The sequence below is a fragment of the Kitasatospora sp. NPDC058218 genome, assembly GCF_042882445.1.
Classification (GTDB): domain Bacteria; phylum Actinomycetota; class Actinomycetes; order Streptomycetales; family Streptomycetaceae; genus Kitasatospora.
Window position 1 is genome coordinate 55,060 of sequence record NZ_JBHVWC010000039.1, and the last position, 41,871, is coordinate 96,930.

The window sequence follows — 41,871 nt, forward strand, 5'->3', positions numbered from 1 at the left end:
CAGGGGGGTGATCAGTCGCAGCAACGCACCGAAGCGCTTCATCCCGTCGCCCACGGCGGCCAGTGTCCTGACCCTGGGATCGTCGCTGTCGGGTGACAGCGAGAGCAGGTCGATGAGGTTGTCGGCGGTGATCCAACCGTCCGGCAGCAGACGCGCCGCGCCCAGGGCCAGGTAGGCGCCCTGGGTCAGCGCCTGGGCGCCGGGGATCTCGGTCAGTCCGGCCCGCCTGCGGAACGCCTCCGGCAGGGAGGCGACCGTGACCACGCCGATCGTCGGCCCCGCCAGGGCGCGCCCGGCGGCCCACAGCGTGGGCACGCCCTCCAGCAGGGGCGGCGCCGGAAGGTGGTCGAAGAGGTGGTACAGGATGGTGCGCAGCGCCTCGGTGTTCTCCAGCTCCTCCTCGACCACCCGGTCGTAGTACGGCCAGAAGTCCCGCAGGGACTCGGGGAGGTGGCCGGAGGGGTCGCCCATCACCGCCTGGAAGGCCCGGAACTGCGCGTACAGCTCCTCCATCGCGGCCTGGTCGAGCGGCCGCCCGCTCCAGCGGAACATGGTGACGGCGCTCTCGAACATCGTGGCGACCACCCACGCGCGGGCATCCGGGTCCATGGCGTCGTAGGGCCTGCTCGCGGAGTCGGTGCCGTTCAGTCGGGCGTGCATCCGGTTGAGCCGGGCCGCCTCCCGGTCCCGCGCCGGTTCGTCCGTACCGGTCATGCGCTGCAGGCTGCGCAGGGTGTTGGTCAGCCGGCGCCAGGGGTGCGTCACGAAGGTGGAGCTGTCGACCAGGGCCGCGCCGATCTGCGGGTGTGCGGCCTCCAGGACCGTCGCCCGAATCATCGCCACCGCCCAGCACGGGTCGTCGAAGAGCCGGTGGAACCGCGTCCCCGGGCCGAACAGTGCTCCCGGCCGCGCAGCGGACTCGGTTTCCGGGGCGGTGCTCTCCGCGCCGCCCGGGTCGGTGCCGGTCGTCTGGGTCACGATCCGGGTTCTCCATTCGTGTCGGCCGCCACGCCGCCGAAGCGGCGGTGGCGTCGCTGATAGGTGTTCAGGCACTCCAGGAAGTGCGTGGCGCGGAAGTCGGGCCACAGCACCGACGGGAAGACCCACTCGGCGTAGGCGACCTGCCAGAGCATGAAGTTCGAGATGCGCTGCTCCCCGGAGGTCCGGATGACGAGGTCCACGTCCGGGGTGTCGGGGAACGGCAGGTGGGCCGCGAAGCTGTCCTCGTCCACGGCCTCGGGCGCCGCGCCGCTGCGGATCAGTGAGCGCGCGGCCTCGACGATGTCCCGGCGCCCGCCGTGGTCGAACGCCACGGTCAGCGTCATGCCCCGGTTGCGGCTGGTGAGCGTCGTCAGGTCCGCGAAGTCGCGGGCCAGTTCGGCCGGGATCCGCGAATCCGCGCCCCCGAGGAAGCGGCAGCGGATGCCACGCGCGTGCAGCAGTGGTGCGTGCTTGCGCACGACCCGGCGCACCAGGCGCAGGAGGTAGTCGACCTCCTCGCCGGGGCGGCGCCAGTTCTCGGTGGAGAACGCGTACAGGCTGAGCCACCGGACGCCGGCCGACCGGGCCGCCTCGATGACGTCGATCACCGTCGCCTCGGCCGCACGGTGACCGGAGGTGCGTGGCAGATCACGCCGCGCCGCCCAGCGGCCGTTTCCGTCCATCACGCACGCGACATGACGCGGCGTCGTGTCCGACCGCCCCCCGCCGGCCGGCCGGGGCACGGCCGCTCCCACGGGCGGGGCGGGACCCCCGAAGACCTGATCGACCGCCACTGCCGCCCCCTCCGCTCGCCACCGGCCCGCGATCCCCGCGAACCCGTCAGCAGCGTGCCGGGGCCCGGCCCGGCGTGTCCGGCGTTCCGGGGATCTTCACCCGATCAGGTAACGCCGGCCGGATACGGCGCCGCGGCGCCGGCCGGCCGCGGCGGGAGCTGCTGCTCGGTCCACAGGGTCTTGCCCTCGGCCGTGAAGCGGGTGCCCCAGAGCTGCGCGAGCTGGGAGACGATGAACAGTCCGCGCCCGCCCTCGTCGACCGTGCGGGCATGGCGAAGGTGCGGCGCGGCCAGGCTGTGGTCACGGACCTCGCAGGTGAGCATCCGGTCGTTGATCAGCCGCAGTTCCAGCGGCGGGGCCCCGTAGCGGATCGCGTTGGTGACCAGCTCGCTGACGATGAGTTCGGTGTTGAACGCCGTCTCCTCGTCCACCCGCCAGGCCTCCAGGCGGGCACGGACGTGGGCCCGGGCGGTGGCGACGGCCGCCGGGACGGCCTCCAGCGGCCAGACGGCGACCCGGTCGGCGGGGAAGGCGCGGGCGCGGGCGAGGAGGAGCATCGCCTCGTGCCGCCGGTCGCTCGCGTGGAGCCGGTAGAGGACGTCGTCGCACAGCTCCCGCAGCGGGCGATCGGCGTCGGCGTGCACCCCCTGGAGGGCCGCGGGGATGCCGGCCGGCGCCTCGTCGGCGTCCGGTACGCCGGCGAGGACCAGGGTGCTGCCCTCCGGGAGCTCGAAGGTCGTGGCGGCGAACGGCGTGCTGTCCGTCCCGCCCAGCGGCGGCCCCGCCGGGATGTCGGGGACGTCGACGGTCCCGTCGGGGCGGACGATCACGGGCGCCGGTTGACCACCGGCCCGCGCCGCCGTGCAGCTGTGGGTCAGCGGGTCGTAGACGGCGTACACACAGTTCGCCGCCAGCGCCTCGCGGTGCAGCGGATCGGTCGGCGGGAGCGAGGCCCGTTCGGCGGCCAGGAAGCGGGACGCGTCGTGCAGGCGCGCCAGGAGCTCGTCGGGTTCGAGGTCGAAGGCGGCCAGCGAATGGATGACCGTGCGCAGCTGCCCCATGGCGGCGGTGGCGTTGATGCCCGTCCCGGCGACGTCGCCGACGACCAGCGCGGTACGGGCGCCGGAGAGCGCGAGGGTGTCGTACCACCCGCCACTGCCCGAGGGGCTCAGGGGCGCGACGGCGGTCTCCAGGGCGACGTGCGAGACCAGGCGCCGGGGCAGCAGATGCCGCTCCAGGGTCGCCGCGATGGCGTGCTCGCGCGTGTAGCGGTGGGCGTTGTCGATGCACAGCGCGGCGTGGTCGGCGATCTGGCGCGCCACCGCGAGGTCGTCCTCGCGGAACGCGGCCGTCGGCGCGGTGCGGTAGAGGCTGACCAGGCCGAACACGGTACCGCGCAGTGCGAGTGGCGCGGTGATCAGCGTGTGGGCGCCGGAGCTGCGGATCGCCGTGGCGTGCGCCGGGGCGGCCGCCAGCCAGGACGGGTCCGCGCCGAGGGCGACCCTCCGGGGCTGCAGGTCCGCCAGGGACAGCGCGAACGGGGTCGGCGCCGGGATGGCTCGGACGTCTCCGACCGGGTGCGCCTGCGGCGGGTGCCCGCCCGCGCTGCTCCGGAACGCGAGGCGGCGCAGGGGAACGTCGGTGGGCAGCGGGGCGAACGGAGGGTCCTCACCGCGCACCACCGCGTCCACCACCTCCACGACCGCGACGTCCGCGAAATCGGGCACCAGTACGTCCACCAGCTCCTGGCAGGTCACCACGGTGTCCAGGGTCCGCCCCACGCTCCGGTGGACGGCCTCCAGCAGCGCCAGGCCGGAGCGGGCCCGCTCGCGGTCGGTGACGTCGACCACCGCGATGGCGAGCCCGAGCGCCCGGCCGTGCCGGTCGGCCAGCCGGAAGGCCGAGATCGAGTGGAGGTGCTCGTCCTGCGGAGCCTGCCGAGGGCGGATCCGGATGATGCGGTCCAGGACGGGGACACCGGTCTCCAGCACGCCGCGGGCCACCGCCTCCGCCTCGGCCGGGTCCGCCAGGTCGTACACCTCGGTGAAGCGGTGGCCGAGGAAGTCCTCCGCGCGGATCCCCCGCATGGCGGGCGTGGCCGTGTTGATCCGGACGACCCGCAGCTCGGTGTCGAGCACGTGCAGGCCCACCGGTGACAGGGTGAGCAGGGCGTCCAGCACGGCCTCGTTCACCGGACCGGGGCCCGCGTCATGCTCGCCTCGCGTCACCTACCGTCGCCTCCTGGGGTGGGCTCGCCGACCGCCGACCGCCGAGGGCCGCACTCCAAGGTGTATCGCCCCGCACCGGACTCCGCGACTCGCCCGACCGGAGGTCCGGCGCCCACGCCCGTCCGGGCGGCGCGGGGCCTCCCGAGGAGCGCGGCCGGGGAGCGCGCGCCACCACGGCTCCCCCGGGGTCACCCCTTCGGCTGGGGTACCTCGCCGGAGCCGCCCACCCGGAGTCCGGCCTTGCTCAGCGATCGCAGCGCCACGAGCAGGAAGGCGATGTCGTCCAGCAGGACGGGGTCGGGCAGCAGGTCCACGGGGCTGACCAGATAGACGATCGACGCCCAGAAGAGGACCTTCTTCGACATCGGGATGCCGGACGCCCCCAGCAGCCGCCGGGCCCGTACCAGCTTGACCACCAGGACGGCCGCCACCGCCAGGGTGGCCAGCACCAGGCCGCCCCCGACCACCCACCAGAACACGCTCGTGCCGTCCATCCGAACCACCTTCCACTCGAAGCCTCCCCGGGAGCCTGCCCCGCTTTCGGCAGACCGCGCGCGCTCGGGCGACGTCGACCTTCTCCTCGACGATACGGGCACCGCCGGGCCGACGTCCGGTCCCCCACCGTTCGCGGGCGTGCGCCGCCGCGCGAGCACCGCGGGGCTTCCCGTCGCGGCGGCGTTCCGCGCGGGCGCGAACGCGCCCGTGCGGCGTGGCCCGGCCGATCCCGGTGGGCCGGACCTACCGCCGGCTCGGGGCGGTGGTCGGCGGGGCGTCCAGGACGGTGAAGCGCAGGCCCGCGGCGGTCAGGCGGTCGATCAGCACGGTGCCCATCGCCACCGCCGGGGTGACCTGGCCGGCGGTGGCCGGCAGCTCGTCGAAGGCGAGGCTGAGAGCCGACTCGGCGAGCATCTTGGCGGTCTCGGTGTAGCCCGGGTCGCCGCCGGACACCTCGGTGAAGAGCCGGCGCCCGGGGCCGGCGTCGCCGACGAAGCGGACGGTGAACCACGAGGCGGCGCGCCTCTCGGCGCTGGGCCCGACGCCGGGCTTGCGCAGGCCGGTCAGCGTCCGCCGCAGTGACGGCAGCTGCGCGGCGAGCGCCAGCAGGGCGAGGCCGGCGCCACCGGCCAGCAGCACCGGCAGCCGCCGGACCGCCGCGTAGTGGCCGTAGCGGAAGGCGGTGCCGTAGTCGGGCCGTGCCGCGGCCGAGCGGGCGACCACCAGCGGATCGATGGTGGGCAACGGCACCGCCCAGGCGCGGGCCTCGGCCGAGCGCCGGACCGGGCCGGCCTTGGCGCTGATCCTGCGGCCGGCCGGCCAGGGGTCGGCGGCGCGGCGCCGGCGAGCCGCCCGGGCGGCCGCCCCTCGACGGGACAACACGGTCAGCGCCGAGGCGAAGGTGCCACCGGACGGCATCCCGCCGGCCCGAACGAAGCCCCGCACCGACACCGCGGAACCGTCCGGCAGGACGCCGAGCTCGCGCATCCGTTCCAGGGTGAACAGCACCCCCAGGTCGTGCGGCACGGAGTCGAAGCCGCAGGAGTGCACCAGCCGCGCACCGGTCTCGACGGCCCGGCGGTGGTGCAGCAGGTACATCCGGTCGACGAACTCGGGCTCGCCGGTCAGGTCGAGGTAGTCGGTACCGGCGTCCGCGCAGGCGGCGACCAGCGGCTCACCGTGGTGGAGATAGGGGCCGACGGTGGAGACCACCACCCGGGCCGCGGTCGCCACCTCCCGCAGGGAGGCGGGATCGGCGGCGTCCGCGGCCAGCAACGGGAGGTCGGCGCAGCCGGGGCTCAGGGTCGCGAGGCGTGCGCGCAGCGCCTCCAGCTTGGCCCGGTTGCGGCCGGCCAGCGCCCAGCGGCAGTCGGCCGGCGCGTGCCGGGCCAGGTACTCGGCGGTCAGCGCGCCGGTGAAGCCGGTGGCGCCGAACAGGACCAGGTCGTACGGGCGTTCGGCATCCATGAGGAATCCCTACCGGCTGGTAATGACGGGGCGCCTCACGCTAGGGACCGGGCGGCCCGGCGTCAACCACCGCCGGCCGACCGGGACGGTGGCCGCGCCGCAGACTTCCGGTGCCGCAGACTCCTGGTGCTGCGGACTCCCGGTGCCGCGGCAGGTGGCCGCAGCACCGGTGACCGTCACCCGATCAGACCGGTCCGCCGGGCGAGCCACGGGATCTCGCGTTCGAAGGCGGTGCCGAAGACGGTCCACCCGTGGCCGCCCGGGACCAGCTCGAACGTGGTGGTCATCCCGGCCGCGAGAACGGCCGTCCGGACGTTCTCCAGCTGGGGCCGGAACTCGGAGTCGTCCTCGCCGACCAGCAGGGCGACGGCCGTGTCCGGGAACTTCCGGCCGGCCATCACCTGGAGGGGATCGACCGCGTCGAAGCTGGCGCTGTCCCCGCCGTAGGCCTCCTCGATGGTCTCGGCCCGGGTCCCCAGGGTGGGCTCGTCCTGGCCGGAGATGTCGAGCACGGTGCCGAAGTGGTCCGGGTCGTTGACGCCCAGCTGGAGTGCGCAGGTGCCGCCCATCGACGCCCCGCCGACCGCCCACGAGTCCCGGCCCGTGGCCGTCTGCAGGTTCTGGTGGATCCAGTCGGGAACGTCGACGGTCAGGTAGGTGTACGTCTGGGCGATCCGCGAATCCAGGCAGAGCGTGTTGTTCCAGGTCGAGCCGAGCTGGTCCGCCATGACCACGATCGGTGCGAGCCCGCCGTGCTCGGCCGCGAAGGCGTCCAGCTGCTCGTTCACCTGCCCCCCGAACACCCAGTCCCCCGGAGTCCCCGGCTGCCCGGAGAGCAGGATCAGCACCGGCAGCAGCGGTCGCGGGGTGGCCTCGTAGGCGGGTGGGAGGTAGATGTACGCGTCGCGCGCTTCGAAGCCGGACCGGCTCCCCGGGATCGGCACCTCCCGGACGCTGCCCTTGGCCGGCAGGTCAGCCGGAGGCACCCAGACCTCGGACAGCGGCCGTCCGGGCGGAGCGGCCGTCGTCGACGCGACCTGGGGCGGGATCGACCGCTCGGTCCGGGTCAGCCAGGGCGCGAGCGCGACCCGGCCGGTGGGGAACTGCCCGAATCCGATGTTGACCTGCGTGACGGCCATCAGCGCCACCAGGGCGCCGAGGCCGATCGCGAGCAGCCGACGCCGCCACGTCAGACCGCTCATCCGGTGGACGACGAGGGAGAGTCCCAGCAGGGCGGCTCCCGTCCAGCCGACGACCTGAAGGGGGATCCCTCCGGGGAAGGGGAACCACCATTCGTCGACCACGAAGGTGAGCAGGGCGAGCAGCGCCGCGGCCGTGCCCAGGGCGGACGGCAGCCGGACCCTCCACCAGCGGCGGCCGCGACCTACCGCGAGCACGAGCAGCGCGGCCCAGCCCGTCGCGAGGACGACGTACGGGAGCGGGCCGGTGGTGAGCGGCCAGTCGATCGGATTCCAGGGGGCGGCGAACGTGGATGCTGTCATGCGGCTGTGTGCCCGGTCGAGCTCCGCACCGTGCGATCACCGACGACAGTGCTGACCCGAGTCCTTGTCGCCGCCCGGCCCGGCCCGGACGAACCCCCGGCGTGCTCAGCGGCTCGACAATGACTGCTCCGGGAAGTCCTTCCGGTCGGATGGTCGAGGTGGATTCTTCCCGTGCGCGGCAGTGAGCCGTTGCACCGGACATGTACGCCGTACACGGCCGACCTTGACGCGTGGTCGGAACCACGGGTCGGCCGGGCCACGGCACTCCACCAACCTACCGGTGGCCCGAAGTCGTCGACTGGGCGGGTGGACGGCTACCGCCTGCGGTGCGGCTGACGGTGCCGCAGGTGACGGGTGTGCCCGTTCGGATCCCGAACGGGCACACCCGCGGCTGCCGTCCTACTTCCAGGGGTCGCTGAACGACCGGCCCGGCACCGGCTTGGCCACGAGCGCCACCGCGATGAAGAAGTTCACCTGCCCGATCGCGAACATCAGGGTGGCGAGCGCCCTGGCGTCGTAGTGCTCGGACACCCGGGCGTAGAGCTCGTCGGACACCCTCTCGCCGTGGGCCGACGGCTGGAGCACCGCCTCCACCAGGGCCAGCGCGGCCCGCTCGGCGCCGGTGAAGTACGGCGAGTCCGGCCAGGACGCGACCGAGGTGATCCGCTCCTCGGACTCGCCGGCCTTGCGCAGGAAGCCCGTGTGCAGCACGGTCAGGTAGGTGCTGCCGACGATCTGGCCGGCCCGCAGCTGGACCAGGCTGATCGTGCCGCGCGCCACCGAGCCGTTGCCGGTGGCCCTGAACAGCGCCGCCGACACCTCCGCCAGCTCCGGGACGAGCTGACCCGGGTCCTCCGACATCCGCGGACCCATCGGCACCTCTGTCGTGATCGAACGTGTCTCCATGGCCATCTCCCAGGGGTCTCGGCAGTTGCTGTCACTGCTCCGACGGACGGCGGCCGGAAAGTGTGACAGGGCCCGGAGAACTCGCCGCCGCGCCGATCGGCGACGGCCGCCTGCCCGGTCGGGACGGGCCCCCTCGCGGCTCGTGGCCGGCCCGGGCCCACCCGCTCGCTCGCTCGCAGCGACGCTCCGGTCCCGCGCGCGGACCACTCCGGTGTCCGGACCGCTCCGGCGTGCGGCGGGTCGCGGAGGGGGCGTGCGGAAGCAGTGGCCCGCCTTCCTCTGGTCACTGGTCCCGATGCCGCGCCACCCTGGTGCCGGGGACGGGCAGCCGGCCGTCGGAGGAGGGGCTTGATGGGAACGCGTACGCACGGGTCGGACGGCCGTTGGGAGAGGGCCGTGGTCATCGGCGGCGGATACAGCGGTCTCGTGACGGCCCGCGTGCTGACCGGCTGCTTCCGCGAGGTCGTCGTCCTGGAGCGGGACCGGGTGGACGGGGACACCGGCGTCCACCCGCACGCCCCGCAGGGCAACCACGCCCACGCCATGCTGGCCAAGGGCGCGGAGGTCCTGGAGACGCTCTTCCCCGGCCTGCGCGCGGAGCTGCTGGACCTGGGTGCGCCGGTCTACGACTACGGGGAACGGATGAGTTTCCTCCAGCCGGCCGGCTACGCCCCGCGGCACCGGACGGGCGTGCGGATCCAGTCGTTCACCCGGGACGAGCTGGAACGCCGCCTGCGGCGCAGGGTGTTGGCGCTGCCCGGCGTGACGCTCCTGGCCTCGGCACGGTGCGAGGGCCTGGTGACGGAGCGCCCCGGGGTCGTGAGCGGGGTGGTGTACCGCACGGCCGGGTCCGAGGAACCGAGCCGTCTGGCGGCGGACCTGGTGGTCGACGCCTCGGGGCGCGCCGGCGGCCTGGACCGCCGGCTCGAAGCGCTGGGCGTGAGCGTGCCCGAGCCGCGCGTGGTGAAGGCGAAGATCACGTACACCTCGATGAACTTCGCCCGGCCGGAGCAGGACCGCCCGGACTTCGACGCCGCCTACCAGATGACGTTCGCGCCGGGCATCCCGCGCGGGGGCGTCGTCCTGGCCGTCGAGCGGAACCGCTGGACGTGCTCGCTGTTCGGCTTCGACGAGGAGGCGCCGCCGACCGACGACCAGGGCTACCTCGACTTCGCCCGCAGCCTGGCGAACCCCCGGCTGGCCCAGCTCATCGAGCACCGCACCCACCCGGAGCCCACCCACCGGTACGTCAACGCCGACAACCGGTGGAGCCGGTACCACCGGGTCAAGGCCTGGCCCGAACGCCTGCTCGCCGTCGGCGACTCGGTCTGCGTGTTCAACCCGGTGTACGGCCAGGGGCTCACCGTGGCGGCGCTTGAGGCCCACCTCCTGCACCGCATGCTGGCCGCACGCCGGACCGCCGGCAAGGGGTTGGACGGCCTGAGCCGCAGGTACCAGCGCCGGGTCGCGCGCCTGCTGCTCGTTCCCTGGACCCTGTCGAGCAACTCGGACCTGATGTGGAACCCCCACGAACGACCGGTCTCGGCCAGGATCGCCCACTGGTACAACACGCAGGTCTTCGCGGTGTCCGTGCACGACCCGCAGGTGTGGTCCCGGTTCGCCAGGGTGGCCAACATGGTCGCACCGCCCAGCCTGCTCTTCCGGCCCTCGGTCCTGGTGAAGGTCCTCGGCGCGGCCCTGCGCCGCCGCACCCCGCCGCCGGCGCGTGCCGGCGCACCGGCGCCGGGGCCCGCCGAGCCGCTCTCCCCCGGAACGCGCTGACCCGGCGGCCCGGCGGAGCGCGGAGCCCGGCCCCACCGAGGGCGGTCGGGGCGACCGGGCTCCGTCGAAGCCGCCGGGGCAACCGGCCACCGCTCAGGCCTCCTTGACCACCACGGTCTTGGCCGCCTTGTCGTGGAAGCACTGCTGCAACGGCTTGTCCCAGAGCAGCGACAAAACGTTCACCAGGGAGAACAGCGAGCCGATGCAGTAGACCGCCTGGGGCAGCCCGTAGACCGCACTGCGGGCCCAGAGGTCGTTGTCGGCGGGACGCCCGCCGTGCAGCGCCGAGACCACCCGCAGCTTCATCACCTTCTTGCCGACGGACTGCTGGCCCTGGCCGAGCATCATCACCGCCTCGTAGCCGAAGACGACCACGGCCCCGATGACCGCGCCCAGGATCGAGCCGATCGCGCTCGCGACGGTGAGCTGGATCACGATCAACGGAATCAGCAGCACACCGAAGTCGATCAGCCGGGCCAGGAACCGGTCGGCGGGAGCGGCCAGGGTGCGGCTGCCCGGCGGCGGCGGGCCGTACGGGCCTGCCGGGCCTGCCGGGCCCAGCCACGGCGGAAGCTGCCCGTCACCCTGCGGGAAGCCGGGGGCGCCCTGGGGGTAGCCGGGCTGCGGGTACCCTGGGGCACCCTGCGGGTATCCGGGCTGCGGATACCCGGGCGGCGGGTACCCTGGGGCACCCTGGGGGTGACCGGCCGGCGGGTGGCCGGGACCGCCCTGCGGGTACTCGGCCTGCGGCGGGTAGCCGACGCCCGGCTGCGGGTCGTACGGGCCCTGCGGGACGCCGTAGCCCGGCTGGGCCTGCGGAGGCTGCTTGTCGTAGGGGTTCTGGTCCGAGGGGTGGCCGTAGCCGGGGGGTGGGTTCGTCATCGTCCTGCTCGTCTCGTCGCGGCTTGTCCCTCGGGTCTAGTGGCTCCGACGATCGTTTAGGAAGTGCTTGAGGCCAACCGTTACGTGAACAGCGCGGCCACGCCGTCCAGGGACCGGCCCCGGACCCGGCAGACCGCGGACGGGCGGAGTCGGCCCCGGGACGACGTGGCCGGACGAGAGCGCGGCGGCAGGAAGCGGGCGGACTTCATGGCATGATCGACAACCGCATCGGACGCGCGTGGTACCGCCTGCCATCACCGTCCCGCACCTCGACCGCCCCGATCGTCCTCGCACCTCTCCGTTCCGCCCCACCAGGCCGACGGCCTCCCGACAGCCGGGGAACACCCCCTGCCCTCGGACCATCGCAGCCACCACCAGGCACGTCGCACACGACGTAAACTTCAACCACGACGACAAGGGACCAGCTGTGGCAACCGACTATGACGCCCCCCGCAAGACCGACGACGACGGGTCGCACGACAGCATCGAGGAGCTGAAGACCCGGCGCACCGACACCTCCTCCTCCGCCATCGACGCCGTCGACCAGCTCGAATCGGCTGACGGCGTGGAGCTGCCCGGCGCCGACCTCTCGGGCGAGGAACTCACGGTCACCGTGCAGCCCATGCAGTCCGACGAATTCACCTGCGTGAACTGCTTCCTCGTCCACCATCGCAGCCGCCTCTCGCGCATGAAGAACGGCCAGCCCATCTGCCTCGACTGCGACTGACCGGCGGCGGACCGCCCCCGCCGGCGTCGGCGCGGGAACCTCGATGGCGCCGCGCCGACGTGCGGCGCCACGCTCACGCGGTGGGTGTGAGCTGTTCACGCACCCAGGCCGGATCGGGGTTCACGTGCGGCCGGCCCGCCACGAGGACCGTCGGCACGGTCTCGTCGCCGCCGTTGGCCGCCCGCACCAGCGCGGCGCCGGCCGGGTCACGCCAGATGTCGACCCAGTACACCTCGCGGGCGCGACGACCCAGCCGCAGGCGCAGGCGGATGCAGTACTTGCAGCCCGGCCGCCAGAGGACCACCGGCCGGCCGTCGACCGCGCTGCGCCGCTGTGCCTCCGGCGCACCGAGCGACCTCGGGAAGAGCAGGGGTGAGTTCACGGCCGCGAGCAGGACGAAGGCCGGCAGGAGGACCGCGGCTGTACCGGGGTCTCCCCTGAGGATCAGCCCCGCCCCGACGACGGAACCGCACAGCACCAGCAGTATCGGCAGGACCCAGGCGCGCATCATGAGGACGAAGGCTAGCGACGAGCCGGACGTTCCCGCGCACCGGGCCACCACCGACCGGCTCCGGCCGACCGCCCGGTCCGGCACGCACGGGGTCACCCGTCCGTCACGTCGGGGTCGAGGATGGTCGCCCCCCCCGGGATCGAGGACGGTCGCCCACGGGATCAGGGACGGTCGAAACGGGAGAACACCACGGTCGGTTCCGGCGGGCGGCTGCCGGAACCGACCGTCACATGCCGGTGGTCGAGGCGGGGGTCGGGACGACCCAGAGTTCGGCCGGGCCGTTGACCACGGCGGACCGCAGCCGCACGGGAGGCGGGCCGTCCGGGGCCAGGACGGCGTCCGGGTGCGCGCTGAAGAATCCTGCCAGGGCCACTTCGGCCTCCAGGCGGGCCAGCGGGGCGCCGAGGCAGAAGTGCGGGCCGTGGCCGAAGGCCAGGTGGTCCTTGACGGGGCGCGTCGGGTCGAAGTCGTCCGGCCGGTCCGGGTGGACCTCCGGGTCGCGGCCGGCGGCACCGAAGGCCAGCAGGATCGGCTCGCCCCGTCGGATGACGACGCCCTCGCCGAGCTCGATGTCCTCCAGCGGGTAGCGCAGCGGGAGGTGCATCACCGGGCCCTCGTGACGCAGCGTCTCCTCGATGACGTCCTCCCACCCGAGGTCCCCGTCGCGGACCAGGGCGAGGTACCGGGGGTGGGTCAGCAGGGCCTGGACGGCGCTGGTGATCAGGTTGACGGCGGTCTCGTAGCCGGCGCCGATCATCATGAAGAGGGTGTCGCGGGACTGTTCCTCGGTGGGCTCCGCGTCACCGCCGGTGCTGACGGCGGCCACGTCGCTGGCGAGGTCCGGCCCGGGCTCGCTGCGCTTGAGGTGCAGTAGTCGGGTCAGCAGCGCGTTGATCTCCAGCTGGGCGCTCTGCATCTGCTCGGGCGTCGACGCCGTGATCAGCAGGGTGTCCATCGCCTTGCCGAGCGGCAGCCGCATGGCGGCGGGCACCCCGAAGAGGTCGCAGACCACCGTCATCGTCAGCGGGAGTGACAGCGCCCGGCGGATGTCGACGGCTTCGCCCGGGCCGAGTCGGCCGATCGCACCGACCAGGCCGGCGGCCGTCGCCTCGATCCCGGGGCGCAGCGCGCTCACCCGGCGGGGCGCGAACGAGGGCGTCATCCGCCGCCGTGCCGCGCGGTGTTCGCTCCCGTAGAGGTTGAAGAAGGTCTGCTGCAGCGCCAGCGGCGCCAGTGGCCACCCCTCGGGCACGTCGGCCAGGCCGGGCCAGTGCTTGCGCGGGTCCCGCGAGACCCGGGGATCGCCGGCCAGGGCCCGGATCACCTCGGTCCGGGTGACGGACCAGGCGATGATGCCGCCGGGGAGTTCGACCCGCACGGCGGGCCCGGCGGAGCGCAGCCGGGCGTTCTGCCGGTGCGGGGCCCTGGCGGCCATGTCGAGTACGGGGCAGCCGATCTCATCTGGAGTCACGGGTCCGCTCCTCGGGATTCCTGGGGCGCCCGGGCGGCGTCACCGGCCCCGGCCTGCCGTGCCAGGGTCCACGTGTTCGTTGTAGGGGGACGGGGCGCAGCCGTCAACGGCGGCCCGCCCGCCCGCTCTGCCCAGGACCGGTCCGCTTCGGCGCGGCCGGGTGGGCCCGGCCGGTCTCCGCCGGCCGGGCCCACCTGCTCCTTCGTCGCCCTGCCCGGCGGCACGTCCCGCGCCGGGCCGGGCCCGGAGTCCGGGTTCGAGGGCCGGAGTCCACGCGCGAGGGCCGGACCGTCCGCCGCAACGGCGTGACCCGCCCTGGACGTTCGCGCGGAGCCGGCCTCGTCCGGCTGCACGACGGTCCGCCCCCCGGAACGGCGGGGTCGGGCAGGCCGTCTCGTACCGACGGCGGGCGACCCGGACGGGAGGCGAAGGCCGCACCCGCACCGGCCAGGGGTGCGCTGCGGCGTCCGCCGGGCGAGGAGGCGACCTCCGGGGCGGCGACGTGTCGGACGGGCCGAACCGCGCACGGTCCGGCCCGCGACGTCCAGGGCACCGGCGGGCCTGATCCGCCACCCGCCCGGCAGGTCGCGGCCCGTGGAGGTTGGTCCGGATGCCACCGTGCGGGTGCGGCGGAGCGATCCGGCGGCCACGTTGAGGAGATGGACACCGTCGTCGTTCTTGAGCTGGACATCCCGACCAATATTCGGATTCTCGGACCCGACCACCTGCCGGCGGACCCGGAGAACCCGGTGCGCCGCGTGCACGCCGCCCCCACGGAACCGTCGGGCGCCTGCGGCCCCCTCACCCTGTGCGGCCTGGACACCGGCGAGATGACCCTCGCCCCGTACCGGCTCGCCGACACCGACGAGCCGGTACTTCGATCGCACTGGCACGCGTGCAGCACCTGCCGGACCGCGCGACGGACCGGGGCGCCCACCGCCGCCGAGCCCGCCGCCGCCGAGCCCGCCCCGGACGACCGCACGCGCGGCGCCCAGGCGGCGGAGACCGCAGCACCCTGAGCAGCCGCCCGGTCTCCTGACGGGTGGTAGGAACGGCTCTCCCGCCCGGAGACACCGGCGCTCATCGGAGCGGATCCGACCGCGCAGGCCCGCACCCGCGTGGCCGGACCGGGGCGGCGGGTGCGGGCCTGTCAAAACGGGGCGGGCTCAGCTCTTGGGCTCGTCCCCCGGGCGGTCGACGATGCCCGTCTGCAGGACGGCCGTGGCGAAGTCGTAGCCCTTTCCGTTCCCGGCACCCGGGGGCGGGCTGCCCACGGGCGGGAGACCGTCGGGCCCGCCGGGCGGGAGGTCCGTGAGCAACACCTGCCGCACGCCGAGGAACGCGCCCGTCCCCGTGTCGAAGACGAGCGACACCCGCAGGGTGCCGTTGGTACCGACCAGCGCGACGCCGTGGCGTCCCGCCGCGTCCACCTCGTCGGCCACCACCGCGGTCCCCGGGATCTTCGCGGCCGCCTCCATCAACGCTCCCGCGACGGCCGGGGGCGCACTCACGTTCTGGAAGATCATCTGGACGTTCCCGAACGCGAGCTGGTAGCGCAGCTCCTTCGTCACCGGCACACCGACCACCTCCTTGGACCGGTCCGCCGCGAGGAGCAGCTCCAGGAGCTGCTGCGGATCGGTGGGCAGCGAGGCGACGAACTCGTAGGTCGGCCTGTGGAGATCCGCCTTCGTCGGCGCACCGGTGGCGGTCCCCAGCAACGCGGGCCAGGTGACCCGACCATTGCCGTCCGCGCCGAACATCGTCGGGTCCACGATCAGGCCGCTGGACCGGCCGTCGACCGGCATCCAGGTGGTCCGCTCGCGCTTCGACTCGCGCGCCCCGTCCGTGATCTGCCGCTGGTAGGTGAACTGGGCGTTCCCTGCGCCCGGGTCCGGACGGCTCGCGACGGCCTTCGCGGCCCGGCCCAGCAGACCGGCGGCATCCGTCGGCTCCGGCACGGGCGTGGCCGACACCGTCGGTGCCGTCGGTGCCGCGCTCGCCGAGGCGGCGGGGGCGGCCGGGGCGTGGCCGTCGTCGTGGCGTCCCGGACCGGCCACGGTCACGGCGGCCACCGCGGCGATCGCCAGCGGCGGGGCGATCCACCAGACCTTCCTCCGCCGCGACCGCGGCGCCGACGTCTCTGCGGCGATCTCACTCATCAGGTGCTCCCTCAAGAACCGGTGGCGGTCGGCGGTGAGCATCTCGGGTGTGTCGTTCATCGGATCTCCCCCTGCATCGACCGGGCGGCACGAAAGCCGCTCTCCCCTACCTGTCCGGGAACGGCAGCGGGTTCCCGACGTTCCATCAAGTCCTTCTCGGCGAGCGAACGCAGTCGGGCACGAGCCCGCGAGAGGCGGGAGCGCACGGTCCCGACGGGGATGCCGAGAGCCTCGGCGGCCGACGCGTAGTCGAGCCCCACCCAGACGCAGAGCCTGAACACCTCGCGCTCGCTCCGCCGCAGCTCCGGCAGCGCGCGCCGCACCGCCGCCAGCTCCGCGCCGGCGTCGATGCGGGCGACCAGTTCCTCCGCGAAGTCCTCCACCGGCTCCCGCTCGCCGAGCCGCTCCAAGGCCGCCCGGTGCCGCCTGGCCGCCCGCGCGGTGTTGCGCAGCACGTTGGTGGCGATCCCGAACACCCAGGGCCGCAGGCCTTCGTCGCCCTCGTGCAGCTTCGCGCGCAGCCGCCAGACCTCCAGGAAGGTCATCGACACCACGTCCTCGGCCCCCGCCCGGTCCCCCAGGGTCCGCAGCGCGTACGCGTAGACGGCCTGGGCGTGCGCGTCGAAGAGCTCCCCCATGGCATTGCGGTCCCCGGCGCGCAACCGCGCCCGTTGTGACTGTTCCATGCCGTTCCCTGTCCGCACGCCCCACCGGGTTCCCCGTGATCCCCCTCACACGCCGCGCGGTCCGGCCGCCGGCACGGCGGTTCCCTGCGGAGGACCCGAGGCGGGCCGGGGCCGTCGGGCAGCGGTGGCCCGGGGGCGTCCGCAGGCCGCCGGGGCCGGGAGCCCCCAAGCTACACACCGCCGGGAGGGCGACCTCCGGAACGGCGACCCCCGGCGAGCCGTCGGCGGTGCCGCCGAAACACGAACCGTCCCCGGCATTGCTCGACGTTCTCGCGTCCGTCGAGTTCGTCGGGTACTCCGGGTTCGTTCGAGTTCGTCGAGGTCCGCGATAGGCGCCCGGGCCGCGAATGCGCCGGGCGCTCCGTCGAGGCGTGGCAGCGGCCGGGACTCGGGGCAGGAGGATCCCCGGTCCCGGCCGTGGGAGGCTCGGCCGCCGGGGGGAGCGGCCGTGCTGCTCAGCAGCCCGTCAAAGGGGGTGGTGGGGCTGCTGTGACCGGAATGCTAGACCCGCCCAGGCCGCTGTGAAAAGGCCTGCGACCTGGTCTTTTTCAGACGCAGACATGTCACGACACCGGTTCGCCCACCGCCGGGAGGATCTCGGGCGGCCGGGGCCGTCGACCGGGCCACCGGCCGCCGGATCCTGCGCCGAGGGGTGGCGTTCCCTCCGGCTGCCGGCGCTACGGCCGATCATCCACGCCATTGGTTCCGGTACGGCCCATTGGTGTACGAAGTTGGCCGAGAACACTCTCCCGATTTCATTGTCATGCGCGCGACGATCGACCGGGTCCCCGTGACGGAAACGGGATCGGATCCCGTGCGGAAAGAAGAGAGAACACATGCGTCTGCCCATTCGCCGATCCCTCGGCGTCATCGCCGCGGCCGCAGCCGCGCTGGTCGCCACGGCCGTACCCGCCGGGGCCGCACCGGCCACGACCGCACCCGCCACGGCCCCGGCGGCGGCAGCCGACCAGCGTCAACCGATCTACGCCATCGCGCACCGGGTCGACACCCTGGAGGGCGTGGACGCCGCGCTCACCCATGGCGCCAACAGCATCGAGATCGATGTCTGTGCATGGTGGAACCCGAACGAGTGGCGGGCCTATCACGACTGCTCCTCGGCCGGTGACAACCGGCTGGGCCCCAGCTTCGACAGCATGATCGACCGCATCGTCGCCAACGCCAACTCCGGGCGCCGGCTGGCACTGGTCTGGCTGGACATCAAGGACCCGAACTACTGCGGGGAGGAGCAGAACCGCGGGTGCAGCGTCGCCGGACTGCGCGACAAGGCGCAGCGGCTGACCGCTGCCGGGATCCAGGTGCTCTACGGCTTCTACGAGTACCACGGCGGCAGCACCCCGGACATCGGCGGCCGGGGCTGGAAGAGTCTGGAAGGCAGGCTCGGCAGCCTGGAGGGCATCACCACGACCGGGACCCGCGATCAGGTCCGAAGCGCCTTCGACCGCTCCGGTGCCGCGATCCCGGCCGGTCACCGGGCGATGGACTACGGCGACAGCGACATCACCAAGGGATTCGGCAACTGCACGGAACCCACGTACAACACGTGCGCGGAACTGAAGAAGGGCGCCGGGGACCGTGCCGCGGGCCGGCTCGCGGCCACCCTGTCCTGGACGACCACGTACAACGATCCGTGGTACGTCGACAAGCTGCTGGGCGACGCGCGCGTGGACGGCATCATCGCGGGCTACGGCAGCTTCACCGGAGTGCGCGAGTACGACAACGGCTGGCAGTGCGCCAACGCCGTCAACCTCGTCCGTGACTGGGTGGGCCGCCACGGCGCCACCCATCGCATGGCCACCAGCGGCGACCGCCTGTTCAGGTAGGGCAACCGCCCCGGCCACGGGGTCCGTACCGCTCCGCGTCCCTCCTGACGACCGGGTACCCACACCGTCGACACCTCCGACACCGGGACGACGATCGATACGAACGTCAGAGTCACACCATCCGGCAGCCGCAGCAGGTTTGTGGCTTCCACCAGTACGACGCCCCCGCCGGCGAGAGGGAGACTTCCCGCCAGGGCCGCGGCCTGTTCCGAAGGCCGACGCCAAGGACAGTAGGGGGAACAGCACGATGAGTGGTCAGCTGTACGACGAGATCGGCGAGGCGTTCGAGGGCTTCAAGACCCTCCCCCTCGCGCGCTACGCGGAGGTACCCGGCTTCCTCGCCCTCGTCGGTGACGTGACCGGCAGGTCGGTCCTCGACCTGGCCTCCGGAACCGGCTTCTACAGCCGGGAGTTCAAGCGACGCGGCGCATCCCACGTCCTCGGCGTCGACATCTCCTCCGCGATGGTCGAGGCGGCGCAGGCGCTGGAGGACGGCGACCCGCTGGGCGTGCACTACGAGATCGGCGACGTCGCCGAGTTGCGCACCTTCGAGCAGCGCTTCGACATCGCTGTCGCGGTCCAGCTGTTCAACTACGCCGAGGACGTCGCCACCATCGAGCGGATGTGTCGCACCATCCACCGCAGCATCGCGGACGGGGCCGAGTTCTTCGCCTTCGCGCAGAACCCGGACTTCCGCTTCGACGGGCCGTCCCTGGCCAAGTACGGCTTCCTGTGCGAATCGCTCGGCGAGGAGACCGAGATCGGGCCGCGGGTGAGGATCACCGCGCTCCTCGACCCGCCGATCTCGTTCGTCGCGAACCCGCCCAGCCGCGAGGTCTACGAGAAGTGTCTGCGGGCGGCGGGGTTCAGCGAGGTGACCTGGGTTCCCCTGGAGATCTCCGCCGCCGGCGTGCGCGAGTACGGCAAGGAGTTCTGGGACGACTACGCCGCCAATCCCCCGCTGACGATGCTGCGCTGCCGCGCCTGACCCGAGCGGCCCGTCCCCGGTCCTGCCGGGGACGGGCCGCCAGGCGGTGGGCCGTCAGACTCCGGACTCAAGGAGGCTGGGCCGTCAGGCGGTGGGCCGCCAGGCTTCGGACCGTCATCGCAGCCCGGAGCGGGCGCACGTCGGCGTCCTTCCGGCCGGATCTCCGGCCACGACCGGGCACGGATGATCCGTCAGAATCACCGGCCGATCATGTGGTTTGATGTCCGCTGCTGATCTTCGAGGTGAAGAACGAAACGGGGGCACCACGATGGACAGGCCGAAGCGGCACGGGCGCAATCTCGCACTGGCGGGGGCGGTCGCCGCACTCGCCCTGGGGACGGGCGCGTGCAGTTCCGACGGCGGCGGGGCGGCGTTCCGGGCCGGGGTGGTGCTGTCCGAGCCGGACCAGGTGCGGGACGCGCTGCCCGGCCAGGCCACGCTCCCCACGGGGTGGCGGCTCGCCTCCGGCGCGAAGCCGCCGCAGGTCATCGAGCAGGCCGAGGCGTCCAGCACCTGCCGGAAGAAGCTGGTGATCAGCTGCTCCGGTCTCCAACTGGGCGGCACCGTCCGGTACGAGTTGGCTGCCAACACCGACAACGACATCCGCTTCACCCTGCTGACCTTCGACAGCGTGGAGAACGCCGGGCCCGCCTTCGACGCGATGGTGTCGTCGCTGGAGAAGGACGACGACAAGGTCCGCCGGATCAACGTCAAGGCGGCCGCCGAACAGTCACAGGGCTTCGAGCGGCCCGCCGAGTCGAGCGACTCCGCGGGCGGGGTCGTCGCCTCGGCCATGGCCTTGCGGGTCGGCACCGTCGTCGTCCTGATCGAGCTCGACGAGGACGAGCGCGACCACAGGACGCTGCAGCAGTTCACCGCGCTCCAGGCGGAGCGGATCAAGCGGGTCCAGCAGGGTACGGACCCGGACGCCTGACCCGCCCACCACTCGCCCTCACGGCCTCCCGACGGTCCGCCCGCCGGGAGGCCAGGAGCTTTCGGAGAATTCCGTGCGGCGCGGGGCCGAACCGGAGCAGGATCCTCCCATGACGGACATGCGAGCGTTCCGGGATGCGGTCACCGAATGGGCGGCGGGCAGCCCCGGCGGGCCGGCGAATGAGCTGGCCGCGCACCTGCGCGTGCGGACCGCGGTACTGCTGGAAGGGCCGAGCGACGTCGCGGCCGTCGAGGCGCTGGCCGCGCGGCACGACCGCGACCTCGCCGCCGAAGGGGTGTGCGTCCTGTCCATGGGCGGGGCGATGAACGTCGGCCGCTACGTCAGCCTCCTCGGGCCCCCGGGGTTGGGCCTGCGCCTCGCCGGGCTGTGCGACGAGGGCGAGCAGCGCTTCTACGACCGCGGTCTTGAGAGGGCCGGCGCGCCGCGGGAGGGGTTCTTCGTGTGTGCGGCGGACCTGGAGGACGAACTCATCCGCGCGCTGGGCGTGGCACGGGTCGAGGAGATCGTCCGGGCCGAGGGCGACCTCGCCGCCTGGCAGACCTTCGTTCACCAACCCGCGCACCGAGGCCGGCCCCCGCACCAACAGATGCGGCGCTTCCTCGGCACGAAGAAGGGCCGCAAGATCCGCTACGGCCACCTCCTGGCCGAGGCCCTCGAATCCGAACGGGTACCCGCGCCCCTCCACGACCTGCTCGCACACCTGCGACCGGAGCGCCGGTCGCCGGACTCCGCCCGGGGCTGACGGGGCCGGCAGGCCGGAGCCGCCGAATGATGCTTCCTCAGATCAGCGCGATGGCGAACACCCAGAGGTGCGGGGGCTCCGGCAGGACGGCGTAGTGGACGATCGCCCGGTCGACCGTGATCACGCGGACCGAGCCGTCGAGGTCGTAGCGGTCGGCCTGCGGCCATGACCACGGGTCGGCCTCGGCCTGCTCCAGCGCCCCGCGCAGACTCTTGCCCACCTGCGGGTCGAGCTCGCGCACGACCAGGCCGACCTCACGCGCGAACCGGGCCGGGAACCTGGCACCGCTCACGGACCGAACACCTCGTCCATGCCCATCGCCCCGTCCTCGCCGCACCCGCCGGCGACCCACCGGTGGAAGGCGGCCGCGGCAAGCGCGTGGGCGCGGGCCACCCGCTCGGCCGCCGTTCCGGCAGCGGCGGCCTGATCAGCGGTCAGAACACGCGCGATGTACTCGTTGACGCTCAGCCCCGCCTCAGCGGCGGCCGCACGAACGGCTTCCTCCAGCTGCTCAGGCAGCTCGACCATGGTGGACATACCCACCACGATAGCCAGCCACGGCGTCCGGGCAGCGGCACTCGGCCAACCCGCCCCCGGCCGACCCTGCCGGAGGTGCCGCCGCGCCCCGGGGAACCGACAAACGGCGGCCCGGCAGCCCCGGGATCGAGCCGGTCAGCGGCGGGGAGGGTGGTGGGCGGGGAGTCGGACCGCGCTTCGGTCCGGGGCTCCCGGTTCGGCGAGCCGCTTCACCCTGAAGGTGCTCATTCGAGGGAGGCGGCGAAGCCGGCCATCGCGGTGAAGTCCGGGTGGCGCAGGCCGATGCGTGGATTGACGTGGTGCAGCAAGGCCCGGCCGAGGTGGGCGGCGGCGATGTGAGCGTGGTCCGCATCGGTCTGCTCGTCGTCCACCCAGACGAAGGGCCGGCCGTCGGCGCGGGCGACGAGTGGCGTCGACTTCCAGTGGACTCCGTCCGGGCGCTCGCGCATCAGGGCGTCACCGAAGTCCACGAACGGCAGAGGCGGGAGGCCGAGGACGGGGCCGATCCACCGGTTCGCGTCGCTCATCCAAGCGCTGGCCCAGCACAGTTCGAATCCGAGGGACAGCAGAGCCTTCCCGTGGGCGGGGTTGAGCCACACCGTCTCCGGCCGCACGTAGGACCGCGGGCTTCCGACGGCGGAGGGGCGGCGCGCCTCGGGCGGCAGGTGGACGGCGGTGTAGTCGTCGGGGCACGTGCCGGACGGCGTCGCGTACGGGTTCAGCGGCCCGTCGATGTCCAGGAACAACAGTGGTCGTCGGCTCACACTGCCCCCCTGGTTCGGTCGGTCACGTCATCGCAGCGCATCCCGGCCGGCTGAGTGTCGTCGGCTGTCGTGATCTCTTGCTTGGCCGTGTGATCTCGCCTCGGGCGGGCCGTTGCCACGGCGGACCCGGCAGCGCCCTCGCTCTCGTATCCGGAAGAGGGGCTCACCAGCTGTCAGACCGGGTCCTCGTCGGCCGGCGAAGGCACCGCGTGCGGGCGCAGGACCATGAGCGGGCCTTCCGAGGTCGCCACCATGGCGAAGGGGAACCGGTCGACCTCAAGACAGAGCGCAACGTCATCGGGATGGACTCCTTGGCGCACCCCCTCCGCCAGTTCGGTCGCGGCGCGCGACTCGGCGGCGCGACGAAGGAACTCGGCAGGATCCGTCGCGGCCTCGGTGGCCCTCCGGGCGATGTACTGAGCGCACGCCAGGTCTTCGTCGGCCTGCCCGTCCTCGCCGGTGACCACGAACGTGACACCGGCACTCCCGCGCGTCCGCAGGAGCCGAGCCGTCGCCTCCGCCACCACGAAGCCGGCACACAGCACCAGCGACGCCTCCTTGACCGCGAGGGCTCCGACCGTTCCGGCCGTGGTCTTCTGCACGACGGTCCGCCCGCCGAGGTCGACGGACCGGAGCAGGCCCGGCGAGTTGACCAGGTCGAACCCGGGCGCGGACGGCCCGTCCTTGAGCGCCACCCAGTCCGGGTGGCGGGCCTTCAGCGCCAGGGCTTCATCCAGCGACTCGGCAAGAACGATCTTCTCCGCCCCCCGGGCGAAGGCCCAGGCGGCCACGGTGCAGGCACGCATGACGTCGACCACGACCGCCACGGACGGAACGTCGACCAGCTCGGGGATGCCAAGAAAACGGGTGTCCATTCCGGTCATGATCGCGCATCTCCGGACCGAGGCGGCCGGAGCGTGAGGCACGTCACATCAACGGTCTCGGCAGGCGATACGCCCGACCGCCTGCGCCGCGCAGCCGGTCCACGAACGCGATGTCGAGCGGCGGTTCGTCCTGATCCGCACCGGCGGCCGGCCACCGCGCACGCCGGTCAGCGCAGGCTCTCCTTCGACCCGGGTGTCCGGCCGGAGCCACCCGGGAGCAGTTCGTCGGCGCGGTGGGCGACCTCGTGGTGCAGGGCGTCGCGCACGACGCGGACGGCGGGGTGGGTCACCGCCTCCCGCCGCACGGCCAGCGTGATCGGCAGTCGGATGTCGACCTCCTCGGGCAACAGCCGCCGCAGTCGGGCCGGTTCGGCGAGGAAGGCCGGCAACACGCCGACGCCGGCGCCCAGCCGGGTGGCTTCGAGCTGGGCGAAGACGTTGGTGGAGGAGAACGCGGGTGTGATGCCCGGCAGATGACGCTCGATGTCGAGGTCGCCCACCTGGAGCATCGACTCGATGTAGAAGATCAGCGGATGCTCCCGCAGTTCGGCGACCGAGCCGGGGGGCCCGCACCTCGCGAGGTACTCGTCGCTGGCGTACAACCCCAGCGCGTAGTCGGTGAGGTGCTCGGTCACCAGTCGGCTCCGCGGTGGCCTGCCGATGGCCACGGCGAGGTCGAAGCCGGCCGGCCTCAGGTTCAACTGCCGGGTGGCCGTAATGAGTTCGGCGCGCAGCCGGGGGTGGCGCCGGCGCACCCTGGCCAGCGCCGGGGTCGCGAAGACGGTACCGAAGCCGTCCGGAGCGCTCACCCGGACGGTGCCGTGCAACGACGGCGCGTCCTGGCCGGACACCGCGTCGACGACGTGGACGAGGGCATCCTCGATCGCGCGAGCGCTCTCCGCGACGGCCCTTCCGGTGTCGGTCAGGCCCCAGCCCTCCGTACCGCGCTCCATCAGCCGCACCCCGAGGGTCCTCTCCAACGCGGTGATCCGACGGGACACGGTGGTGTGGTCCACGCCGAGCGCGTCGGCCGCGCTCACCAGGCGCCCCGTACGGGCGACCGCGAGCAGGTACCGCAGATCGTCCGCGCGCAGTGTGCGCGGATCGAGACCGCTGCGCTCCGCCCGCGGAGGCGGGTCCGGGTCGTCGTCGCCGGCCGGGCGGGAGCGGGAGCGCACGGCACCAGCGTATCTGCATTCGCGCACACCCCGTCTGCACGATTGGCGCTTGAACGCACCACCTCGCGGGCGGCACAGTCGAAGCACCGTCGGCCGGCGCACCCGGCCGCCGTTCCGCCCACCGTCGAGGGGTCTCCATGGTTGCCGGCCTGTCCCTGCCCCGGATCGTGCGCGTCGGCCGCGGCGCCGCCGAGGAACTGGGCGACGTCGTCGCGGGACTGGGGCTGAGCCGCCCCCTGCTCGTCACCGATGCGTTCCTGGTCGGGACCGGCGCGGCCGAGCGCCTGACGGCGACGCTGCTCCGGGCCGGGCTGAGTCCGCGACTGTTCTCCGACACCGTGCCCGATCCGACGACCGACTCGCTGGCCCCGGGGCTGACCGCGCTGCACGACCACGGGGCGGACTCGGTCATCGGGTTCGGCGGCGGCAGCCCGATGGACAGCGCCAAGGCCCTCGCCCTCCTGGGTGCGCGGGGCGGCCGCATGCGCGACTACAAGGCGCCGTACGTCAACCGTGGCCCGGCGCTCCCGGTGATCGCCGTCCCCACCACCGCCGGCAGCGGATCGGAGGCGACCCAGGTCACCGTCATCACCGACAGCCGCACGGACGAGAAGATGCTCTGCATGGGCCCGGCGTTCCTGCCGCTCGCCGCCGTGGTCGACGCGGAACTGACCATGTCGATGCCGCCCCGCCTGACGGCCGACACCGGCATCGACGCCCTCACCCACGCCGTCGAGGCGTACGTCAGCCGCAAGGCCAACCCCTTCACCGACGGCCTCGCCCTCGCCGCGATCGCCACCATCGGCCGCCATCTGCGCCGCGCCTACGCGGACGGCTCGGACATCGGCGCCCGCGAGGCCATGATGCTCGCCGCGACCCAGGCCGGCATGGCCTTCTCGAACTCCAGCGTCGCCCTCGTTCACGGCATGAGCCGCCCGATCGGCGCCCACTTCCACGTCGCCCACGGCCTGTCGAACGCGATGCTGTTCCCCGCGGTGACCGCCTTCTCCGTGCACGCGGCACCCGGCCGGTACGCCGACTGCGCCCGCGCCCTGGGAGCCGCGACCGCGACGGACTCCGAGGAGACGGCCGCCGCCAAGCTCGTCGACGCCCTCCGTGAGCTCTGCCACGACCTGGCCGTCCCCACGCCACGCGCCCACGGCATCGACCCGGACGCGTGGACCCGCCTGACACCCCTCATGGCCGAGCAGGCCCTGGGGTCCGGCTCCCCCGCCAACAACCCCGTCGTGCCCACCGCCGACCAGATCCACGACCTCTACGCCCGGATCTACGCCTGATCCCGAGGAGGAGCGGCGCAGCGGCCCGACGACGGACTGGATCCGGTAGCCGTTGCCGGCGACCGGGTGACGGTCCCGTCCATGGTCGGTCAGCGTCGCAGGCCGGGTGCGGCCCCCGGCGTGGTCGACCTGTGCCCCCTCGGTGCGCGACGTCGCGGTGACCGGGCCGACTCCGGTGCCACCCGGAGGTGCAGTGCGGCGAGCAGGACGCAGAGTGCGGCCATCGCCGACCACAGCGCGGGCGCCCCCGCGTGGGCGAGCAGCTGGGTGCCGAGGACGGGTGCGAGCGTCGCGGCGATCCCCCAGCTGGTACCGAAGACGGCCAGGTAGCGGCCGCTCGCGCCGGGTGGTGCGAGGTCGGTGACGAGCGCGTAGATGCGGCCCATGACCAGCAGATCGCCGAGGCTCGTCACGGCGGCCGAGGCGAGCAGTGCCGGCAGGGTGCGGGCGAGGGCGTAGCCGGTCAGCCCTGCGGCCAGGAGGAGATGGGCGAGGGCGAGGGCGACGGGCGTGGTGAGCCGGGTCACGCGGGGCAGGCGGACCAGTGGCTGGGCGAGCACGGTGGTGGCCGCGGCGGCGGTGAACAGCAGGCCGGCGTCGGCGGCGGGCAGGCCCTGCCGTGCGAGGGCGAGCGGCAGGGTGATCACGGCCTGTTGGTTGATCAGGGCGTAGGCGGTTCCGGTGGCCAGGACGCTCAGCAGGGCTCGGTCGCGCAGCGGTCGTACGGCGGTGTCGTCCTGGTCCGCGCCGGGTGGTTCGGGACGGTCCCGGGGAAGGGCCAGGTGGATCAGCAGTGCGCAGGCCAGGCAGGTGGCGGCGTCGGTGACGAAGAGCCAGCGCAGGTCCCAGCGTCCGAGGAGGGCGGCGAGCAGTCCGGCGCCCATGCCGCCCGCTGCGAGCGCGGCGCTGAACAGGCTGAACGCGCGCACCCGTTGCTGCTCCGGCACGGACTCGCCGATGATCGCCTGGCTCGGGGGCTCGTAGAGTTCGAAGGCCAGCCCGAGCAGCACCGCCCCGGCGACTGCCCAGGTGAGCGACGTGGAGGCCGCGATCGCCAGCTGTGCGGCGGCGCATCCGCAGAGCCCGAGCACGATGGTCGTGCGCCGGCCGATCCGGTCGGCGAGGTGTCCCCCGGCCAGCCGTGAGGGGATCGTCGCGAGCCCGAAGGCGGCGCTGACCAGCCCGGCGGTGGTCAGGCTCGCGCCGTGGTCGGTGTTGATCAGCGCGGTGAGAAAGGGCAGCGAGAAGGCCCCGAGCCGGTTGACGACCCGGGCGAGTAACAGCAGGCGGACGGTGCGGGGCAGTGGTTCGGAGCGCGACACGGCGCCTCCTGTTCTCGTGCGTCGTCGATGTCAGTGAGCAGCGGGGTGGTACGTGGGCTGATGTCCGTGCGGTCGTCGTGCGACCTGCGAGCCCTGCCCGAGGCCGTCGGCGCCGGCCGCGGCATCGGTCGGCGCCGCCGGGTCGGTGATCCACCGTCAGGTCGGGCCGACGCCGCGGGCGAAGTGCGGCAGCATCATCGCGACCAGGGCGTCGACATCGGCGTCGACCATCGGTTCGCCGGTCATGCCCATCCGGTGGAGCAGGGTTCCGACGACGACGTCGATGAAGAACAGGACCTTGTGCTCCGGCTCGTCGAGCGCGTCCTGGAGGGCGAGGCGGTACGGGTCCTGCAGCCGTGTGGAGAGGATCTCGCGCAGGGCCGGGTCGCTGACGGCGTCGCTGAACACGCCCGCGAACGCGTCGCCCACCCCGGGCTCGCCGATCTTCGCCGCGATCCAGCGGATGGTCGAGGACATCAGCTCGGCCCGGTCGGCGCCCTCCTCCAGCGGAGCCGGGCCGAACGCGTCGAGGAGGCAGTCCACGATCAGCGCGCCCTTCGACGGCCAGCGGCGGTAGACCGTCGTCTTCGCGATGCCGGCCGCGACGGCGATGCGCTCGACCGTGGCGCGCGCGTAGCCGATGTCGCGGACCGTGCTCAGGGTGGCGGTGAAGACCTCGGCGTCGAGGCCGGCGCGCGGGCGTCCGGGCGGTCGGGCGGGAGGAGGCGTTCGAGTCATTCCCTCACCATAGCCAGTTCCGCTACCTTAGGTATCGATACCTAAGGTAGCGAAACCACTCGGGGAGGAGAACGCATGAGCGGGGACAGCGGTGCACGGCAGCCGTCGGCGAGCAGCGGCGGGTTGCGGCAGCAGGCATCGGGGGGTCAGCCGGACTGGGAGGCGATGACCGCCGAGGAACTGGCCGCCTACAGCGAGGCGGAGAACCGCAGGCGGGCGTCGCCCGCGATGCGGGCGATCACCGGGATGCCGGACCCCGGCGCCGCGATCGACTGGCAGTCGCTGGCACTGCCCGACCGTCGTCTGCCGGTCCGGGTCCACCGGCCGGTGCGCGAAGGCGGCGCCGGCGCCGCCGACCGGGCGGCAGCCCTGCCCCTCGTACTCCACGTCCACGGCGGCGGGTTCGTGGGGACGGCGGTGCAGAGCGACTGGATCAACAGCCATCTCGCCGCCCGGCTGCCGGCCCTTGTCGTCTCGGTCGAGCACCGCCTCCTCGCCCCGGACACTCCGCTGTCGGCCGCCGCCGACGACGGCTGGGAGGCGCTCGACCACCTGGTGCGGCACGCCGCCGACTGGGGCATCGACCCGGCGCGCATCGCCGCGTTCGGCGAGAGCTGCGGCGCACTGATCACCGCCCTGGCCGCCATCCGCGCCAGGCGGGCCGGCCTGCACCTGCGGGCACAGGTGCTGGTCAACCCCGTCACGGACGTGACGGGGACGATGCTCGACCACCCCTCGGTCGCCGAGCACGCCCACAGCCCGACCCTGACCGTCCCCCAACTGCGGCTGGTGCACCGGCTCGCCTTCCCCCCGGGAACCGATCCCCGTGCGCTGTCCCCGTTGCACGCCGACAGTCTCGCCGGGCTCGCGCCGGCGCTGGTGGTGGTGCCGGGCCATGACCCGCTGGCCGACCACGGCCGCCGCTACGCCGAGCGCCTGCGCGCGGCCGGAACGCCCGTGCGGCTGACCGAGTTCCCCGAGGCCACGCACGCCTTCGTCAGCATGCCGGCCGTCGTGCCGCAGGCCGAGGCGGCACGGACGGAGATCACCGGGTTCCTCCGCGACGCCCTCGGCCGCCCCGGCGGCCGCTGACCGCGCGAGTCCAACGGTTCGGGCCGCGGCGTCCACCGGCGACCCGCGGCCCGAACCGGGCGGTCGACGCCACATCACGGGCGTCGTCGCTCCAGAAAACTGATCAGGCATTCCAGTGCGAGCTCGAATTCCTCCACGCCCATCGTGCACGTCTCGAACTGCCCGTACAGGTCTCCGATCTCGGCCCGGTCGGAATCGATCCTCGTCACAGCCGCGCTGGATGTCCCGAGAACGTAATCGGATCCGAAATCCCGCCACATCCTCCGCCACTCGCGGAGGTAGGTCTCCGCGCTTTCCGCTCTGGCGCCGAACGGAATGATCAACGTCTCAAGAGCGAGCCTTACGTTCTCATCCGTCCCGACCGGCCCCTCCGGGATGACCAGATCATCCTCATCAACCGCGAAAGACCACACCGCAGCCTCCGTTGCTCCGCTACTTCCCCTCCGGGAAGAAGGTCGACGGCGCATATGTTCCATTTGCCGTCTTCTGAAGAAAGCCCGTCATTCTGACGCCATGGTAATCCCCGGTGACCATGGTCCCTTTACGCTTGTACACGCCGTAGTCGAACAGGTGCTGACCGGCTGCCATCACGTCCTCGGCCGTCCAGCTGGGCGGGAAGAAGGTGTGGCCGACGTTGGCGACCTTTGGGAGGATCTCGCCCCCTGGAAGGCGAGCCCCGACCGTCCCGTCCACCGTGACCGTACCGTCGGCATTGGTGACCAATGTGCCGTTGATGAATCGATCCTCGGGGATGCCGCCGGTCTGGTCGGGGTGGAGGTGCCAACCCGCGAACTTGTTGTCGTCCGTGACCACACCCTCCAGAACGTGCTGACGAGCCTCCGGAGTGATCGCGACGCAGTTGTGGACCAGGACCGGGGTCGCGCCCGCCAACACGTAGTACGTGTGGACGTCACTGACGGTCAGGTTGTACGCGACGAGGTCCTGCGGATAGGCGCGGGTCGCAATGATTCCGACCGTCGTGCCGTCGGGTCGACGCAGTTCATCGCCCGGCCCGAGATCCGCCGCATCGGTGAACGTGCCCGTGCCGGCCTCCCAGAACGGGTGCCCGTCGGTGGCGTGCAGTGTCGCGCCGTCAGCGATCGTGACGTCGACCATGGTGTGCGGTCCGGCGTGCCGGATCGCTGCGGTCACCGCGTGAGGTGCTGTGTCCCAGGTGGTCGGGTCGGTCGCGCGGACCTGCGTGCCGGGGGTGATCCGCTCGATCGGCAGGCTGCTGCCGTCGGCGAGCAGAACAGGCGTGCCGGCGGCGAAGCTGTTGGGAGCGTCGCAGGACGAGACGGACTCGACCTCATCGATGATCTTCTTGCCGCCGTCGGCGACCGTGGCCTGGCCGCCCTTTGCGAGAGCGGAGTCGAAGGCCTCCTGCCCCGGGCCCGGAGCACCCGAGGTGTCCCAGACCTCCAGTGCCTTGTAGTGGCCGTTCGGCTTCGGGACCAGACCGTCGTACCTGGCCACGGGAACGAGCCGGGCGAGGTCGGAGGCGGGAAGGCGGTTCACCGCGGCGGGCGACAGATAGGCGGTGACGGGCCGCTTGTCGACCTTGACGCCGTTCTTCGCGGCGTATGCGTCGATGGCCGCGTTCTTCCCGGCCGGGGAGCGGTGGTCGCCACCCTCCGATGACACACCGGTGCCGCGGGTGGTGAGGTTCGGCGGGCGCGCGGCGTCGACACCCCGCGCCATCGACGACGCACCGGCGGGCGGCGGGGCGTCGATGAGGCTCTGGTTCGCCGTGGCCATCTGCTGGAGCATCTGCTGGCGCTGGGACACCAACCCCTGCGCTTCGCTGAACAGCGCGGTGGCCTTCGTGCTGTAGGCGAGCGTGTCGGCGCTGAGCTTCGCCAGATCGGTCGCGAGCTGGGCCCTCTTCGCGTTGGCCTGCGAGCTCTCCGATTCGAGCGCGGCCCGCTCCGTCTGAAGCTGGGCCGCTTCGGCATCGAGCCGGGCCTTCTCCGCGTCGTACGCGCTCGCGGCCGCGGCCTCGGCGGGCAGCTGGAAGACGTGCGGTGCGGCGTTGTGCGCGGCGATCCTGGAACTGAGGGCGGTGCTCTTGGCATTGAGGGCGGCGATCCTGGACGCGATGGCGGTGGTGTCCTTGCCAACGGCGTCGGAGCTCGCCTTGATCGCCGCAGTTCCCTGAGTGATCTTCTGTGTCTCTGCCGCGAGTTCGCTCACCCGTTGCGGCAGCGTCCCGATCTGCTGACCGAAGGAAGCGATCCGGGCGTTGAGGCCGGCGGGGTAAGCGGCACTCGGCCGCAGCGGCTCGGGAACAGGTGTCCCGGAAGCCAGCGCGGCCAGACTCGCCACCGGCGGATCGGCCGTCGGGGTCGCGGTGCTCTCCCCGGCCGTGAGCACCGGAACCAATGCCGCCAAGAGCACCAGGCACATGCCTCGCCACCCGGCGACCGACGCCCGGGAGGCGGCCCTTCGGGCTGACCCGCCGTGCGCGGTCATTCGGTCACCTTCGCGGCGACCTGGTCCGCGATCTTCGCGACGGCCGGCTTGCCGTCCCCTGCTTCGCAGAGCGCCACCTGCAGGATGGTCCGGCCTTTGAGCCGGGCCTGTCGGTAACAGGCCCAGCCGTCCCCGGCGTCCTGCGTCGCGGTCCAGCCGACGGCGTCCGAGGTCACGGTGTCGGACTTGTAGGTCCACTCCGACGTACGGCCGTCCTGGTCGGTCCGCACGGCGGACGGGCATCCCTGGAGCCCCTGGCCCAGCGCACGGAACACCGCGGCGGCCTTGTCCCCGTCGGGGTAGACGCCGACGACCTGGGTGACCGTGTAGTCGCCCACCCCCGCGGCGTCCTGGTAGGTCGCCGACAGGAACGCCGTCCACCCCTGCCCGTAGACCGCCTTGGTCGCCGGCCCCACCGCCACCGCGCAGTTCGACGGCTCGGCGCCGAGCCCGTCGGGTGGCTCACTGCCCCTCGGACCGGAGACCACCGTGGTCCCGGCCAGCCTGCTGACCTCGTCCGGGGTGAGCAGGTTCGCCTGCACCGTCCCTGCCGCCACGTGCAGGCCGGCACCCTCCGACCCTCGCAGCCACAGCCAACCCCCTACGCCTGCCGACCCGATACAGAGCACCGCAACAACCGACAGCAGCAGACGCTTCACCTTCCCCGGGCGAAGCCGCCCGCCCGGCCCGGCCTCCCCGAGGGAGGCCGGCGGCCCCGCCGGGCGGCCGTCCGACGGCGGGCCCCCGTCACCGGCTGGTCCCGGAGGGCGGGTCATGGCGGCTGTCAGGCCGCCGTTCTCCGGGCCGGCCGTCGGTGGCGCGATGTGGAAATCGGAGTCCTCGACCACACTCATCTCCCCCATGACATATCGTCATTTCAGCGACGTGGGTCACGTTCCGTGAATGCCGCCGACGCATAGGGTTGCCCAGTCGGCGCGACGCGGCAAGCCCTTCCCCGCCGATTTGAGGCCCCCCTGAGCATTTCCTCGGGCCACCCAACCGCCGCCCGCTGTCAGGGCGTTCACCGATCGGGAGCACCGAGGGTCGCTGCGGGGCGCCGTCGGGCGCGTACGAGGGGGCATCCGGTGGCGCGTTCGGCCCGGTCGGCGGCGTGCCTTCCGGGGCGGGCGTCAGAACGCCGTGCGGGTGTCGCTGCGGGTGTCGCCGACCGGGATCCGCTCGTCGTAGAGCCCGGCGCGTGCCGAGCGGCGCCACGGGCGGGCGTACCGGACGGCCATCTCGATGTCCCTGTCCCGCGAGTCGAGGTCGATGTCGGCGATCGCCAGGCCGGGACGTCCGTCCGCGGGGCAGCGCGCCAGCCACCGTCCGCCGGGAGCCACGATCCCGGACGGCACGGTGGTGCTGAACTGCGCCGGGAGCGAGTAGCCGAGCCAGTAGTTGTGGAGCGTCCCGTACGCCTGGGCGACGCGGGCCCGGGGCGCGTCGTCGACCATCACCGACAACAGGACGCAGTCGACGTCCAGGCGTTCGTACTCGGCGAACAGCTCCGGGAAGTTGGCTTCGATGCACAGGGCGAAACCGAACCGGATGCCGTCCACCGCGAGGACGAGCGGCTGCCGTCCAGGGGAGTACAGGTAGGACACCTCGGTGTGCGACAGGAACCGCTTGTCGTACCGTGCGACCGGACGGCCGCGGTCGGAGACGACGTAGAGGCTGTTGTGGGGCCGGTTCGGCGGCGTGAGGGGGTGGAGCGATCCGAACACCGTCCACAGGCCGAGCTCGCCCGCCGAGGCGGCGATCGACTCCGCCTCCTCGCGCAGGACGTCCCAGGCGGCACGACTCCAGTCGGCCGGAGCCGGTTCGCCGGACGGGCCGAGCGCCATCACGCGCTTGCTCGGGTAGGTGATCGCCCCCTCGGGGAACTGCACCAGCCGCGCCCCCGCCCCGGCGGCCTCGGCCATCAGGGCCCGGATCTCCTGCCCGGCCGCCCGCAGCGCTCCGCGATCCGTGGGGTCCTCCGGCACCGTGCTCTGCGCGACCGCCAACCGCAATGTCCTTGCCACGGCGTGGACGGTACGGCACGTCCGAACGCCTGGCCAGACCCCCGGCGGGCGGCGGCCGTACGGGGCGGGGCCGGGGGCGGTTCACCGGGGGCGGTGGTTTCTGCGGCCGGGGGCGGTTCGTGCCCGTTCGGACACGGGGCGAGTGCGCCGGTGCGCAGGGGTTGTGACTCCCCGCTGCCCTTTCGCCCGACGGCCTGGACGGGCCGGGCGACCGCGAATGAGCATCGGATGACCCGGCGTCACATCGCTGCTCCTGCGGCTTTGCTGCCGCTGCCGATTCCGTGGAGGACCGCAGTGCACCATCGTTCCCGTCCCACCGCCCGGGCGCTCGGCGCCGGCGCCGCCCTGAGTCTGGCGGTGGCGCTCACCCTGTCCGCCTCCCCCGCCCTGGCCGCGCCGCCTGGCCCGACCGCCGAATCCGATCCCGTCCCCGGCCTGGTGACCGGCGAGGGCACCGCCGCCCCGCAGTTGGTGACCGGGCTGTCCGAGGCGGCGCCCGGCAGTCCCGGTGAGGCGGCCCGCGCCCATCTCGCGGCCAACCCCGACCGGTACCGGATCGACCCGGGGCAGCTGACCGAGCTCGCGGTGGAGCGCACCGCCGAGGGCCGGCACACCGTCAGGTTCCAGCAGTTCCACGGCGGCGTACCGGTGCTCGGCGGGCAGTACCTGGTCCGCCTCGTCGGCGAGGGGGCCGGCCAGCGGGTGGAATCGGTCGGCGGCAAGTACTTCACCGGGCTCACCGCGCCGACCACCCCCGCCGTACCGGCCGCGACGCTGCGCAGGCTGGCGCTCGATTCGCTCACCGACCCGCGCGCCAGGGCCGGCGCCACCGTCGAGGACCGGGGCCCGGTCGTCCTGTCGGGCGGCGCGGGGCGGCTCGCCCAGCACTTCACGGTGCGCGCCACCGACCCGGTGACCAGGGCGCCACTGGTCCGCGAGGTCTACGTGGACGCCACGCGCGGCGTGATCGCCCTCGCCCACGACGCGCAGGGCCCGTTCCAGGCCGAGGGTGCCGGGGCCGGGGCGGCTCGTGCCGCGGCCCCCGCCGCGCCGGAATCCGCCACCGAGCCCGCCGCCCAGCCCGCCACCGGGACCGCCCCCGACCTCCTCGGCCGTACCGTGCCGGTGAACATCGCCCGTCAGCCGGACGGGAGTTACCGGCTCGTCGACCTCACCCGGCCCGCCACCGTCTCCACCTACGACGGGGCCGGGCGGGACTACCGGGAGTTCGGCCGGCTGCCCGCCGACACCCTCCCGGTCGGCTCCCCGGGCCCGGACTTCCCCGCCGCCACCGGCGCCAGCGGCGCCAGCGACGCCCACCTCAACGCCGGTACCGTGTACGACTTCTACCGCACCCGGCTCGGCCGGGACGGCCTGGACGGCAAGGGCAGCCCGATCACCTCCGTGGTGAACGTGAGCAACGGCGGCGCCCCGTTCCCGAACGCCTCCTGGGACGGGCAGAAGATGGTCTACGGCAACGGCGACGCCAAGTACCGCCAGTTCGCCGCGGCCCTCGACGTGGCCGGTCACGAGATGACCCACGGCGTCATCCAGCACACCGCCGACCTGGAGTACGCCGGCCAGTCCGGGGCGATGAACGAGGCGCTGGCCGACTACTTCGGCAACGCCATCGAGGTGACCGCCCGCGGCATCGCGATGACCGACCCGAAGGCCGCACTGCTCGGCGAGAGCCTGTGCCGCACCGGCACCCCCGAGGAGTGCGCGAACCGCCGGCTCGACGACCGCCGCACCACCGTGAACGACTACCTCGGCGCGGGGCTCGAACTGGACAACGGCGGCGTGCACCTCAACTCCACCATCTTCGCCGGCGCCCTGTGGGACATCCGGCGCACCGTCGACCCGCTCACCGCCGACCGGCTGATCTACCGTGCGCTCGCCGAGTACCTCACCCCGCTGGACGACTTCGTCGACGGCCGCAACGCCGTCCTCGCCGCCGGCCGCTCGCTCAACCTCAGCCGGTCCGAACTCCGTTCGGTGGCCGCCGCGTTCGACGCCCACGGGATCCGGGCCGGTTGGCAGAGCCGGATCGACACGGACAGTCGCCCGCTGCTGCGCGGCGTCGCCGCCCCGACCGGGCCGGCCGCGGGCGGAGGCCACTGGGTGATGGGCAACACCAACCCGAACGGCCAGGGCGGGTTCATCCTGTACACCGGATCCACCACCACCCCCGGCACCCCCACCCGGCTCAGCCCGAAGGACGACCGCATGCACGGCTGGGCCGCCACCGACGGCAAGTCCGCCGTCTGGCTGGCGATCGGGCCCGACGCCACCGGCACCTGGGGGACGGAGGTGCTGACCCGCTCGCTGTCCGGCGGCCCGGTCCGCAGCCTGTTCCAGTCATCGACCCAGTCGCCGGTCAGCGTGCAGATATCCGGCGCGGACATCGCCTTCGTGGTGCGCGACGGCGAAAGCAACCGGGCCTCGGTCCGGCTCTCCCACGACGGCGCCCCGCCGGTGGAGCTCCCGCTGCCCGAGGGGCACGCCGTCTCGCCGTTCGCCGGCTCCTCCCTCTCCCTCAAGGACGGCCTGCTCTCCTGGATCGAGACCTGGACGGCCGGGGACGCGACCGTCCAGGCACCGACGGTCTACTCGATCGCCACCGGCCGGGTCGGCGCGCAGTACGCGGTGAGCACCCCCAACGGCACCGACCTGCCGGTCCTCACGTCTCCGACGCTCGCGGGCGGCCGGCTGCTCTGGCTGCAGACCGCGGCCGACCCCACCTCCGGCCGGGACGCCATCCGCTCCGGCGCCCTGGACGGCTCCGGCGTGAACGACCTGCTGCCCGCCGACTCGTCGTACTCCCCGGCCGGCATGGACTTCACCGCCACCGACCAGGCCGTGACCTTCCAGCACCGCGGCGCCAAGCCGAGCGGCGGCTGGTCGAACGCCGCGCTCCCCAAGCTGTACCAGCTGCCGGTCACCGGCGGCGCCCCGGTGCGCGTCTCCTGCAACCGCGGCACCCAGTTCCACCCCGCCGCCGACCAGGGCACCCGGGTGGTCTGGCTGGACGCCACCCCCGGCCGCAACGACGTCGTGGTCCGCAGCCAGCCGGCCCGGGCCTGCTGATCACGTCAGACCGCCGTCGTTCGCCCCGCTGCCGGTGGGTACCGGCATCGGGGCGGACGACGGTCCGCGACCGACCCCCACCAGGCGGAACGGCTAGGCCCGGGCACCGGAAATTCTTCGGCGCCAGCCGGTGAGCGACCGTCACTTCCGGCCGCGCAAACAGCAAGATTTCCTGTCGCCCGTCACCCTTGCGCGCGAGCGCGGGTCTTGAGCGGAGCACCGGTCGGCAGCACCTACGGCACGGGGCGCCCGGGCCGACCCCGGGAGGGGGCGGACGGGGCCGCCGAAGCGGACGGAGGGTCCGGGGCCGGACCCTTAGGCTGGTGCACGCGGCACCGCCGGGAGTGCGACCGTGCCGAGTGAGCAGCCAGCCGAGTGAGCAGCGAGCCGAGGAGCCGGGCATGGAGAGTCGCAGGGTGGTTGTGACGGGGGCGACCTTCCCGGAGCGGGTGGTGCGGGAGCTGGAGGCCGACGGGTTCACCGTCGAGTCGCTCCCCGGCGACCTGGACGAGGACAAGGTGGTCCAGGCGCTACACGGCGCCTGGGGCTATGTGCTGGGCGGGTCGGAACTCATGTCCAGGCGCGCCTGGGAGCAGCTGCCGGACCTCGCGGTTGTCTGTTTCATGGGCACCGGCTACAGCTCCTTCATCGAGCTGCCGGAAGGTGACTCGCGGACGCGGTTCAGCTACACCCCGCACGCCAACGCGGTGGCCGTCGCGGAGTTCACCGTCGCCCAGATGCTCGACCTGGTGCGCGGGGTGACCCGCCGGGTGGCGGGTGTGCGGGCCGGGGTGTGGAGCGAGGACGCGACCCCGTCGCTGGTCGGCGCCCGGCTCGGGGTGGCGGGCATGGGACACATCGGCCGCGAGGTGGCCCGGATGGCGCACGCCGCGTTCGGGATGGAGGTGCTGTACTGGAACCGCACCCACCGCCCGGAGTTGGACGAACTGCCCTACACCGCGGTCTCCTCGCTGGACGAGCTGTTCGAGGCCGCCGACGTGGTGACGCTGCACTTCCCCCACCTGCCCGGGGTCAACGACGGAGTGATCGGCGCGAAGCAGCTGACCGCGCTCGGCTCCGACGGCTTCCTGGTCAACACGGCCCGCGCCGCCCTCGTCGACCCGGCGGCGCTGCGCACCGCGCTGGCCGAGGGCCGGATCGCCGGCGCGTCGATCGACGGCTACTACACCGAACCGACCCCGGCTCCGGACGAAGACCCTTACGGGCTACTGGAGTTCGTGCCGGACCGGCTGCTGGTGACGCCGCACTGCGCCTACCTGAGCACCCAGGCGATCCGGCGGATGGCCGACATGGCGGCCGAGAACCTGCGCGCCGTGGCCCGGGGGGACGAGCCACCGTACGCGGCGACGGCCGGTTAGTGCGCGACCTGGCTGCGCTTGCGTACCCAGGCATCTGCTGGACCACGTCACGAGTGCTCGACCTCTTGCCGAACGGCTCCACCGTCGTGTCGATCAGGACCCACCGGAAGGCCCAATCGACCGTGGCGCCGTGCTTGAGCACTGGAAGGCGCGCGACTTCCGCGCTCAAGTCCACCCGGCAACCCTCTGCGCACGCCGCGACCTCGTACTTGCCCTTGGCAGCTGGATGGCCCTGCCGGCAAGCGAGGACACGGGGACTGTCACAGCGCTGAACGCGGTCAGCCGCGGCTGGTTCTCCGCCGAGACCGTACTTCTGTACGGAAGTGGCCGGGGCAGAGCACTGCGTCCAGCGCTCACACCCATGAGGGTGAGAGGACTACGCGGATGGCGGTCATCGAAGCGCGGGCGCGAGGTTGCGGCGCTCGAAGGTTGGCGTCTCGGCGTGTGAGCCGAGCAGGAGCACGCAGTTCGAGCCGGTACTGGAGAAGATCCGTGTCCCGCGGACAGGGCCGGGCGGGCCCCGGAAGACGCCCGACAGCGTGGCCGCCGACAAGGCCTACAGCAACGGCCCGTGCCGCGCCTACCTGCGCAGGCGCGGCATCCGGCACACGATCCCGGAGAAGGCGGACAGTCAGGCCGCCCGCCCGCGCGAAGGCTCACGCGGCGGGTGCCCACCGGCCTTCGATGAGAAGCAGTAAAGGAAGCGCAACACCGTCGAACGGGCCATCAACAAGCTCAAGCACGCCCGAGCGGTCGCAACCCGATACGACAAGCGCGGATACGTCTAGCTCGGCACCGTCACCGCTGCCGCTCCCGTCATCTGGCTCCGCACATGATCGCCCGGACAGCTCCGCCCGGTAGTCCAGTGAGAGTTCTCCATTGGGCCCCGCTCACCAGGTCACGGGCAGTGACCGCATCCCGTAGATGAACGACTCGGTACGGAACTCGCGTTCGCCGGCCAGCCGCAGCCCCGGCAGTCGGCGGAACAGCGTCTCCAGGGCGATCTGGAGTTCGGCGCGGGCCAGCGGCTGGCCCAGGCACTGGTGCACGCCGAAGCCGAACGCCAGGTGCCGCCGGGCGTCCCGGTCCAGGTCCAGCTCGTCCGTCGCCCGATGGCCGGCGCCGCCGAACACCGCCTCGTCCCGGTTGGCGGTGGAGAGCATCGCCATCACGCCCTCCCCGGCCCGGACGGTGACGCCGCCCAGCTCCACGTCCTCCAGCGCCACCCGGGGCAGGCCGGTGTGCACGATGGTCAGCAGCCGCAACAGCTCCTCCACCGCGCCCGGCAGGGTGGCCGGGTCGGCCAGGCCGGGGATCTGCTCGGGGTGCTCCAGCAGCAGCGCGGTCGACAGCGAGATCATGTTCGCGGTCGTCTCGTGCCCGGCGATCAGCAGCAGCACGCCCATGCCGGCCACGTCGTCCGGGGTCAGGTCGTCCCGCGCCGCGAGTCGGCTGAGGACGTCGTCCTCCGGCTGTGCGCGCTTGCGGGCCGTCAGGTCGCGCAGGTAGTCCAGGACCTCCTCCTGGGCCTCCCGGAGCAGCTCCACGGTGCTCTCCTGGTTGAGCATCGTGCGGCTCAGGCGCTGGAAGCGGTCGTGGTCCTCGTACGGCACGCCGAGCAGCAGGCAGATCACCAGCGAGGGCACCGGCAGCGCGAAGTCGGTGACCAGGTCGGCCGTGGTCCGGCCCGCGGTCATCCGGTCCAGCGCCTCGTCCACGATCCGCTGGATCTCCGGGCGCAGCGCCTCCACCCGCTTGACCAGGAATTCCCCAGTGAGCATGCGGCGCTGGCGGGCGTGCTCGGGGTCGTCGAGCCGCAGGAAGTCCGGATTGTCGGTGATCAGCTCGCGAGCGCCGGCGACCAGCAGCGGGAAGGCCGGGTGGCGTATGTCGGCACTGAACCGGCGGTCGGACAGCACGGTGCGGACCTCGGCGAAGCCGGTGACCAGCCAGCAGAGGTCGCCGTCGGGCAACTCGGCCCTGGTCACCGGCCCGGTGGCGGCGGCCTCGGAGTACGCGGGCGGCGGGCCGAACGGGCAGCCGCCGGAGTGCCGGGCCGGCACTGGGAGGACGGGGGTGGTGGGTGCGGTGGTCAAGGCGGGGGTCTCCTCACGTCGCGGGTGTTCTCGTGGGGTTCGGGGCCCGGGAAGGTTCCCGGCGGCCTGCGGGGCCGGCGGCGGGGGTCCGTCAGGCCCCGGTCCGCGCGGGCTCGTCCCCGGTGACGGTAATCGCCCGGCCCGGGCAGAGCTCGGAGGCGAGTATGACGTCGTCGAACTGCTCGGGCAGCAAGACAGTCTGACGGAGCCTCACGAGACTGTCCCGGTCGTCCTGGTCGAAGACCGCGGGGGCGTTCATCACGCACATGCCGGAGCTGCAGCAACGGTCCCGGTCGACGCTCACCTGCATGTCGGGCACCTTTCGCCAGGGCGGCGCCGACTGCCCGGCGGCCGCCTCTCGTTGTCACGGTCAACCTAGCCGTCGCTGGTCCGTTCACGGAGGGATACGGTGGCCGGATCGGGAATGGCTGATTCGGCCCCTGTGTGTGAACCCCCATTGCGGTGCAATGCGTTTCAACCCGCGGTACTTCGCCGGACGGGTCGGCGGACCCGGCCGCGCGGACGGCCTCACAAGCCTTCGGCGGTGGCCAACTCCCGTACGGAGGACACCGTGTCGGCCTCGGCGGCGCTCTTGTCCGGCCGGTAGCGCACCACCCGGGCGAACCGCAGGGCCAGCCCGGCGGGGTAGCGGGGACTGCGCTGGAGGCCGTCGAAGGCGACCTCGACGACCAGTTCCGGCCGGACCAGCACCGTCCGGGCGTCCCACCCGGTCTCCCGGGCGAGCAACTCGGCGGTCTGCCAGGCGAGCGTCCGGTCGGTCAGCCCCTTGAAGGTCTTGCCGAGCATCACCCACGGGCCGAGCCCCGGCTCGCCGGCCGCCCGGGCGGCCGGCGAGGCCTTCGGACGGTCCCAAGGCGGTCGGACGGTCCCGAGGCGGTCGGACCACCAAGATCCACCTGAGCGCGGAGGGTCGCTGCCGGGCGTTGTCCCTGGTCATCACGCCGGGACAATGCGCCGACTGCACCCAGTTCGAGCCCGTCATGGACAAGATCCGGGTTCCGCGTCTCACGACCGGCCGTCCTCGCACCACGCCTGACAGCGTCAGTGCCGACAAGGCGTACAGCAATTGCCGGACCCGCCGCTACCAACGGCGGCGAGCGATCCGACACGTCATCCCCGAGAAGGCGGACCAGGCGGCGCACCGTCGCAAGCGGGGAAGTGCCGACGGTCGGCCGCCCGGATTCGACAAGGAGCGCGACAAGAAGCGCAATGTCGTCGAGCGCGCGATCAACAAGTTGAAGAACTTCCGCGCCGTCGCGACCAGGTATGACAAGCGCGCGTACATCTTCCTCGGCACGGTCACTGTCGCCGCACTGGTCATCTGGCTCCGCTCATGATCGCGCGGACAGAACCTAGTAGTGCTTTGTTAGGAGGCTTGTCGCATCGTGTGTTCGGTAGTTCTCTGTTGGTATGAGGGCTGGGGAGCTTGCGTTGTGGCGGGGGCGGTTGGAGGAGTTCGCGGCGGAGGTGTTCGCGCCCTTGGCCCGGCGTGATCAGCGGGCCAAGGGCGGGCTGTATCTGCGGGGGCTGCTGCTGGAGGGTCGGCGCAAGTCGATGCCGCCGATGGCCGAGCGCCTGGGGGTCGACCATCAGCGGTTGCAGCAGTTCATGACGTCCTCGACCTGGCCGGTCGAGGACGTGCGGGCCCGGCTGGCGCGGCGCGCGGTGCGGGCGGTGCGGCCCGAGGTGTGGGCCGTGGACGACACCGGCTTCCCCAAGGACGGCAAGGCCTCGCCCGGGGTTGCCCGGCAGTACTCCGGCACCCTGGGGGCTTGTTTCTGAATAACTGTCAGAGTTGATCTTCCTTGTCGGCGGGCTCGGACAGAAGGGCTCGGAGCTGTTCCAGGGTGCGGGTGGGCGAC

The 41,871-nt window shown here is 73.0% G+C and carries 37 protein-coding genes and 4 pseudogenes (1 of these 41 only partly in view); 15 read left to right on the plus strand and 26 right to left on the minus strand.

The features are described from left to right. From ACFVYI_RS24175 to ACFVYI_RS24205, 7 genes are all read right to left on the minus strand, one after another. Positions 1–978 carry the 5' portion of an oxygenase MpaB family protein gene (locus ACFVYI_RS24175; protein WP_387889005.1) on the minus strand. 543 nt of this gene lie to the left of the window's left edge, so only the first 978 of its 1,521 coding nucleotides appear in the window; its start codon is at positions 976–978; the stop codon falls past the left edge of the window. Further along, positions 975–1,724: a polyprenyl diphosphate synthase gene (gene uppS, locus ACFVYI_RS24180; RefSeq protein ID WP_387889007.1), complete on the minus strand. Its 750-nt coding sequence runs from the start codon at positions 1,722–1,724 to the stop codon at positions 975–977. The genes ACFVYI_RS24175 and uppS overlap by 4 nt, the downstream gene beginning before the upstream one ends. Before the next feature lie 155 nt (positions 1,725–1,879). Continuing rightward, positions 1,880–4,003 carry a SpoIIE family protein phosphatase gene (locus ACFVYI_RS24185; protein ID WP_387889010.1) on the minus strand — a complete coding sequence of 708 codons (2,124 nt, stop codon included), beginning with the start codon at positions 4,001–4,003 and terminating at the stop codon, positions 1,880–1,882. 188 nt (positions 4,004–4,191) lie between these two features. After that, positions 4,192–4,497, minus strand: coding sequence for a YkvA family protein (locus tag ACFVYI_RS24190; protein ID WP_387889013.1), 306 nt, complete (start codon positions 4,495–4,497; stop codon positions 4,192–4,194). Between the two features lie 244 nt (positions 4,498–4,741). Beyond that, positions 4,742–5,965 (minus strand): saccharopine dehydrogenase family protein, encoded by a 1,224-nt coding sequence (locus ACFVYI_RS24195; RefSeq protein ID WP_387889016.1) that lies wholly within the window; start codon positions 5,963–5,965, stop codon positions 4,742–4,744. 176 nt (positions 5,966–6,141) lie between these two features. Continuing rightward, positions 6,142–7,467, minus strand: a complete 1,326-nt coding sequence (locus ACFVYI_RS24200; RefSeq protein WP_387889019.1) for an alpha/beta hydrolase — start codon at positions 7,465–7,467, stop codon at positions 6,142–6,144. Positions 7,468–7,866: 399 nt separating this feature from the next. Then, positions 7,867–8,373: a carboxymuconolactone decarboxylase family protein gene (locus tag ACFVYI_RS24205; RefSeq protein WP_387889022.1), complete on the minus strand. Its 507-nt coding sequence runs from the start codon at positions 8,371–8,373 to the stop codon at positions 7,867–7,869. A gap of 351 nt (positions 8,374–8,724) precedes the next feature. On the opposite strand from ACFVYI_RS24205, the gene ACFVYI_RS24210 reads away from it, so the two are divergent. Continuing rightward, entirely contained in the window at positions 8,725–10,155 is a 1,431-nt protein-coding gene (locus ACFVYI_RS24210; RefSeq protein WP_387889025.1) for an FAD-dependent oxidoreductase, read from the plus strand. A gap of 93 nt (positions 10,156–10,248) precedes the next feature. Here the strand turns inward: ACFVYI_RS24210 and ACFVYI_RS24215 are convergent, their stop codons facing one another. Next, complete coding sequence (locus ACFVYI_RS24215) at positions 10,249–11,037, minus strand: RDD family protein (RefSeq protein WP_387889028.1); 789 nt, start codon at positions 11,035–11,037, stop codon at positions 10,249–10,251. 427 nt (positions 11,038–11,464) lie between these two features. Between ACFVYI_RS24215 and ACFVYI_RS24220 the strand changes: the two genes are divergently transcribed. Further along, on the plus strand, positions 11,465–11,764 hold the full coding sequence (locus ACFVYI_RS24220; RefSeq protein WP_387889031.1) for a DUF4193 domain-containing protein: 300 nt from the start codon (positions 11,465–11,467) through the stop codon (positions 11,762–11,764). Between the two features lie 73 nt (positions 11,765–11,837). Here ACFVYI_RS24220 and ACFVYI_RS24225 read toward each other — a convergent pair whose 3' ends face one another. Beyond that, positions 11,838–12,275 (minus strand): glutaredoxin domain-containing protein, encoded by a 438-nt coding sequence (locus ACFVYI_RS24225; RefSeq protein WP_387889034.1) that lies wholly within the window; start codon positions 12,273–12,275, stop codon positions 11,838–11,840. 226 nt (positions 12,276–12,501) lie between these two features. Then, positions 12,502–13,746 (minus strand): cytochrome P450, encoded by a 1,245-nt coding sequence (locus tag ACFVYI_RS24230; RefSeq protein ID WP_387889036.1) that lies wholly within the window; start codon positions 13,744–13,746, stop codon positions 12,502–12,504. Between the two features lie 659 nt (positions 13,747–14,405). Here ACFVYI_RS24230 and ACFVYI_RS24235 point away from each other — a divergent pair. Further along, positions 14,406–14,765 carry a hypothetical protein gene (locus ACFVYI_RS24235; RefSeq protein ID WP_387889038.1) on the plus strand — a complete coding sequence of 120 codons (360 nt, stop codon included), beginning with the start codon at positions 14,406–14,408 and terminating at the stop codon, positions 14,763–14,765. 147 nt (positions 14,766–14,912) lie between these two features. Here the strand turns inward: ACFVYI_RS24235 and ACFVYI_RS24240 are convergent, their stop codons facing one another. Continuing rightward, positions 14,913–15,965, minus strand: coding sequence for a CU044_5270 family protein (locus ACFVYI_RS24240; protein ID WP_387889041.1), 1,053 nt, complete (start codon positions 15,963–15,965; stop codon positions 14,913–14,915). Further along, on the minus strand, positions 15,962–16,591 hold the full coding sequence (locus ACFVYI_RS24245; RefSeq protein ID WP_387889044.1) for an RNA polymerase sigma factor: 630 nt from the start codon (positions 16,589–16,591) through the stop codon (positions 15,962–15,964). Before ACFVYI_RS24245 ends, ACFVYI_RS24240 begins: the two co-directional genes overlap by 4 nt. 836 nt (positions 16,592–17,427) lie before the next feature. Between ACFVYI_RS24245 and ACFVYI_RS24250 the strand changes: the two genes are divergently transcribed. From ACFVYI_RS24250 to ACFVYI_RS24265, 4 genes are all read left to right on the plus strand, one after another. Next, a complete protein-coding gene (locus ACFVYI_RS24250) occupies positions 17,428–18,432 on the plus strand; it encodes a phospholipase (protein WP_387889047.1) in 1,005 nt (334 codons plus the stop codon). 247 nt (positions 18,433–18,679) lie between these two features. Beyond that, positions 18,680–19,420 carry a class I SAM-dependent methyltransferase gene (locus ACFVYI_RS24255; protein WP_387889050.1) on the plus strand — a complete coding sequence of 247 codons (741 nt, stop codon included), beginning with the start codon at positions 18,680–18,682 and terminating at the stop codon, positions 19,418–19,420. A gap of 268 nt (positions 19,421–19,688) precedes the next feature. Next, positions 19,689–20,354 (plus strand): hypothetical protein, encoded by a 666-nt coding sequence (locus tag ACFVYI_RS24260; protein ID WP_387889052.1) that lies wholly within the window; start codon positions 19,689–19,691, stop codon positions 20,352–20,354. Positions 20,355–20,463: 109 nt separating this feature from the next. Then, a complete protein-coding gene (locus ACFVYI_RS24265) occupies positions 20,464–21,117 on the plus strand; it encodes a TOPRIM nucleotidyl transferase/hydrolase domain-containing protein (protein ID WP_387889054.1) in 654 nt (217 codons plus the stop codon). A gap of 37 nt (positions 21,118–21,154) precedes the next feature. Here ACFVYI_RS24265 and ACFVYI_RS24270 read toward each other — a convergent pair whose 3' ends face one another. The 5 genes from ACFVYI_RS24270 to ACFVYI_RS24290 form a co-directional block, all read right to left on the minus strand. Then, complete coding sequence (locus tag ACFVYI_RS24270; RefSeq protein WP_387889056.1) at positions 21,155–21,409, minus strand: hypothetical protein; 255 nt, start codon at positions 21,407–21,409, stop codon at positions 21,155–21,157. Next, entirely contained in the window at positions 21,406–21,654 is a 249-nt protein-coding gene (locus ACFVYI_RS24275) for a hypothetical protein (protein ID WP_387889059.1), read from the minus strand. The genes ACFVYI_RS24270 and ACFVYI_RS24275 overlap by 4 nt, the downstream gene beginning before the upstream one ends. A 224-nt stretch (positions 21,655–21,878) precedes the next feature. Next, complete coding sequence (locus ACFVYI_RS24280) at positions 21,879–22,418, minus strand: hypothetical protein (protein WP_387889061.1); 540 nt, start codon at positions 22,416–22,418, stop codon at positions 21,879–21,881. Between the two features lie 173 nt (positions 22,419–22,591). Further along, a complete protein-coding gene (locus ACFVYI_RS24285; protein WP_387889101.1) occupies positions 22,592–23,293 on the minus strand; it encodes a 2-phosphosulfolactate phosphatase in 702 nt (233 codons plus the stop codon). Positions 23,294–23,469: 176 nt separating this feature from the next. Then, positions 23,470–24,480, minus strand: coding sequence for a LysR family transcriptional regulator (locus tag ACFVYI_RS24290; protein WP_387889063.1), 1,011 nt, complete (start codon positions 24,478–24,480; stop codon positions 23,470–23,472). Between the two features lie 137 nt (positions 24,481–24,617). Here ACFVYI_RS24290 and ACFVYI_RS24295 point away from each other — a divergent pair, with 137 nt between their 5' ends. Then, positions 24,618–25,778, plus strand: coding sequence for an iron-containing alcohol dehydrogenase (locus ACFVYI_RS24295; RefSeq protein ID WP_387889064.1), 1,161 nt, complete (start codon positions 24,618–24,620; stop codon positions 25,776–25,778). A gap of 89 nt (positions 25,779–25,867) precedes the next feature. Here ACFVYI_RS24295 and ACFVYI_RS24300 read toward each other — a convergent pair whose 3' ends face one another. Together ACFVYI_RS24300 and ACFVYI_RS24305 are read right to left on the minus strand one after the other, a co-directional pair. After that, positions 25,868–27,100 carry an MFS transporter gene (locus tag ACFVYI_RS24300; protein WP_387889067.1) on the minus strand — a complete coding sequence of 411 codons (1,233 nt, stop codon included), beginning with the start codon at positions 27,098–27,100 and terminating at the stop codon, positions 25,868–25,870. 156 nt (positions 27,101–27,256) lie between these two features. Continuing rightward, positions 27,257–27,838, minus strand: a complete 582-nt coding sequence (locus tag ACFVYI_RS24305; protein WP_387889069.1) for a TetR/AcrR family transcriptional regulator — start codon at positions 27,836–27,838, stop codon at positions 27,257–27,259. Positions 27,839–28,003: 165 nt separating this feature from the next. Here ACFVYI_RS24305 and ACFVYI_RS24310 point away from each other — a divergent pair, with 165 nt between their 5' ends. Further along, positions 28,004–28,930, plus strand: a complete 927-nt coding sequence (locus ACFVYI_RS24310) for an alpha/beta hydrolase (protein ID WP_387889103.1) — start codon at positions 28,004–28,006, stop codon at positions 28,928–28,930. 74 nt (positions 28,931–29,004) lie between these two features. On the opposite strand, the gene ACFVYI_RS24315 is transcribed toward ACFVYI_RS24310, so the two are convergent. The 4 genes from ACFVYI_RS24315 to ACFVYI_RS24330 all read right to left on the minus strand — a co-directional run bounded on the left by ACFVYI_RS24315 (position 29,005) and on the right by ACFVYI_RS24330 (position 33,426). After that, entirely contained in the window at positions 29,005–29,343 is a 339-nt protein-coding gene (locus ACFVYI_RS24315; RefSeq protein ID WP_387889071.1) for a hypothetical protein, read from the minus strand. A 19-nt stretch (positions 29,344–29,362) separates the two neighbouring features. After that, positions 29,363–31,336, minus strand: coding sequence for a polymorphic toxin-type HINT domain-containing protein (locus ACFVYI_RS24320; RefSeq protein ID WP_387889074.1), 1,974 nt, complete (start codon positions 31,334–31,336; stop codon positions 29,363–29,365). Between the two features lie 62 nt (positions 31,337–31,398). Continuing rightward, positions 31,399–31,959, minus strand: coding sequence for a sensor domain-containing protein (locus ACFVYI_RS24325; protein ID WP_387889076.1), 561 nt, complete (start codon positions 31,957–31,959; stop codon positions 31,399–31,401). Between the two features lie 573 nt (positions 31,960–32,532). After that, positions 32,533–33,426 (minus strand): carbon-nitrogen hydrolase family protein, encoded by an 894-nt coding sequence (locus tag ACFVYI_RS24330; RefSeq protein WP_387889078.1) that lies wholly within the window; start codon positions 33,424–33,426, stop codon positions 32,533–32,535. A gap of 294 nt (positions 33,427–33,720) precedes the next feature. Between ACFVYI_RS24330 and ACFVYI_RS24335 the strand changes: the two genes are divergently transcribed. From ACFVYI_RS24335 to ACFVYI_RS24350, 4 genes and pseudogenes are all read left to right on the plus strand, one after another. Further along, on the plus strand, positions 33,721–36,513 hold the full coding sequence (locus tag ACFVYI_RS24335) for a M4 family metallopeptidase (protein ID WP_387889080.1): 2,793 nt from the start codon (positions 33,721–33,723) through the stop codon (positions 36,511–36,513). A 401-nt stretch (positions 36,514–36,914) separates the two neighbouring features. Next, the gene (locus tag ACFVYI_RS24340) at positions 36,915–37,892 is read left to right on the plus strand and encodes a 2-hydroxyacid dehydrogenase (RefSeq protein ID WP_387889082.1); all 978 of its coding nucleotides are present in this window, start codon (positions 36,915–36,917) and stop codon (positions 37,890–37,892) included. Beyond that, a pseudogene (locus tag ACFVYI_RS24345) lies at positions 37,883–38,340 on the plus strand (glycosyltransferase family 2 protein); the annotation flags it as partial. The gene ACFVYI_RS24340 and the pseudogene ACFVYI_RS24345, both read left to right, overlap by 10 nt. 16 nt (positions 38,341–38,356) lie before the next feature. Further along, positions 38,357–38,680 (plus strand): annotated as a pseudogene (locus tag ACFVYI_RS24350) (IS5/IS1182 family transposase); the annotation flags it as partial. A gap of 102 nt (positions 38,681–38,782) precedes the next feature. Here ACFVYI_RS24350 and ACFVYI_RS24355 read toward each other — a convergent pair. From ACFVYI_RS24355 to ACFVYI_RS24365, 3 genes and pseudogenes are all read right to left on the minus strand, one after another. Beyond that, positions 38,783–39,988 (minus strand): cytochrome P450, encoded by a 1,206-nt coding sequence (locus ACFVYI_RS24355; RefSeq protein WP_387889084.1) that lies wholly within the window; start codon positions 39,986–39,988, stop codon positions 38,783–38,785. A 91-nt stretch (positions 39,989–40,079) separates the two neighbouring features. Then, complete coding sequence (locus ACFVYI_RS24360) at positions 40,080–40,298, minus strand: ferredoxin (RefSeq protein ID WP_387889086.1); 219 nt, start codon at positions 40,296–40,298, stop codon at positions 40,080–40,082. Positions 40,299–40,516: 218 nt separating this feature from the next. Beyond that, positions 40,517–40,807, minus strand: a pseudogene (locus ACFVYI_RS24365) (ATP-dependent DNA ligase); the annotation flags it as partial. Here ACFVYI_RS24365 and ACFVYI_RS24370 point away from each other — a divergent pair. Then, positions 40,807–41,346: pseudogene (locus tag ACFVYI_RS24370) on the plus strand (IS5 family transposase); the annotation flags it as partial. The pseudogenes ACFVYI_RS24365 and ACFVYI_RS24370 overlap by 1 nt on opposite strands. Positions 41,347–41,419: 73 nt before the next feature. Further along, the gene (locus tag ACFVYI_RS24375; RefSeq protein WP_387889088.1) at positions 41,420–41,791 is read left to right on the plus strand and encodes a transposase; all 372 of its coding nucleotides are present in this window, start codon (positions 41,420–41,422) and stop codon (positions 41,789–41,791) included. The last annotated feature ends 80 nt before the right edge of the window (positions 41,792–41,871 follow it).

Excerpts from the sequence above, each read along its gene's own strand:
- ACFVYI_RS24235 (WP_387889038.1), top strand. The coding sequence starts at position 14,406 with ATGGACACCGTCGTCGTTCTTGAGCTGGACATCCCGACCAATATTCGG.
- ACFVYI_RS24255 (WP_387889050.1), top strand. The coding sequence starts at position 18,680 with ATGAGTGGTCAGCTGTACGACGAGATCGGCGAGGCGTTCGAGGGCTTC.
- ACFVYI_RS24305 (WP_387889069.1), bottom strand. The coding sequence starts at position 27,838 with ATGACTCGAACGCCTCCTCCCGCCCGACCGCCCGGACGCCCGCGCGCC.
- ACFVYI_RS24360 (WP_387889086.1), bottom strand. The coding sequence starts at position 40,298 with ATGCAGGTGAGCGTCGACCGGGACCGTTGCTGCAGCTCCGGCATGTGC.
- ACFVYI_RS24260 (WP_387889052.1), top strand. The coding sequence starts at position 19,689 with ATGGACAGGCCGAAGCGGCACGGGCGCAATCTCGCACTGGCGGGGGCG.
- ACFVYI_RS24285 (WP_387889101.1), bottom strand. The coding sequence starts at position 23,293 with ATGGACACCCGTTTTCTTGGCATCCCCGAGCTGGTCGACGTTCCGTCC.
- ACFVYI_RS24190 (WP_387889013.1), bottom strand. The coding sequence starts at position 4,497 with ATGGACGGCACGAGCGTGTTCTGGTGGGTGGTCGGGGGCGGCCTGGTG.
- ACFVYI_RS24295 (WP_387889064.1), top strand. The coding sequence starts at position 24,618 with ATGGTTGCCGGCCTGTCCCTGCCCCGGATCGTGCGCGTCGGCCGCGGC.
- ACFVYI_RS24215 (WP_387889028.1), bottom strand. The coding sequence starts at position 11,037 with ATGACGAACCCACCCCCCGGCTACGGCCACCCCTCGGACCAGAACCCC.
- ACFVYI_RS24205 (WP_387889022.1), bottom strand. The coding sequence starts at position 8,373 with ATGGAGACACGTTCGATCACGACAGAGGTGCCGATGGGTCCGCGGATG.
- ACFVYI_RS24340 (WP_387889082.1), top strand. The coding sequence starts at position 36,915 with ATGGAGAGTCGCAGGGTGGTTGTGACGGGGGCGACCTTCCCGGAGCGG.
- ACFVYI_RS24275 (WP_387889059.1), bottom strand. The coding sequence starts at position 21,654 with ATGTCCACCATGGTCGAGCTGCCTGAGCAGCTGGAGGAAGCCGTTCGT.
- ACFVYI_RS24250 (WP_387889047.1), top strand. The coding sequence starts at position 17,428 with ATGCGTCTGCCCATTCGCCGATCCCTCGGCGTCATCGCCGCGGCCGCA.
- ACFVYI_RS24320 (WP_387889074.1), bottom strand. The coding sequence starts at position 31,336 with ATGTGCCTGGTGCTCTTGGCGGCATTGGTTCCGGTGCTCACGGCCGGG.
- ACFVYI_RS24375 (WP_387889088.1), top strand. The coding sequence starts at position 41,420 with ATGAGGGCTGGGGAGCTTGCGTTGTGGCGGGGGCGGTTGGAGGAGTTC.
- ACFVYI_RS24225 (WP_387889034.1), bottom strand. The coding sequence starts at position 12,275 with ATGATGCGCGCCTGGGTCCTGCCGATACTGCTGGTGCTGTGCGGTTCC.
- ACFVYI_RS24310 (WP_387889103.1), top strand. The coding sequence starts at position 28,004 with ATGACCGCCGAGGAACTGGCCGCCTACAGCGAGGCGGAGAACCGCAGG.
- ACFVYI_RS24265 (WP_387889054.1), top strand. The coding sequence starts at position 20,464 with ATGACGGACATGCGAGCGTTCCGGGATGCGGTCACCGAATGGGCGGCG.
- ACFVYI_RS24210 (WP_387889025.1), top strand. The coding sequence starts at position 8,725 with ATGGGAACGCGTACGCACGGGTCGGACGGCCGTTGGGAGAGGGCCGTG.
- ACFVYI_RS24240 (WP_387889041.1), bottom strand. The coding sequence starts at position 15,965 with ATGAACGACACACCCGAGATGCTCACCGCCGACCGCCACCGGTTCTTG.
- ACFVYI_RS24200 (WP_387889019.1), bottom strand. The coding sequence starts at position 7,467 with ATGACAGCATCCACGTTCGCCGCCCCCTGGAATCCGATCGACTGGCCG.
- ACFVYI_RS24195 (WP_387889016.1), bottom strand. The coding sequence starts at position 5,965 with ATGGATGCCGAACGCCCGTACGACCTGGTCCTGTTCGGCGCCACCGGC.
- ACFVYI_RS24245 (WP_387889044.1), bottom strand. The coding sequence starts at position 16,591 with ATGGAACAGTCACAACGGGCGCGGTTGCGCGCCGGGGACCGCAATGCC.